The organism is Ramlibacter sp. (genome assembly GCF_041916345.1).
Classification (GTDB): domain Bacteria; phylum Pseudomonadota; class Gammaproteobacteria; order Burkholderiales; family Burkholderiaceae_C; genus Ramlibacter.
The window spans coordinates 1-42,133 of sequence record NZ_JAYRZR010000032.1 but is presented as its reverse complement, the minus strand read 5'-3'; the positions used below and the strand labels follow the sequence as shown (position 1 = coordinate 42,133).

The window sequence follows — 42,133 nt, the reverse complement described above, 5'->3', positions numbered from 1 at the left end:
CGCACCGGCAGAACGTGGTGCACCGCGACATCAAGCCGGCCAACATCATGTACGAGCTCGACTCGGACACGGTCAAGGTCACCGACTTCGGCATTGCCCGCATCACCGACTCCAGCAAGACCAAGACAGGCCTGGTGCTGGGCACCCCCAGCTTCATGTCGCCCGAGCAGATCGCCGGCAAGAAGGTCGATGGCCGCTCCGACCTGTACTCGCTGGGCGTGATGCTGTTCCAGATGCTCACCGGTGTGCTGCCCTTCCGCGGCGACTCCATGGCGGAGCTGATGTACAAGATTGCCAACGAGGAAGCGCCCGACATCCGCATCATCCGCCGCGACCTGCCGGAGCGCCTGGCGCAGATCGTTGCCTTTTCGCTGCACAAGAAGCCCGAGTCCCGCTACCAGGACGGTGACCAGTTCGCCGCCGAGCTGCGCGCGGTGATGGAGGAGATGTCCGGCGGCGCGGCCCCGGCGGCCGCCGGCCGTCCGGCCGGCGCGACCGCGGCCATGCGCATCCCGGCGCCCGCCGCACCGGCCGCGCCCGCGGGCATGGACAAGACGGCAGCCTTCCAGTCGCAGCCCGCGGCCGAGAAGACGGCCGTGTTCACGCCCCCCGCGCCACCCCCGGCCCAGGCGCAACCACCGGCGTACATCGATTTCGCTGCCACGCAGCCCGCCGGCGTGCTGAGGCCTGTGGCGCCTGCGCACCAGACGGACTTCCCTGCTACGCAGCCCGCGAGCGCGGCCCGGCCGCCCGTGGCGGCAGCGCCTGGCTACGCCGCGACCGTCCCTTCGGGCCATCCGCAGTTCGCGCAGACGGCCCCTGCCGCGAAGGAGTTCGCGCAGACGGCCCCTGCGGCCCTGCAGCCGGGCTATGATGCAGGCCAGAACAAGAGCGGTGGCGGCGCGCCGCAGGGCGCGCAGTTCGACAAGACGGCTGTCATGAGCAAGCCCGAGGCGGGTGTCCCGCCCGCGGGCAACGGCCCCGCCGGACGCAAGCCCTGATCCGCGAACCATGAACTACGAGTTTTGCATCCGCACGGATCCAGGCCTGGCACGCGAGAACAACGAGGACTCGGTCGCGGTCGACGAAGTCACCCGGCTCGGCATCCTCGCCGACGGCATGGGCGGCTACAACGCGGGCGAGATCGCCAGCGGCATGGCCACCACCTTCATCAAGTCGGAGCTGGGGCGTTGGCTCACCCAGGCCGGCCGCCACGCCAACAGCCGCGAGGTCCGGCGCGCGATGGAGATCTGCGTCGACAACGCCAACCGCTCGATCTTCAACGCCGCCAATTCCAACCCGCAGTACAGCGGCATGGGCACGACCCTGGTGGTGGGTGTCTTCCAGGACGGCCGGCTGATGCTGGGGCACATCGGCGACTCGCGCTGCTACCGGCTGCGGGCGAACGTGCTGGAGCAGATCACCAAGGACCACTCCCTTCTGCAGGAGCAGATGGACGCCGGCCTGATCACCCCCGAGCAGGCCGCCGTGTCGACCAACAAGAACCTGGTCACGCGCGCACTCGGCGTCGAGGATGCGGTGCTGCTGGAGGTCAACGAGCACAAGGTGGAGCCCGGCGACCTCTATCTCATGTGCTCGGACGGCCTGTCCGACATGCTGGACGACGAGGCCATCGCGCGCATCGTGTCTGCGGAGGGACTTCTGGAGCAGAAGGCGGGGCAACTGATCGAGGCAGCGAATGCCAACGGCGGGCGGGACAACATCTCCGTCGTGCTGGCGCTGGCGAGCAGCGAGACCAAAAAACGCGGCCTGATTTCGCGTTTGCTGGGACAATAGCCTTTGGTTCTAGTAGTACGGTGTTGAAAACATAGACAGGAGTCGGACCATGCCGAAAATGATCGTCTCGATCGACGGTGTTGTCATCAAGGAAGTCCAGCTGACGAAAGACCGCACGTCCCTCGGACGGCGGCCCTACAACGACATCGTCATCGACAACCTTGCGGTCAGCGGCGAGCATGCGGTTTTGCAGCTCACGGGCACAGAGGTCTACCTGGAAGACCTCAACAGCACCAACGGGACCTACGTCAACGGCAAGGCCGTGAAGAAGCAGTTGTTGCAAAACAACGACACCATCGAGATCGGCAAGTACAAGATCAAGTTCATCCACGAGGCGCCCGGCGCCACGTTCGAGAAGACGATGATCATCAAGCCGGGCATGGTGCCGCCAGTCCCCAAGGCGGCGGCCCCCGCGCCTGGCGCGGCGCCCGCCCCGGCGGCGGCTGCGGATGCGGCCCACGTGAACGCCAGCATCAAGGTGCTGTCCGGCGCCGCGGCCGGCCGTGAGGTCCCGCTGGTCAAGGTCGTCACCACCATCGGCAAGCCCGGTGTGGCCGTGGCCGCCATCACCAAGCGCGCCAACGGCTTCGTCGTGGCGCACGTGGAGGGCTCGAACAAGCCGACCCTCAACGGCGCGGCCATCGGCCAGGAGCCGGTGACCCTGAAGAACGGGGACATGCTCGAGCTCGCGGGCACCCAGATGCAGTTCGTGCAGGCGGCCTGACGGCCGCCCGCCCGCCGCCAGCCCGTCAAGCCAAGGAGTCGGGGCCCATGGGCTTGCTTTCCAAACACTGGTCCCGCATCGCGATCAGCCTGGTTCCCCTGGTCTTCGCGTTGCTGCACGCCGTCGGCGTGCTTCCCATCGGCTTCCTGCAGCGCCTGGACGACATCATCTATGACGCCCGGCTGCGCACGTCGATGCCGAAGACGATGGACAACCGCATCGTCATCGTCGACATCGACGAGAAGAGCCTGGCCGAGGTCGGCCGCTGGCCCTGGAGCCGCAACCGGCTGGCGACGCTGGTCGACGAGTTGTTCGACCGTCACCAGATCGCCCTGCTGGGCTTCGACGTCGTCTTCGCCGAGCCGGACGAGAGCTCGGGCCTGAAGCGTCTGCGCGAGCTGGCCCAGGGCGACTTGCGCGATGCCGCGGGCTTCGCTGACCGCGTGGGCCAGCTGCAGGCCTCGCTCGACTACGACGCCATGTTCGCCCGCGCGCTGGAGAAGCGCCCGGTGGTCATGGGCTACTACTTCACCAGCGACCGCGAGGGCCGCACCAGCGGCGCCCTGCCGCGGCCGGTGATGGCGCGCGAGTCCCTGCTCGGGCGGCCGATCAGCTTCACCAGCTGGAACGGCTACGGCTCCAACATCGAGCAGATCGCCCGTGCCGCGCCGCTGGCCGGCTACTTCAACTCCATCACCGACACCGACGGCGTGGTGCGCTCCATCCCCTTGCTGGCCGAGTACAAGGGGGGCTACTACGAGTCCCTGTCGCTGGCCATGTTCCGCATGCTGGCCGGCCAGCCCGAGGTGGCGCCGGGCTTCCCGCGCGACCGCTTCGTCAGCCGCGGCTACACCGGCCTGGAAAGCGTGATCCTCAAGCAGGGCGAGAAATCGCTGGCGATCCCGGTGGATCACCGCGTCGCGGCCCTGGTGCCCTACCGGGGCTTCGGCGGCGTGGCCGGCGGTTCATTCCGCTACGTGTCGGCGGCCGACATCATCTCGCAGCGGGTGCCCGTGGGCACGCTGCGCGACAAGATCGTGCTGGTCGGCACCACCGCCCCCGGCCTGCTGGACCTGCGGGTCACCCCGGTCGGCGAGACCTACCCCGGCGTCGAGACGCACGCCAACGTCATCTCCGGCCTGATGGACGGCAAGCTGTTCGTGAAGCCGGACTACGCGGTGGGCTACGAGGTGGTGATCCTGCTGCTGAGCGGCCTGACCCTGGCGCTGGCGCTGCCGCTGCTGTCGGCCACCCGCGCGGTGCTGGTCAGCGTGGGCGTGGTCGCCGCCCTGGTGGCGCTGAACTTCTACCTGTTCTTCGGCCAGGGCCTGGTGCTGCCGCTGGCCTCCGCCCTGGTCATGGCAGGCCTCGCCTTCGCCCTGAACATGAGCTACGGCTACTTCGTGGAAAGCCGCAGCAAGCGCGAGCTCGCCCACCTGTTCGGCACCTATGTGCCGCCGGAACTGGTGGACGAGATGGTGAAGGACCCCGACAGCTACAGCATGCAGGCCACCAGCAAGGAGCTGACCGTCATGTTCTGCGACATGCGCGGCTTCACCAAGCTGTCCGAGAAGATGGAGCCCACGCAGCTGCAGCACCTGCTCAACGACGTGTTCAGCCGGCTCACCAACATCATCCGCGGCAACCGGGGCACCATCGACAAGTACATGGGCGACTGCGTCATGGCCTTCTGGGGGGCGCCGGTCGACACGCCCAACCATGCGCACCTGGCGGTCAAGTCGGCGATGGAGATGGCGGGCGCCGTCCGCAAGATGAACGAGGAGCACCGCGCCAAGGGCATTCCCGAGATCGGCGTGGGCATCGGCATCAACACCGGCCCCATGTGCGTGGGGGACATGGGCTCCGACATCCGCCGCAGCTACACCGTGATCGGCGACTCGGTGAACCTGGGGTCGCGCCTGGAGGGCCTGTCCAAGGTCTATGGCGTGGACATCGTGGTGAGCGAGACGGCCCGCAAGGCCGCGCCCGATTTCGCCTGGCAGGAACTTGACCGCGTGCGCGTGAAGGGCAAGGAGCAGGCAGTGGCCATCTACTGGCCGGTGGCGCCCGCCGAACGGGTGGACCAGGGTGTCCAGGACGAGCTCAAGACCTGGGCGGCCTTCCTGAAGGCCTACCGCGCGCAGCAGTGGGATCAGTGCGACACGTTGATGATCAACCTGCAGCGGATCAATGCAAAAAAATACCTTTACGAGATGTACTCCGAACGTGTAGCCTCAATGCGGTTGTTGCCGTTCGACCCGGCTTGGGACGGCGCCACCAATTTCGAGACCAAGTGACCAAGGGGCGCTGAATGAAGGTTCGCGTGCTGGGCTGTTCCGGAGCGATCGCGAAGGACTGTCGGACGACGTCCTTCCTGATCGACGGCGACATCCTGGTCGATGCCGGCACGGGTGTCGGTGACCTCACCCTCGACGAGATGCGGGCGGTGAAGTACGTGCTGCTCACCCACTCCCACATGGACCACGTCGCGGCCCTGCCGCTGATGGTGGACTCCATCGCCTCCATGCTGACCCAGCCGGTGCGGGTGCTGGCGCTGCCGGGCACCATCGCGGCGCTGAAGGCCCACATCTTCAACAACGTGATCTGGCCGGATTTCAGCCGCATCCCGACGCCGCAGGCGCCGTTCGTCAGCTTCCACGAGATCCAGGTCGGCCAGAGCTTCTCGGTCGGCGGCAAGAACATCGAAGTGCTGCCTGCCGTGCACACCGTGCCCGCCTGCGGCTACGCCATCACCTCCGGCTCGGGCTGCTGGGTGTTCACCGGCGACACCGAGCGCAACCCCGCCTTCTGGCGGCGCATCAACCAGCTCAACGTGGCGGCGCTGGTCATCGAGACGGCCTTCTCCAACCGCGAGAAAGATCTCGCCAAGCGCAGCCTGCACCTGTCGCCACATGCCCTGGCCGAGGAGCTGGACTGCATCGACAAGAGCAAGCGCTTCCCGATCTTCATCACGCACACCAAGCCCGCCGAGACTGAACTCATCATGACGGAGATCCAGCGGTTCGACCAGACGCAGCCGTTCGGCCCGAACGTGGTGCACGACATCCGGTGGCTCAGGGCCGGGCAGGAGTTCGAGCTATGAATGCAGTACTGAAGACCAAGGACACCGAGCAGGCCTTTCTCGACTCGCAGCAGCTGCCGCCGGACAAGCGCGGCATCTCCTTCGAGGCGCTGTTCTTCCGCCAGCTGCAGCAGGTCACGACCAAGATCCACGCGACCGAGAACGTCGACGAGATCATGCTCGAGTCCAGCCAGGACATCTGCAAGCTGTTCAACGCCGACCGCCTGACGCTGTACGCGGTGAACGAGGACCGCTCGGCCATCATCTCCAAGATCAAGACCGGCCTGAACACCGCGAAGGACCTGAAGCTGCCCATCAGCGCGCAGAGCATCGCCGGCTACGTGGCGATGTCCAAGCAGCTGGTCAACATCGCCGACGTCTACGACGACGACGCGCTCAAGCGCATCCACCCGAGCCTGCACTTCCTGAAGGAGGTGGACAAGCGATCGGGCTACCGCACCAAGCAGATGCTGGTGGTGCCCATCCTCGACGGCGACGTGCTGCACGGCGTCATCCAGGTCATCAACAACAAGAGCGACCAGCCCTTCGGCGACCTCGAGGTCGAAGGCGCCGCGCAGCTCTCCAAGACGCTGGCCACCGCCATCCGGCAACGGATGGAGAAGGCCAGTGAAGGCCAGCGCCGCAAGGCGACCAAGTACGACGGCCTGATCGCCGACGGCGTGCTCACCTACGACGAGCTGCAGAAGGCGGTGCAGAAGGCACGCGAGGAATCCAAGCCGGTCGAGCACGTGCTGATGGCGGATTTCTCCATCCGCCCGGCGCAGATCGGCCCCTCGCTGTCGAAGTTCTTCGGCGTGCCCTACGAGCCGTTCAACCCCAGCCGCCTGCGGGTCGAGACGCTGCAGGGCGCGCTCAAGCGCGAGTTCATCAATGAGCAGGGCTGGATCCCCGTCGAGGAGACGCCGGAGGGCCTGCTCATCATGTGCCTGGATCCGGAAGCGGTGCGCAACTCGCGCATCGTGCCGCAGATCTTTCCCAAGTCGAGCCGCTTCGCCTATCGCGTCACCACGCAGACGGAATTCGAGGAGACGGTGGCGCAGCTCTGGGGCGCCCCCGACCAGGGCCAGTCGGTCGAGGACATGCTGGCCGACCTCAATGCCCCGCTCGACGACGAAGGCGAAGGCGGCGGTGACGGCAGCGCGCTCGAGTCCGCCGCGGCCGACAACGAACTGGTGAAGTTCGTCAACAAGATCATCATCGACGCCTACAACCAGCGCTGCTCGGACATCCACATCGAGCCACTGCCCGGCAAGGCCAAGACCGGAATCCGCTTCCGCATCGACGGCGGCCTCGTGCCCTACGTGGAGGTGCCGGCGCACTTCCGCCAGGCGCTGGTCACGCGCCTGAAGATCATGTGCGACCTCGACATCTCCGAGCGCCGCAAGCCGCAGGACGGCAAGATCAAGTTCAAGAAGTACGGCCCGCTCGACATCGAGCTGCGGGTGGCCACCATTCCCTCGGCCGGTGGCGTCGAAGACGTCGTGATGCGTATCCTGGCCGCCGGCGAGCCGATTCCGCTCGACAAGCTGGGCCTCACCCCCCACAACAAGGAGCGGCTGGAGAAGACCGTCTCCAAGCCCTACGGCCTGTTCTACGTCTGCGGGCCCACCGGCTCCGGCAAGACGACCACGCTGCACTCGGTGCTGAAGTTCCTGAACACACCCGACACCAAGATCTGGACCGCCGAGGACCCGGTGGAAATCACGCAGAAGGGTCTGCGGCAGGTGCAGATCAACAAGAAGGCGGGCATCGACTTCGCGCTGGTCATGCGCGCCTTCCTGCGTGCCGACCCGGACATCATCATGGTCGGCGAGTCGCGCGACAAGGAAACGGTGTCCATGGGCGTGGAAGCCTCGCTCACCGGCCACCTGGTGTTCTCGACGCTGCACACCAACTCCGCGCCCGAGTCCATCACCCGTCTGCTCGACATGGGCATGGACCCCTTCAACTTCGCCGACGCGCTGCTGGGCATCCTGGCGCAGCGCCTGGCGAAGCGGCTGTGTGACTGCAAGGAGGCGTACTACCCCGAGCAGGAAGAGATCAAGACCTTCATCGCCGAGTACGTGGAAGACCTGCGCCATACGGCCCCCTGGAAGGCCGACTACGCCGGCGAGGCCCGCAAGCTCTACGAAGGCTGGGTCAAGCTCTACGGCGAGAACGGCCGCCTCAAGTTCTTCAAGGCCGCTGGCTGCGAGAAGTGCAACAAGACGGGCTACAAGGGCCGGGTCGGCCTGCATGAGCTGCTGATCGCCGACGACGAGGTCAAGAAGCTCATCCAGGAGCGCGCGCGAGTCGCCGAGATCTTCGTCTCCGCCGTGGCCAGCGGGATGCGCACCCTCAAGATGGACGGCATGGAAAAGATCATGCTGGGCCTGACGGACCTGAAGCAGGTTCGCTCCGTGTGCATCAAGTGACAGAAATTGTCAGCGCCTGAGCCCGGGATGTCAGGCCCAGCGCGGCTGTAGGCGCCAAAAGCCAACAAGTTCACGTCGCAAGGGCCTGGCACACCGATTGCTGTATCCTCTCGCTTCTTCATCAACCCCGGAGGTACCTATGAAGCGTCAACTGCAAAAGGGTTTCACCCTGATCGAACTGATGATCGTGGTCGCGATCATCGGCATTCTGGCTGCCGTGGCTCTGCCCGCGTACCAGGACTACACCAAGCGCGCGAAGATGTCGGAAGTGGTGCTCGCCGCCTCTGCCTGCCGCACGACCATCACCGAGGTCTACCAGTCCGGCTCGGGCACGCCCACGGCCAACGGCTGGGGCTGTGAGAACAGCAGCCAGACCAGCAAGTACGTGTCCAAGGTCCAGACGTCCGCTGCCGGTATCATCACCGTCACCGCCACCGGCTTCAACGACGCCGCGATCGACACCATGACCATCGACCTGGTGCCCTACCAGGACGCCACCACGGTCAAGGATCCCGGCACTGCCGGCCACATGGGCGCCCCGGTGTTCAAGTGGGTCTGCGGCCCGGGTGCCACGAACCCGATGCCCGCCAAGTTCCTGCCTGGCTCTTGCCGCGGTACCTGATACGCTCAGGCTTGCCAACGCGAAAGAGCGGCTTCGGCCGCTCTTTTTGCATCTGCGGACGAATGGAACCCCCTAGCCGATGGAAGAAGAAGCGCCTGAACTCACCGTCCTGATGCCTTGCCTGAACGAGGCCAGGACGGTCGGTCGTTGTGTGCAAGCGGCCATGGGCTTCTTCGAGCGCAGGGGCATCCGCGGTGAGGTGCTGGTCGCTGACAACGGCTCCACCGATTCGTCCCAGGCCATCGCCACGGCAGCCGGTGCCCGCGTGGTGCCTGTCGCCCAGCGGGGCTACGGCGCGGCGCTGCTGGGTGGCATCGCGGCGGCCCGCGGGCGCTACATCATCATGGGCGACGCGGACGACAGCTACGACTTCGCCTCGCTCGACGCCTTCGTGGCAACTCTCCGCAACGGCGCCGACCTGGTGATGGGCAACCGCTTCCGGGGCGGCATCGCCCCAGGGGCCATGCCCTTCCTGCATCGCTACCTCGGCAATCCCGTCCTCAGCTTCATCGGCCGCCTGTTCTTCAGGACGGCCATCCGTGACTTCCATTGCGGCATGCGCGGCTTCTCGCGCGATGCGATCCTGCGCCTCGGCCTGATCACCCCGGGCATGGAGTTCGCCAGTGAAATGGTGGCCAAGGCGGCGCTGGCCGGCCTGCGCATCGAGGAGGTCCCCACCACGCTGCGGCCCGACGGGCGCGGCCGGCCGCCCCACCTGAGAACCTGGCGCGACGGCTGGCGCCACCTGCGCTTCCTGCTGCTGTTCTGTCCGCGCTGGCTGTTCCTCTACCCCGGGATCGCGCTCGGCCTGCTGGGCGTCGGAGGCCTCCTGGCGGGCTACCTCGGTGCGCAGGCCGTGCCGTTCGGCATCCATTCGATGCTCTACCTCGGCGCCGCCACCATCATCGGCGTGCAACTGATCGTGTTCGCCCTGCTGACCAAGTGGCTGGCCGTGCTGGCCCGCTTTGTGCCGGAGCCTGCGTGGATGAGCCGCTGGAGCGGCTCGTTCAGCCTTGAAAAGGGCCTCATTGCCGGGGCGCTGCTGCTGCTGGCTGGGCTGGGCTGGTCGATCGGCCTCACCGTCGACTGGGGCCGTACCGGCTTCGGGCCGCTCAACCCGGTGGAAACCATGCGTTCCGTCATTCCTGCCGTCACGCTCATGGCGGTCGGCTCGCAGGTGGCCATGGCTTCCCTGTTCGCGGGTGCGTTGCTGTCCTCCTGGCGCTCGGCGCGTCCCGCGTGAAGGCGCCGCCCCGTCCCGCAGCGGAACTGGCCGCATTGTGCGCGGTCATCTGGCTGGCCATGGTGGCGGTGCCGGTCGGCCTGGGCGGCATCGGCCTGAGCTGGGACGCGCTGAATCACCACATCTATCTCGGCTGGGTCGCCAACCAGCCGCGCTTCGGGCACGATCTCTTCGCGGCCTCGTTCCAGTCCTACCAGTACCCCTACCTCTACTGGCCTGCCTACCAGCTCTTCATCCACGGATTCTCCGGTGTGGGGGCCGGCGTCGTGCTGGTCAGCCTCAACCTGATCCTGGTGCCGCCCCTGTGGATGGTGGCGCGCAGCTGCATCCCCGATGCGACGTGGATGGGCCTGGGCCTGCGCGCCGCGGCGGTTGTGCTGGCCTTCCTCGGGCAGGTCAGCCTGTCGCTGATCGACACCACCGCCAATGACGTGCTCGCGGCCGCCCCGCTGGTGTGGTCGGTGGCCCTGGCGCTGGCGGCCGCCGATTCCGCCACCACGCACCGCTGGCTGTCGCCCCGATGGGCGATCGCCCTGTCGGGCCTGTGCGCGGGCCTGTCCGTCGCCTTCAAGCTGAGCAACGGACCGCTGGCCCTGGCGCTGCCGCTGCTCTGGGTGCGCGCAGGCTCGTCCTGGCGCGAGCGGGCGCGGGCCATCGTCTCCGCTGGCCTGTGGTCGATCGCGGGCTTCATCCTGGCGTACGGCTATTGGGGGGCGCTGCTGTGGAAGGCGTTCGGGAACCCGGTGTTTCCGTTCCTCCACCCCTCGTTCGAGCCGCTGCGCGCACTGACGGGCTGGCACCGATGATCCGATTCATCCCGGACACCTGGCGCGACGCGCTGCTGCGGCCGATCGCGATGGCCGCGCCGGATGGCGGCGTGTATGTCGAGACGATCGCCCCCGACTTCCGCTTCGTATTCATCCTCGCCCTGGCCGCGGCCTGGGTGCTGCTGCGCGTCGGCCGTGCTTTGCCCCAGCGGCGCCAGACCCTCGCGCTGCTCGCGTTCATCGCGCTCACCTTCGCCCCCTGGCTGCTGACCAGCGGCAACGGTCGCTACTTCCTGGCGGCGCTGTTCCTGGCCGGGCCGCTGTGCATCGGCCTGCTGCACCACCTGCCTATCCCCGGCCGCATCAAGATCACGCTCGCGAGCCTCATGATCGGCCTGCAGGTTTTCCTCATCCACGAGAACGAACCCTGGCGGTCCTGGGGCCTGGTGCCGTGGACGGCGCCGCCGGCATTCGATGTCGACATCCCGGAGGACCTCCGCACCCGACCGGGCACCTATCTCACGGTGAGCGGGATCTCCTACTCGCTGATCGCGCCTCGCTTCCATCCGGATTCACGCTGGATCAGCCTCGCCAGCCAGCCGGGCGGCCCGCCGGACAACGTGCTCGGGCACATGACGCGTGACTTCCTGGCGGCATCCCCGCGCATCGAGCTGCTGTTTCCTTCGCTGCCCGGCCAGGGCGTCAAGGAGCTCGTTCCGCCCGCCGAGCTCGTGGACGCGCTGGACCTCAACCTGGGCGGGCATGGCCTGGCCGTCGCCACCGGGCAGCCGTGCCGGTTCCTCCGCTCCACGGGGCTCACGGCCATGGGCTCGCGCCTGGGCGCGCAGGAAGCCCGGGAGGTGCCCGAGCAGCGCGGGTTCTGGCTCTGCCCGCTGCAACGCGTGGCCGCCAAGGACCGCGCCAGCCAGCCCAAGCCCGACCCCCGTGTCGAGGCGGTGTTCAACCGGCTCGAGCAGACCTGCCCGCGCCTGTTTCCGCCGGGCCAGGCCACCACCAACCTGCTGACGATGGGCGCGCGGCGCTTCTACGTGACCTCGGACATGCGCGTGTACGTGCTCAACGACGGGCGCGTCCTGTACAAGTACCTGCGCGCGCTCAACGCCGTCGACGTCGGAACGAGCGAGCAGGTCCTGGCCCCTGACTTCCGCATGGATTGCCACAACATCCGCGGACGCACCGGACTGCCCTGGGAGCGCGGCATCTAGCGGCCGCCAGTTCAGCGGCGCCGCCGGGCAAGGCGAGTCCGCCATGCCGGCGCGCCGGCTGCGGCAGCCAGCAGGCCCGCCACCCCGCTGGCCCCCAGCCAGGCCAGCTGCGCCGCGGGCGGCCATGAAGGCTGCAGACACCAGGCCGCCGGCACCATGACCAGCGCTGCCGCCGCGGCCGGCCCGGCCACGTCCGCGGCATACCAGGCCCACTTCTCGGCCGGCAGCAGGCGCCGATGCATGAAATGGATGCCGACGAGGAAGTAGCCCGCGTTGAGCGCGAGCCAGAGCCACGCCGCGCCCAGCGCGGCGTGATGCGGCACCACCCACAGCAGTGCCGGGACGTACAGCGCGACAGCGATGAGGTTGACCCGCACGGCGAACTGCGACCAGCCATGCGCGAGCTGCAGGTTGTAGGGCAGGCTCATGAAGCCGTTGAAGAGCGAGCCGGCCGCCAGGAAGGCCAGCATCGGCGCCACCGCGCCCGCCAGCGCCGCATCGCCCGTCCACAGGCGCAGCCCGGCTTCGCCGAACAGGATCAGCAGGAACGCCGCCGGGGTGATCAGCACGGTGACCAGCTGCGCTCCTTCGTGGTAGGTCCGCACCTCACCCGCGGCGTCGGCCTGCGCGACCAGCTGCGACAGCCTCGGGTAGTAGGCCTGCGAGATGGGCAGCACGAGTTGCTGCAGCGCACTCGCCAGGTAGGCCGCCAGGGCGTAGTGCCCGAAGGCGCCGAGGTCCAGCTGCCGCGACAGGATGACCTTGTCGAGCTGGGTGAGCAGCAGACCCAGCAGGGTCGTCACGGCCACACCCGCCGCGAATGGCCCCATGCCCTTGAGTGCCGCTGGCGAAGCGCGCGCCGGCCGCGGCGCCGCTGGCAGGTGGCGATACAGCAAGGCCGCGAACACCACCACACCCAGCACGGACGCGAGCGCCTGCCAGGCGAAGAAAAGGCCCACCGTCGGCGGCGCCGCCAGCAGGACGAGGGCCGCGCCGCCCCAGCGGAAGGTGGCCAGCGCGGCGCTGGCCGCGCTGGCGGCCACCTGTCGCTGCAGGCCCTGGACGGCGCCGTGGTACACGCCCTCCAGCAGCCGGCAGCCGACGATGAAGGCCATCAGGTACAGGCCCGTGCGCACCTCGTCGATCGCCAGCGCGCCGGGCCGCAGCCAGGACTCGCTGAGCCAGGGGGCGGCAGACGCGAGCAGGATCATGGCGACCGATGCCAGCGCCGCGCACAGCACCTCGACGCTGCGAACGACATCGCGTATCGCGGCGGGATCGCTCAGGCCGGCCTGGTGCCGCGCCATCTCGCGGTTGAGTGCCAGCGCGAGGCCGACGTCCAGCAGCGTGAGCCAGGCCTGGATGGCGGCGAACACGCCGATCAGGCCATAGGCCTCGATCCCGAGCAGCCGGATGTACAGCGGCACGAACGCCACGCTCATCAGGGCCACCCAGCCCTGACCGAGGCCGTTGGCGACGACGTTGCGATGCAGCGACAAGGTGTTGGCGGCTCCAGGTCCGGGGCAGCGGTTATTCTCCCCGCCCAGCAGGTCCCGAGAATACCCCCGGCCCGGGGGCAGGGCCGCGCCGCACGGAGCCAGAGTGACCCAGCAGGAGCCAGCCGGACGGGGCAAGCCCCGTGTCGTGATCGGCATACCCACCTACAACCGCAGCGCACGCCTTCGCCGCTGCATCGACAGCGCGCTGGCGCAGACGTATCCCGAGCTGGAGATCATCGTCAGCGACAACGCCTCGCCCGACGACACCGAGGCCGTCTGCAGGGCCTATGCCGCCCGCGACGCGCGACTCACCTATCACCGGCAGCCGGAGAACGTCGGCGCCACGCGCAACTTCCTGTCCGTGTTCGCGCGCGCGGATGCGCCGCTCTACATGTGGCTCGCCGACGACGACTGGATCGCGCCCGACTACGTCGAGCGCTGCGTGGCCCTGCTCGAGGCCGACCCGGACGCGGTGCTGGCAGGTGGCCTGGCCACCTACGATGGCAGCACCGCGGCGCCCGGCGGCAACGTCGTCGACTGCCGGTCGGCGAGCCCGCTGATGCGCGTCCTCGGCTACTACCGGCAGGTCGACGACAACGCCATCTTCTACGGCGTGCTGCGGCACGAGGTGGCCGCGCGCGCGGATGTGTGCAACGTGATCGGCGGCGACTGGCTCTATGTGGCGGCGCTGGCCTTCCATGGCCACGTGCGCACGGATCCCGCGGCCCGCATCCACCGCGAGCGCGGCGGGCAGTCGGTGAACAAGCGGCACCTCGCCGCGGCGCTCGGGCAGCCGGCCTGGATGGGCCGGGTGCCGGTGACGTTCTCGCTCTGCTTCAACGCGACCGCCGACGTCCTGGGCAACCGGGGCTATGCGAGCGCACCGGCCGGCTGGCGCTGGCTGCTCGCCGTGCTGCTGCCTTTCTGGATCGTGGCCTTCAAGCCGGGGCAGGAGATCGCCCGGCGCTGGCGGGCCCGCCGAGCCCGCGGCTGACGTGCCGGGCCGCGCCGTCTTCCGTGGACAATGGGCGGGTGGCCGCTGTTGCGGCACCGAGCCGAAACGGAGTTCCCATTGGACGATGACGTCTTGACCCCAGAGCAGGTCGCTGCCTTCCAGGAGCAGGGTGTGCTGATCGTGCCCGGCTTCTACGACCTGCAGGCGGACATCGCCCCCATCCAGCGGGGCATCCACGATGTCATCGGGCAGGTCATGCGTCGCCATGGCCTGCCGGATACACGGCCGGCGTTCGAGCCGGCGCGCTTCGACGAGGGCTACCAGGCCCTGATCGCGGCCAACCGCGCACTCGGTGGCGAGGTCTACGACGCGGTGAAGCAGATCCCGGCGTTCGTCCGGCTGGTGGCGCATCCGGCCCACGAGCGCATCCTCCGCCAGCTGCGCCCGGGCGCCGTGGCGGGCGTCGCCGGCGGCGGCTACGGCATCCGGATCGACAACCCCCACGAGGACCGGTACCGGGCCATGTGGCACCAGGAGTACCCGGCCCAGCTGCGCAGCCTCGACGGGCTGGTCTTCTGGTCGCCCCTGGTGCCGGTCACGCCCGAACTCGGGCCGGTCGCCTTCTGTGTCGGCTCGCACCGTGAAGGCCCGGTGCCCGTGCGCCTGGCGGACCCGGAGGGCGCGGGCCGCTCGGGTGCCTACGCGCTCATGCTGGACCGCGAGGCCGAGCGCCTGGCGCGCTACACGCACATCGCGCCGCTCACCGCGCCGGGTGACCTCGTCATCATCGACTTCCTGGTGCTGCATGCCTCGGGGCACAACCGGGGTTCGCGCTCGCGCTGGAGCATGCAGTTCCGCTACTTCAACTTCGCCGAGCCCACGGGGCGGTCGCACGGCTGGAAGGGCTCCTACGCGGCGGGCGTCGACTTCCGGCAGGTGCACCCCGAACTGTTCGTCTCCTGAGGCCGGCGCATGCACTGCAACATCTGCCATGCCGCCCTGGGCGACCCGCTGTACGAGTCGACGTCCGACCAGTCGCTCACGTCCCTGTGCGAGCTGCGGCCCGGCCGCACCCGCGTCTGGCTGTGCCCCTCCTGCGGCCACCTCCTCAGCGACGAACTGCAGGACGTGGCGCGCTACTACGAGACCGAGTACCGGATCCTCCTCGACCACGACGAGGAAGACCAGATCTACGACACCCGCGGCGACCGCATCGTCTACCGCACCGAGCATCAGGTCGACACCCTGGTCACCCAGCTGGCCCTGCCCGAGGGGGCGCGCCTGCTGGACTACGGTTGTGCGAAGGCCTCCACGCCCCGCATGCTGCTGACCCGCCGCCCGGACCTGCAGGTGCACCTGTTCGACGTCAGTGCCATGTACCAGGCGCACTGGGACCGCTTCGTCCCGCGCGAGCGGCAGGCGATGCACGAGACGCCGCCAGACTGGCAGGGCCGCTTCGACGTCGTGACCTCGTTCTTCTCGCTCGAGCACATCCCGCAGCCGGCGCGGACGCTCGCGCACATCGCGGGACTCCTGGGCCCGCAGGGCGTGCTGTATGGCATCGTGCCCGACACCTTCGGCAACATCGCGGACTTCGTCGTCGTCGATCACGTCAACCACTTCACCCGGCCCTCGCTGCATCGCCTGCTGGCCGATGCCGGCTTCCAGGAGATCGTGATCGACGACCGGCTGCATCGCGGCGCCCTCGTGTTCCGCGCCGGCAAGACCGGGCGGCACACGGCGGCCCCCGAAGTCGCGGGTACGCTCGCGGCGGCGCAGGATCTCGCACGCTACTGGAGCGCCATCGGCGACCGCATCCGAGCCGCCGAGGCCGAGGCGGGCGATGTGCCGTCAGCCATCTATGGCTCGGGCTTCTACGGCGCGTTCATCGCGAGCACCCTGCGCCAACCCGACCGGCTGCGCTGCGTCCTCGACCGGAGCCCGTTCCGGCAAGGCAAGACCTTGTTCGGCACGCCCATCGTCGCGCCGCAGGCCTGCGATGCAGCGGTCAAGCGGATGTATGTCGGGCTCAACCCGTCGATCGCGCGCCAGGCGATGGCCCAGGTGCCCGAGCTCGCGGGGCGCGAGCTGCAACTCGTGTTCCTCGACGAGGCAGCCGCATGACCAGCCGGCTGTCCGTCTCCGCGGACCGCCCTGAGGCGGCCGCGGCGCACGCCGGCAGCGTCCTGCTGCGGCCCTGGCGCGAGACGGACATCCCCTTCCTGCAGCGGCTGCGCAATGACGTGCCGTTGCAGGCCCAGCTGCTCGCCCGCGCCCGCGGCAGCGACGAGGCCGCGGTGCGGCGCTGGCTGCAGGCGCGCGCCGAGGGCGAGCGGTCGCTGTTCCTCGTGATTGCCGATCCCGACGCCGGTGAGCCGCTGGGCTACCTCCAGATCGTCGACATCGATCCGGAGGACCGGCGCGGTGAACTCGGAATCTGCCTGGCCCCTGCCGCGCAGGGACGCGGCCTGGGGCGGGCGGCCGTGCGGGCTGCCCTGGCGGCCGCCCGGAGCGACCGTGGCCTGCGCAAGGTCAGCCTCCGCGTGCGGGCCGACAACCTGCGTGCGATCCGCTGCTATGACGCCACCGGGTTCGCGCGCTGCGGACTGCTGCGCGAGCATGTGTGCATCGAGGGCTCGTGGCGCGACGTGGTCCTGATGGAGGCCTTCCTCGAACCGGCGGGCGCCCCATGCGGGTCGTGATCTCGCAGTCGATGCTGTTTCCCTGGGTCGGCCTGCTGGAGCAGGTGCGCCTGGCCGACGTGTTCGTGCACTACGACGACGTGCAGTTCTCCAAGGGCAGCTTCGTCAACCGCGTGCAGCTCAAGCTGGCCCAGGGCCCCCGCTGGCTGAGCGTGCCGCTGCCCGGGCTGCGCCTGGGCCAGCGGATCGACCAGGTGGCTTTGCCGCCGGCGCCCGACTGGGTGCCCCGCCACCTGGACCTGATCGAGCGCGCCCTCGATGGCGCGCCCTTCCTGGCGGATGCGCTGGCGCTCGCCCGTGATGTCTATGCGGCGGACGACCGGCACCTCGGGCCGCTCGCCCGCCGGTCCCTGCTGGTGTTGTCGGACTACTTCGGCCTGCAGGCCGGCCGCCGCTTCGTCGATGTGACCGCGCTGGCGGTGGGTGGCAGCGGCAGCCAGCGCGTGCTCGACGTGGTGAAGGCCGTGGGCGGCACCACCTATGTCACCGGGCACGGCGCGGCCAACTACCTGGACCATGAGGCCTTCGAGCGTGCAGGCGTGGCCGTGGAGTACATGCGCTATGCGCGCGTACCCTATCCGCAGCTGCACGGGGCCTTCACCCCCTACGTGAGCGGGCTCGACCTGGTGGCCAACTGTGGCCGCGCGGGCGCACGCTACATTCAATCCCCATCCGTCCCCTGGAGAGAGTTCCTCGATGAATCCGCGCGAACAGTTTGAAGAGGAGTGCCGGCGCAACGTGGAGGGCCTGGGCCGCGACACGGACCTGCAGGCCCTCTCGCGAGTGTGGGTGCGCGAGATCGCCCCGCACAAGTACGCCTACAACTTCCGCTGGCTGGGCCGGCCCATCATCCAGTTCCCACAGGACATGATGGCCATGCAGGAGCTGATCTGGCAGGTGCAGCCGGACCTGATCATCGAGACCGGCATCGCCCACGGCGGGTCGCTCATCTTCTCGGCCTCCATGCTGGAACTCGTGGCGGCCTGCGGTGGCCCGGCGGACGCCCGGGTGCTGGGCATCGACATCGACATCCGGGCGCACAACCGCGAGGCGATCGAGGCGCACCCGATGGCCCGGCGCATCGACATGATCCAGGGATCGAGCATCGCGCCCGAGGTGATCGAGCAGGTCCGCGCGGCGGCGCGCGGCCGTGATCGCGTGCTGGTCTGCCTGGACAGCAACCACACGCGCGACCACGTGCTGGCCGAGCTGCGGGCCTACGCCCCGCTGGTGACGGTGGGCAGCTACTGCGTGGTCTTCGACACGCTGCTCGAGGACATGCCCGAGGCCATGTTCACCGACCGGCCCTGGGGCCCCGGCAACGGCCCGAAGACGGCAGTGAGGGCCTACCTGGCCGAGGCGCCGGGCTTCGAGGTGGACCGCGCGATCGAGCACAAGCTGCTCATCACCGTCGCGCCCGAGGGCTACCTGCGCCGGGTCGCCTAGCGCGCGAACACGGCGCGCACGTGCCGCGCCACACGGGCGATGTCGTCCGGCTGCATGTCGTGGTAGCTCGGCAGGTTGAGCGCGCGCCGGTAGAGGCCATGGCTGACCGGCGGCTGGGGCGCCCCGGCAAAGGGAGGCGTCATCGACAGGGGCCAGAAGAACACGCGGCCGTCGATGCCGTCCGCGGCGAACGCGCGCAGCAGTTCGTCGCGGTCGAAGCCGCTGCCGGCGTCCGCGACGACGGTCGGCATCCAGTAGCCGTTGCGGGTGCCCGCAGGCTCGGGGTTCATGGCGAGCGGCAGGCCGTCCAGCGCCTGCGCATAGGCCTGGAAGATCTCGCGCTTGCGTGCCAGCAGGCTGTCGATGCGCTCCACCTGGGCGCAGCCGATCGCCGCCTGGAGGTTGGACATCTTGTACTTGAAGCCCACTTCGTGCGGCCAGAACTGCCGCGGCTCGCCGCGAGCGCGGCCATGGTTGCTCAAGGTCAGCACGCGGCGGTAGAGCGATTCGTCGTTGCAGACGAACAGCCCGCCTTCACCCGTGGTGAGGGTCTTGCTGCCATGGAACGAGAAGGCGCCGAAGGCGCCACGCGTGCCGGCGCGACGCTCACCCCACGCGGAGCCCAGCGCCTCCGCGGCGTCCTCGATCACCGGGATGCCGTGGCGCCTTCCGATGTCGAGGAGCGCGTCCATGTCGCAGAGGTTGCCGTAGATGTGCACGGCCAGGATGGCGCGCGTGCGCGGCGTGATGGCGGCCTCCACGCAGGCCGGATCGACGCACCAGCTGTCGGCCAGCACGTCGACCAGCACCGGCCGCGCGCCCAGGTAGGTGATCGGTGCCGCCGATGCGACCCAGTTGATGTCCCCCAGGATCACCTCGTCACCCGGTCCGATGCCGAGCGCGGCCATGCCCATGTGCAGGGCGCCGGTGCAGCTGGAGGTGGCGATGGCGAACGGCACGTCCAGGTGGGCGCGGAAGGCCGCCTCGAAGCGGTCGATGTACTCGTAGCAGCGCTCGCCCCAGCCATGGGTGGCGGCGTCCGTCGCGTAGCGGACTTCCAGCTCCGTGATGGAGGGCTTGGCGTAGTGGATGCGGGACAGGGTCATCTCGATGCTCAGAGCAGGGCCAGCTTCGGCACGGCCACCGCGAAGCGCCCGCCCCAGCGACGGACCTCCGCCAGTTGCTGCACGACTTCGTCGGCGATGTTCCAGGGCAGGATCAGCACGATAGCCGGCTTCTGCTCGAGCAGGTGGGACGGCGCGACGATCGGGATGTGGGTGCCCGGCGTATGCCGACCCTGCTTGCTGGGCGCCGCGTCGGCGATGCAGGGCAGCAGGTCGGGCCGCACGCCCGCGTAGTTCAGCAGCGTGTTGCCCTTGGCGGCAGCGCCGTACCCCATCACGCGGCGCCCCTCGCGCTTGCAGGCGAGCAGGAACTCGAGCAGGCCGTCCTTCACCGCGTCGGCGCGCGCCTGGAAGGCCAGGTAGGGTGCCAGCGTGCGCAGGCCGGCGGCCTCCTCGTCGGCGAGCACCGCCGCCACCGCCGGCGTCACCGGGTGGCTGGCTGCCTCATGGCAGGCGTAGACGCGCAGGCTGCCGCCGTGCGTGGGCAGCTGCTCCACGTCGCAGACGCGCAGGCCGGCCGCGCGCAGCACCCGGGCGGCACTGTGCAGCGACAGGTAGGAGAAGTGCTCGTGGTAGGCCGTGTCGAACTGCGTCAGCGCGATCATGCGCAGCAGGTGCGGAAACTCGATGGTCACCACGCCCTCGGGCTTCAGGGCCACGCGCAGGCCGGCCGCGAAGTCGTTGATGTCGGGGACATGCGCGAAGACGTTGTTGCAGATGATGAGGTCGGCCGCCGCGCCCTGCGAGGCGAGCTCGGTCGCCAGCGGCACGCCGAAGAACGCCTGCACGATCGGAATGCCCAGGGCCCGGGCGGCCTGCGCGGTGCCCGCCGTGGGCTCGACGCCCAGGCAGGGGATGCCGGCGGCGACGAAGTTGCGCAGCAGGTAGCCGTCATTGGCGGCCACCTCCAGCACGTGGCTGCGCGCATCGAGGTGCAGGCGCTCCACGATCATGCGCGAGTAGGCCTCGGCATGGGCCAGCCAGGACCGGGAGGTGGAGGAGAAGTAGGCGTAGTCGTCGCGGAACAGCTCGTCGGCGTGCGCGTGGTCCTCGGTCTGCACCAGCCAGCAGGCCTCGCAGACGAACAGGCGCAGCGGGTAGTGGACCTCCGGTTCGCGCAAGCCTTGCGCGCTCACGTAGGCGTTGGACGGCGGCGCGCTGCCCAGGTCGAGGAACACATGGTGCAGGCCTTGCCCGCAGTGGCGGCAGTTCAAGTCTTCACTCCGGCAAAGTCGGGCGCGAGCGGCGGGTGCGCCAGGTCGCGCGGCGAGAGGCCGCGCACCGGCAGCGGCCACGGGATGCCGAGGCGGGCATCCTGGCAGTGGACACCGCCCTCCGACGAGGGTTCATGGAAGGCCGTGTGCAGGTAGAGCAGCTCGGTGTCGGGCGCCAGCGCCTGGAAGCCGTGGGCCACGCCCTCCGGCAGCACCATCATGCGGCCATCGTGCGCGCAGAGCTCCTCGGCATGCCACTGCAGTAGCGTCGGCGAGCCGGCGCGCAGGTCCACCGCCACATCCCAGACCCGGCCGCGCAGGCAGCGCACGAACTTCATCTCGGCGTGGGGCGCATGCTGGAAGTGCAGCCCGCGCACCGTGCCGGCCTCGCGGGTGAGGGACCCGTTGATCTGCACGATCCGGCGATGCCCCAGCAGCTCGGCGAGCTCGCGCTCGCAGAACAGGCGCGCGAACGCGCCCCGCGCATCGCCGGCATAGGGCTGGTGGACGCGGTACACGCCGGCCAGCGGCGTGGTCTCGATCCTCATGGCGTGGCCCACGCCAGGCCCGCGGCCTGTGCATCGCGCACATAGCCCTGCAGTTGCCGCTGGCTGAGCGCCTCGCCCTGCGCCAGGTAGTGGCTGTACCACTCGGCGGTGGCGGCCTGCGTGCGATCCAGGTTCCACACGGGGCGCCATGCGAGCAGCCGGCGCGCCTTGCCGGTGTCGAGCTGCAGCAGCCGTGCCTCGTGCCGGCTCTCGTCGCGATCGACGCGCCAGGCCAGGCCCGGCCAGTGACGCCGAAGGCCCTCGAGCATGTCGCCGACGGTGACGTTGCCCTCCGGGCCGGGCCCGAAGTTCCACGCGCCCGCCACGGCCGCATCGCCCGCCAGCAGGCGCTGGCCCAGCAGGAGGTAGCCCGAGACCGACTCCAGCACGTGCTGCCACGGCCGGGTGGCCTCGGGGCGGCGGATCACGGCCGGCTGGCCCGACTGCAGGCCGCGCACCAGATCCGGCAGCAGCCGGTCGGCCGCCCAGTCGCCCCCGCCGATCACGTTGCCGGCCCGCGCCGTGGCCAGCAGGGGCCCGTTCGCGAAGAAGCTGCGGCGGTAGCTCGCGGCCACCAGTTCGGTGGCGGCCTTCGAGGCGCTGTAGGGGTCATGCCCGCCCAGGGGATCGGTTTCGGCGAAGGCCTGGCCGGTCTCCGGGTTGTCGTAGCACTTGTCGGATGTGACGACCACGATCGCCCGCACGCCCGGTGTCTGGCGGCAGGCCTCCAGCACATGCGCGGTGCCCATGACGTTGGTGGACCAGGTCTCCAGCGGCTGCAGGTAGGACGGGCGCACCAGCGCCTGGGCGGCCAGATGGAACACGATCTCCGGCCGATGCGCGTGCACGGCGGCGGCCACGGCCGATGCGTCGCGCACGTCGATCAGCAGGCTGCGCAGGGGCGGTGCCGTCATGGCCCAGTGGCTGGGCTCGGTGGCGGGGGGCAGGGCGATGCCGGTCACCTCCGCGCCCAGGTGCTGCAGCCACAGCGCCATCCAGCTGCCCTTGAAGCCGGTGTGGCCCGTGAGCAGCACGCGCCGGCCGCGGAACTGGCCGCCGAACAGGCTCAACGCCACACCTTCCAGGGCGCGCCTCGGTGCCACAGGTCTTCCAGCTGGTTCTTGTCGCGCAGGGTGTCCATGGCCTGCCAGAAGCCCCGATGCCGCCAGGCGCGCAGTTCGTCGCGGGCGGCCAGCCCTTCCAGCGGCGCCGCTTCCCAGCTGGTGTCGTCGCCCTCGATGGCGTCGACCACGGACGGGTTGAGCACGAAGAAGCCGCCGTTGATCCACGCGCCGTCCCCGATGGGCTTTTCCTCGAACCGCGCCACGCGGTCGTCGTCGAGGCCCAGCGCGCCGTAGCGCCCCGGGGGCTGCACCGCCGTGACCGTGGCCGGCTTGCCGTGGCGCCGGTGGAAGGCCACGGCCGCGGCGATGTCGATGTCGGCCAGGCCGTCGCCGTAGGTGAAGCAGAACGGCTCGTCGCCGAGGTAGCTGCGCACGCGCTTCAGGCGGCCGCCCGTGAGGGTGCGCTCGCCGGTGTCCACCAGGGTCACGCGCCAGGGCTCGGCGTGGCGCTCATGCACTTCCATGCGGTTGTTCGGCAGGTCGAAGGTGACGTCCGAGGTGTGCAGGAAGTAGTTGGCGAAGTACTCCTTGATGACGTAGCCCTTGTAGCCCAGGCAGACGATGAAGTCGTTGATGCCGTGGTGCGAGTAGATCTTCATCACGTGCCACAGGATCGGCTTGCCGCCGATCTCGATCATCGGCTTGGGCTTGAGATGCGATTCCTCGCTGATGCGCGTGCCCAGTCCGCCGGCCAGGATGACGGCCTTCATGGCCGGCTCCCGGCGGGGCTCGATGGAAGAGTGGCTGCCTGCGACATGGATGCCCGTGATCGATGCCGCATTATGCGATCGGCGCTGGAGGGCGCGGCCTCAGTCCAGCGCGGCGCGCACGCGCCCGGCCACGGCCTCCCAGCGGAAGGCGCGCGCGCGCTCGATGCCGCGCCCGGCCAGCGTCGCGCGCAGCGCGGCATCGTCCAGCATCTGCTGCATGGCATGGACGAGCGATTCCACGCGCTCGGGCTCGACCAGCAGGGCGTTGCCGGGGCCCGCCACCTCGGCGAGCGAGGTGCTGCCGGAGGTGACGACCGGGGTGCCGCAGGCCATGGCCTCCACCACCGGCAGGCCGAAGCCCTCGTACAGGGAGGGGAAGACCAGCGCCACCGCGCCGCGGTAGAGCGCGGCGAGGCCGGCGTCGTCCGGCTCGCCAGCGAAGGTGATGGCCTCCGCCACGCCCGCCGCGCGCGCCCATTGCATCGTCGGCGCGTCCGGCGCGCCGGTGAACAGCAGCCGCACGCCCTCGCGCCCGCGCAGCAGGGCGAAGGCCTGGAGCAGCCGGTCCACGTTCTTGTGGCTGGCCCGCCGGCCCACGTGCAGGAAGTACGGCGCGCCGGGCCGGTGCACGGCCCCATCCGGCTGGAAGGCCGGGCCGACCCCGTTGCCCACCACCTCCACCTGCCAGGGGGGCGCTCCCGACCAGGCCAGGATGTCCGCGCGCGAGTGCTCCGACACGGTCAGGACCCGGCGCGCGCGGCGGACGGCCGGTCGCACCACGGTCTCGTAGTACAGTCGCCGCAGCGCGGATGACTCGCCCGGCACCTTCAGGTGGATCAGGTCGTGGATCGTGAAGACGAACGGGATCGGGCTGGCCAGCGGCGGATTGAATCCGGGCGAGAAGTACCGGCCGTCACGCAGGCGAGCCAGGGCCCAGGTGGAGGCCAGCGGATCGATGGGCGAGAGCTTCGGCCCGAGGATGGGCAGGGGCCTGGCGCCGGGCAGGCGATGGAAGAGTTCCTGCGCAAAGCGCCCGATGCCGTGGTTGCCGAACCATCGGGTGTCGAAATGGATTGTGGGATGCACCGGGATCTGACCGGCCGCGGGAGCGCGGCACCTGCCTTGGTATGAACGAAGCTGCCGTCAGCGACACCTGGAGTATGCGGGGACTTCCGGTCGCCGTCACCCACGAGTGGCTCACCGACTGGGGCGGCTCCGAGGATGTCGTGCGGGCCATGCTCGGCGTCCTGGGACCGGTGGACGTGCACGCCACCATCGACTTCCTGTCCGATACCGATCGTCGCCGGCTGGGCGCGGGCCGCATCCACACCACCTTCCTGCAGCGCGCGCCCGGGGTGCGCACGCGCTTCTGGCACTACCTGCCGTTCACGCCGCTCGCCGTGGAGACGCACGACCTGCGCGCCGCGCGCGTCATCGTCTCCAGCTCCCATGCCTTCGCCAAGGGCGTGCTGACCACGGCGGAGCAGCTGCACGTGAGCTATGTGCACTCGCCCATGCGCTACGCCTGGGACCTGCACCACGAGTACCTCGCCGACTACCGCCTGGACCGCGACGCCAAGGGCCTGCTGGCGCGCTACCTGTTCCATCGCCTGCGGCAGTGGGACCGCCAGACCGCCCACAACGTCGATCTGTTCCTGGCGAACTCGCGCCATGTGCAGCGGCGCATCTGGCGCGCCTACCGGCGCCGCGCGCGCGTGCTGTACCCGCCGGTGGCGACCGACCGCTTCACCTTCGAGGCCCGCAAGCAGGACCACTACGTCACGGTGTCGCGGCTGGTGTCGTACAAGCGCATCGACCTCATGCTGGAGGCCTTCCGCGCCATGCCGGGGCGGCGCCTGGTCGTCATCGGCGACGGCCCCGAGGCCGCCCGCCTGCGGGCCATCTGCCCGCCCAACGTCACCCTGCTGGGCTTCCAGCCGCATGAGGTGGTGCAGGACCATCTGGCCCATGCACGTGCCTTCCTGTTCGCCGCCCACGAGGACTTCGGCATCTCCCCGGTGGAGGCGCAGGCCTGCGGCACGCCCGTGATCGCCTACGGCGTGGGCGGCGCCGCGGAGACGGTGCGTGACCTGCGCACGGCCGACCGGCCGACCGGCCTGCTGTTCGACGCCCAGACCCCTGACGCCCTGCGGGCGGCGGTGGAGGCGTTCGACCGCGCCAGCATCGACCCCCACGACTGCCGGATCTGGGCCCAGGGCTTCAGCGAGGCCCGCTTCGCGCGCGAGTTCGCGCAGATCCTGGAGCAGGCCTGGGCGGCCTGGTCGCGCGACCCGGGCTTGGTCGAGTCCATCCTGCCGCCGCTGGAGGCAGGCCCCTGATGCAGGCGGATCCCCTGCGCCGGCCTGGCGGCCGGCTCGACGCCGCATGGGGGCTGGCCGCCGCCGCGCTGGTCGCCCTGCCCTGGCTCAACCCCTTCGCGCCGGGCCCTTCGGCCGCCATCGCGCCGTGGCTGTTCGCGGCCGCCTGCGGGCTGGCGTTGTGGCTGCTCGCCGCCGCCCGCGGCGGTGCGCCCCGGGCGCCGCTGGCCTGGCTCGCGCTCGGCGTGGTCCTGTGGGCCGGCGTCGCCAGCCGGGGCCTGCCGCCGGAGGCGGTGATGCTGGCGGGCGGCCTGGGTCTCGTGGTGGCTGCGTCCGCGCTGACACCGGGCGCCGGGCGCGACGGCCTGGTGGCCGGCGCCCAGGCCGGGCTGATCGTCGCCGCCGCGCTGAATGCGGTCGTCGCGCTGGTGCAGTACACCGGCCACAGCGAGGCGTTCGCGCCCTGGCTCAACACCGCGGGCCCCGGCCTCGCTTTCGGCAACCTGCGCCAGCCGAATCACTTCGCGTCGCTGTGCTGGCTGGGCATCGCGGCGGTGATCTGGGCCCCGCTGCCGCTGCCCCGCTGGGCGCGCCTTGCGCTGCTGCTGCTGCTGGGCGCGGCGAGCGCCACCAGCCTGTCGCGCACGCCCCTGCCGCAGGCGGCGCTGCTGGTGGTGCTGGCCCTGGCCTGGCCGGGCGCGCGCGGGCGTCGCCTCGTCTGGTGTGGGGTGGCGATCGCCTGTGCCGTGGCCGCCTCCTACCTGTTGCCGGCCCTGCTGGAGACCGCCACCGGCGGGGGTGCGCGGCGCGTCTGGACGCGCCTGTCCAACGAGGAGGGCTGCAGCGGCCGGCTGGTCCTGTGGCGCAACGTGCTGGAGCTGATCGGCCAGCGGCCTCTGGGCGGCTGGGGCTGGGGCGAGCTGGACTACGCGCACTTCATGCACCTGTATGCAGGCCCGCGCTTCTGCGACATCCTGGACAACGCGCACAACCTGCCACTGCACCTGGCGGTGGAACTGGGCGTGCCTGCGGCGCTGGTGCTGGTGCTGGTGGCCCTGGTCTGGGTGTGGCGCCGTGCACCCTGGCGCGAGGCGGATCCGCTGCGCCAGCTGGCCTGGGTCTGGCTCGGCCTGCTCGCGCTGCACAGCATGGTGGAGTACCCGCTCTGGTACGGGCCGTTCCAGATCACGGCCGGCCTGGCGCTGGGCTGGCTGGCATTGCCGACTGGCGCAGCGACCGCGAGCGCGGCGCCGGCCCCGCAGGGTGATGCGGTCGAAGCCCCCGTGGCCCCGCACCGCGCGGGCCTGGTCTTCGCGCTTGCGCTGGGCGTCGCCAATGTCTACGCCGCCTGGGACTACCTGCGCGTGAGCCAGATCTACCTGCTGCCCGAGCAGCGCGCCGAAGCCTGGCGCGACGACACGCTGGGCCACATCCGGCGCTCGTGGCTGTTCGCGGGCCAGGCGCGCTTCGCCGAGCTGACGCTCACGGCGCTCACGCGGGACAACGCGGCTTGGGTGCATGTCAATGCCGAGATCGCGCTGCACTACTCGCCGGAGCCGCGGGTCATCGAGCGCGCGATCGAGAGCGCCACCTGGATCGAGGCCTACGATGAGGCGCTGCTGCACCTCGCGCGCTACCGCGCCGCCTTCCCCGCCGACTACGCGGCCTGGCAGCAGGCGCAGAAGCGGCCCATGCTGCCGCCCTCGAACTAGGGGCGCTCAGTCGCGCACGTAGCTGCCCGACTTGCCGCCATGCTTTTCGAGCAGGCCCACGTCGCGCAGCACCATGCCGCGGTCCACGGCCTTGCACATGTCGTAGATGGTGAGCAGGGCGGTGGCGCAGGCGGTGAGCGCCTCCATCTCGACGCCGGTGGGGCCGACGGTCTCGACGGTGGCGCGGCACTCGACGGCGGCAGCCTGCGGCGGGCGGGCCTCGTGCAGCGTGAAATCCAGCGCCACGCGGGTCAGCGCGAGCGGGTGGCACAGCGGGATCAGGTCGGACGTGCGCTTGGCGGCCTGGATGCCCGCGATGCGCGCCACGCCCAGCACATCCCCCTTGCGTGCCGTGCCCGCCTGGATGACGGCCAGCGTGGCGGGTAGCATGTCGATGCGTCCCGCCGCCACCGCCACCCGGTGGGTGGCGGGCTTGGCGGCCACGTCCACCATGTGGGCCTGTCCCTGCGCATCGAAGTGTGTCAATCCACTCATGACTGAACCATCCTGGGTCAGCGGGCATCATACGGCGATGTTCGACATCAAGCCGCGCCTGCGGGCGGCCGGCATTCACCTGGGCGTGAGCGCCTGCATCGCCCTGGTCGCTGCGGCGCTGGTGTTCGGCCTGTGGTTCCGGTGGCCCTACCGCGAGGTGAGCGGCGGCACCGACCTGTTCCTGATCGTCATCGCGGTCGATGTCTGTCTGGGACCACTCATCACGCTGTCGGTGTTCGATCGCGCCAAGGGCTGGCCGGTGCTGCGCCGTGACCTGGCGTTCGTGGCCCTGCTGCAGCTCGGCGGCCTCGCCTACGGCCTGTGGACCGTGCATCTGGCGCGCCCCGTGCACCTGGTGTTCGAGGTCGACCGCTTCCGCGTGGTCCATGCGGCGGACATCCCGACCGACCTGGCCGCGAAGGTGCCGCGTGGCATCGATTCACCCCCGTGGACCGGGCCGACGCTGCTGGCCGTGCGCCCGTTCCGCAACCCGGGTGAAAGCGTGCAGGCCACGATGGTGGCCCTGGGCGGCATCCACCTAGCGGCGCGCCCTGACCTGTGGGAGCCCTACGTCGCTGCGCGCGGCGCGGTGCTGCAGGTGGCGCGGCCGGTGTCGGACTTGCGCCGCCGCTTCCCCAGCGAGGCCGGTGCGATCGATGAGGCCATCCGCGAGGCCGGCCGGCCCGAGTCGCAGCTGGCCTACCTGCCGCTGGTGGGGCGCAAGGCCGCGGCCTGGACGGTGCTGATCGACGGCCGCTCGGCCGAAGTGCAGGGCTACCTGCGACTGGATTCCTTCTGATGCGGACACCTGCACGTCCACGGCGTCTCGCTGGCACGGCGGCGCTCGCGCTGGCCCTGCTTGCGGGTCTGGGCCCGGCGACCGCCCAGCTGCCGACGCTGGGCGACCCCACCGACCTGTCCACCCGCACCGAGCGGCAGATCGGCGAGCGCATCGCGCGCGAGCTGTACCGCGACCCGGACTACCTCGACGACCCGGTGCTGGTCGAGTACGTGCAGACCCTGTGGCAGCCGCTGCTGGCGGCCGCGCGGGTGCGCGGCGAACTGCCGCCGGAGCTGGACGAGCGCTACGCCTGGCAGGTGCTGCTGGGGCGTGACCGCAGCATCAATGCCTTCGCGCTGCCCGGCGGCTGGCTGGGCCTGCACCTGGGCCTGGTCAGCGTGACCGCCAACCGCGACGAGCTCGCCTCCGTGCTGGCGCACGAGCTCAGCCACGTCACGCAGCGCCACATCGCCCGCATGATGACGCAGCAGAACCGGCAGGCGCCGCTGGTGATGGCGGCGATGGTGCTGGGCGCGCTGGCGATCAGCAAGAACCCCGACGCCGGCCAGGCGCTGATCCTCGGTGGTCAGGCCGCGGCGGCGCAGCAGCAGCTGAACTTCTCGCGCGACATGGAGCGCGAGGCGGACCGCGTGGGCCTGGGCGTGCTCACCCAGGCGGGCTTCGAGCCGCAGGGCTTCGTCACCATGTTCGACAAGCTGCAGCAGGCCTCGCGGCTGAACGACAGCGGCGCCTTTCCCTACCTGCGAACCCATCCCATGACCACCGAGCGCGCCGCCGACATGCAGTCGCGCCAGCAGCTCGCGGCGCGACCGACTATCGTGCCCACCCTGCAGCACCTGCTGGCGGCGGCGCGGGCCCGCGCGCTGTCGCAGGCGGGTGTCGACGCGCAGCGGGGGCTGGTGGCCGAAGCGCAGGCGAGCGCCACGTCGGGCCAGCCGTCACCGCGACTGGCGGCCTCGGTGTACGCTGGCGCGCTCGCCGCCAGCCGCCTGCGGGATCACGACGTGGCGGCGCGCCTGGCGGCGCGGCTGCGGCCGCTGGTGCAAGGCGACGCGGCGGCGGAACGCATGGCCCGCCTGCTGGGGGCGGAACTGGCGCTGGCCGCCGGCGCACCGGCACGGGCGCTGGAGGAGATCGGCCCGATCACCGGCGCGCAGCGGCCGGAGCTGCTGCTGGGCGCGCAGGCGCTGGTGCGCACCGGGCGTGCCGCCGAGGCGGCACAGGCCCTGCAGACCTGGGTCAGTGTCCAGCCGCGCGATGCGGGCGCCTGGCAGCAGCTGGCGCTGGCCCATGCCGCGCAGGGGCAGCGGGTGCGGGCCGTGCGCGCGGAAGCCGAGGTGCAGGTCGCCCAGCTGGACTACGCGGCGGCGCTCGACCGCTTCAAGGCCGCGCAGGACCTGCTGCGCACGCCGGGGGCGGGGGATCACATCGAGGCGTCGATCATCGACACCCGCGCCCGCCACGTGCAGTCACTTCTTCGCGAACAGGCTCTCGAGCGCTGAGTCGATCACCAGGCCGGCGACCGAGTACATCACGGAGCCCAGCATCGCCGCCCAGAAGCCGCGCACCTGGAAGCCGTCCAGCAGGGAGGCGGCGGCCCAGAACACCAGGGCGTTGATCACGAACAGGAACAGGCCGACGGTGACGATGGTCACCGGCAGCGTCAGGATCACCAGCACCGGGCGCAGCACCGCATTGAGCAGGCCGAGCACGAAGGCGGCCAGCATCGCGGCGCCGAAGCTCGTGACCTGCACGCCGCTGTAGAGGTAGGCGACCAGCAGCAGCGCGGCGGCGCTGAGGAGCCACTTGGCGATCAGCTTGAGCATGGTGGGCGGAGCATACACCCCCGCGCCGACACGCCGGCCCGGGTCAGTCGGTAGCCAGCAGCAGGGCGGCGAACAGGCCGATCAGGCTGCCGGGCGTGCCCGGCGTCAGCCGGCCGGTCTGGGGCGGCGGTGTGTCGGACTTCGGGCGCCGCACGTCCAGCACCCGCGCCGGGCCATGCGCCTCGATCAGTTCGCGGGTGAGCTCGGGCAGCGGGCCGCGGGCCAGCACGGGCGTGACGGTGTCGCCCCGTGCGCGCAATGAAGGCACCACCTGCTCGAACAGGCGCTCGGCCCAGCGGCCGCGCCAGTTCTCGCGGGCGGAGTGGCTCACCCACTTGCTGATGCGATGGGTCATGCGGGGCGCGCAGGCCACCAGCACCCAGTGCATGGGCGCGGCGTCCGGTGCCGGCAGCAGCGGCCGCGCGTGCGCGGCGTCGTCGAGATACACGATGACCGTCTTCATCAGGGCTCCTGTGGGCGGCTGGCGCGGTGTCGCCCGGGGTCCCGGTTGCACAGCCGCTGGCGCAGTCTCCCGCCTATCGAGCCGCCCGTCCAGCGGGAGTTCCCGATGCGGCGGCGCCACAGGCGATATCATGCGCCTCCCCTCGGGGTTCCCATGGCCGGCATCCACATCACCGACATCGAGGCCGCCATCAACTACTGGCGTGAGCGCAAGCCGTCGCCGGACGGCGTGACCCTGGCGCCCGAGCTGCGGGCCCTGGCCGAGGTGTACGCGCTCATGGTCTACCACCGCCAGGACGAGGCGGCCGAACGCGGCTTCCCGGCGGCGGCCTATGCCGCCTGGCAGGCCTGGTACCAGACCCAGCCGGACACGCCCTGCATCGCGATCTGCTCCACCAGCCAGGGCGACGCCGAGTGCAAGGGCTGCGGCCGGCGCTTCGACGAGGTGCAGCGCTGGCCCGAATTCAGCCCGGCGCAGAAGCGGCAGGTGTGGCGGCGCATCACCCAGCGCGGCGAGGCCTGGCGCTTCAACCGCTATGCCGAGCGCGCGCGCGAGGCTGCTTCGGCCCCCGCCTCGCCCCCGCAGGACTGAGCCGGGGCGATCAGCGCCAGCGCTCGGGCACCACGTCCACGTGCCGGGTGGCGTCAGCCAGCATCAGCTGGCCTTCCTGGATCGTCGCCTGCAGCTGCATGGTGCGTTGCGCCAGCGCCGCCAGCGCCTGCGAGGCCTCGGCCGGGATGCGCCAGACCTGCAGGTTGTCCAGGCGCGTCAGCTTGTTCTCGATGCCGCGCCACCACACCGGCGCCGCATGGTGGAACGCGTAGACCGCCACGGCATCGGCCTTGCGGCAGGCCTTGGTGATGGCGCCGTCGTCGGGCTGGCCGACCTCGATCCACACGCGGGTGCGGCCGGTGAAGTCGCGCAGCCAGACATCGGGCTCGTCGGGGTCCGACAGGCCGGCGCCGAAGGCGAGCGTGCCGTCCCCGCTGCACACCGTCTGCAGGGCATGCGCATGCAGGGCCAGCGCGGCCAGCCGCACCATCATGCGTTCATCGGTCTCGCTCGGGTGGCGCGCCAGGGTGAGCGCATGGTCGGCGTAGTAGCCGTGGTCGATGTCGGCCACGGCCAGGCCGGCCTTGAAGATGGTGGACTTGAGGGCCATGCGACCGCTTCAGCAGCGGCGGGCCAGTTCGGCGGCCTTGCCCACGTAGCCCGCCGGCGTGAGGGCGAGCAGGCGGTCCTTGTCGGCCTGCGGGATCTCCAGCGCCTGGATCAGGCCGTGCAGGTCGGCCGCCTGCACGGTCTTGCCGCGGGTGACCGCCTTCAGCTTCTCGTAGGCGCCCTGCACGCCGTAGCGGCGCATCACGGTCTGGATCGGCTCGGCCAGCACCTCCCAGGCTTCGTCCAGGTCGGCGGCGATGGCTTCGCGGTTCAGCTCCAGCTTGCCCAGGCCCACGCCCAGCGAGTGGTAGGCCAGCACCGTGTAGCCGATGGCCACACCCATGTTGCGCAGCACCGTGGAATCGGTCAGGTCGCGCTGCCAGCGCGACACCGGCAGCTTCTCCGACAGGTGTCGCAGCAGCGCGTTGGCCAGCCCCAGGTTGCCCTCGGCGTTCTCGAAGTCGATCGGGTTCACCTTGTGCGGCATGGTGGACGAGCCGATCTCGCCCTCGCGCAGGCGCTGCTTGAAGTAGCCCAGGCTGATGTAGCCCCAGGCGTCGCGGCACCAGTCCACCAGGATGGTGTTGGTGCGGGCCATGGCGTCGAACAGCTCCGCCATGTAGTCGTGCGGCTCGATCTGGATGCTGTAGGGCTGGAAGGTCAGGCCCAGGCCCAGCGGCTCGGGCGTCTCCACCACCTTGCGGCTGAAGGCTTCCCAGTCGAACTCGGGCCAGGCCGCCAGATGCGCGTTGTAGTTGCCCACCGCGCCGTTCATCTTGCCCAGCAGGCGCACGCCGGCGATGCGCTCGCGTGCGGCGGCCAGGCGCACCACCACGTTGGCGATCTCCTTGCCCACGGTGGTGGGGCTGGCGGTCTGCCCGTGCGTGCGGGAGAGCATCGGCACCTCGGCGCTGGCATGCGCCATCTCGCGCAGCTTGCCGATCAGGGCGTCCAGCGCCGGCAGCAGCACCTGCTCGCGCGCGGCCTTGAGCTGCAGCGCATGGCTGGTGTTGTTGATGTCCTCGCTGGTGCAGGCGAAGTGCACGAACTCGCTGGCCGCCTTCAGCTCGGGCCGGGCCTCGAACTTCGACTTGATCCAGTACTCCACCGCTTTCACGTCGTGGTTGGTGGTCTTCTCGATCTCCTTGATGGCCGCGGCATCGGCCTCGGAGAAGTTCTTCACCAGGCCCAGCAGGTAGGTGCGCGCGCCCGGCGACAGCGGCTTGAACTCGGCGAAGCCGGCGTCGGACAGGGCGATGAACCAGCACACCTCCACCTGCACCCGCCGGTGCATGAAGCCGTGCTCGCTCATGAGGGGGCGCAGCGTGGTCAGGCGCGCGGCATAGCGGCCGTCCAGGGGGGACAGCGCCGAAATCGGGGAGAGGGCCATGGGGGAAATTGTAGGCGTCCGTCAAGCGGGGGATTGACAAGGCCGGCTGTCGCACGCCGACGACAGCGCGCGCGGGGGCTTCCCCTAGAATGAATTGCAGCTCCCGGGTCGCCGGGGGTCCGTGCCACGCCATAACTCGAACAAGCCAGCAGGAAGAGCCCATGAAGCTGATCGGATCGACCACCAGTCCCTACGTGCGCAAGGTGCGCGTCGTGATGGCCGAGAAGAAGCTCGACTACCAGTTCGTCGAGGAAGACGTCTGGGCGTCCGACACCGCCATCATGCAGTCCAACCCGCTGGGCAAGGTGCCCTGCCTCGTGATGGAAGGCGGCGAGGCCCTGTTCGACTCGCGCGTGATCGTGGAGTACCTCGACACGCTGTCGCCGGTGGGCAAGCTCATTCCCGCCGTCGGCCGCGAGCGCGCCGAGGTCAAGACCTGGGAGGCCCTGGGCGACGGCATGCTCGACGCCCTGATCCTCGCCCGGCTCGAATCCCACTGGGCGGGCCGCGCCAAGGCGCAGCGCAGCCAGGCCTGGATCGACCGCCAGATGGACAAGGCGCAGGCCAGCCTCAAGGCCATGAGCCAGGGCCTGGGCGACAAGCCCTATTGCGCCGGCATCTACCTCACGCTGGCCGATGTCGCGGTGGGCTGCACGCTGGGCTATCTCGACTTCCGCTTCCCCGACATCGACTGGCGCACCGCCTACCCGAACCTCGCTCGCCTGGCCGACAAGCTGGCCCAGCGCCCCAGCTTCGCCGACACCCTGCCGCGCTGATGGCGCGCGCGGGCGGCGCCAGCGCGCGCCGCCGGGGCGGCCCGGCCCCATAATCGGCCTGCAGGAGATGCCGTGCATGAGCGTCTTGTACCTGGACCATTTCGAGCTGAAGGCGGATCCGTTCCGCGTCACGCCGGACATCGATTTCTTCTTCTCCGGTGGCCGGCGCGGGGACATCCTCGAAGGCCTGGTGGTCGCGGCGTTGCACGACGACGGCATCGTGTGCGTGATCGGAGAGATCGGCATGGGCAAGACCATGCTCACCCGCATGCTGATGGAGCGCCTGCGCGCCCATCCGGTGGACACCGTCTACGTGCCCAACCCGGTGTTCGATCGAAACGAGATCCTCGATGCGATCGGGCGTGACCTCACCGGCGCGCCGCTGCGCGGCAACCGCACCGAGATGCTCGCCACGCTGGAGGCGGCGCTGATCCAGCGGCATGGCGACGGCCGCCGCGTGGTGGTGGTCGTCGACGAGGCCCACACCATGCCGCCCGGCACGCTGGAGGAAATCCGCCTGCTGTCCAACCTGGAGACGGCCCACAACAAGCTGCTGAAGATCATGTTGTTCGGCCAGCCCGAGCTGGACCAGATCCTGCGCTCGCCGGCGCTGCGCCAGGTGCGCGACCGCATCAGCTACCGCTTCGACCTGCAGCCGCTCGCGCCGGCGGAGATCGCGAGCTACCTCGAGTTCCGCCTGCGCAAGGCGGGATTCAACGGCCTGTCGCTGTTCAGTGCCGATGCCGTGCAGCGCCTCGCCGCGGCGTGCGATGGCCGCACGCGCCGGCTGAACATGCTGGCCGACAAGTCGCTGCTCGCTGCCTTCGTCGCCAACGCCGACACCGTGGAGCTGGCGCACGTGGAGCGAGCTTGCGCCGACGAGCGCCCGCCGGTGCAGGCAGCGGGGGCACCGGCCGTCCAGGCCGCCGCTGTGGCGCCCGCCCCCGTGCGCGCCGGCTGGTCCACCTGGCAGGTGGCGGCCGGCGCCGGTGCCGCGCTGCTGCTGGGCGGCGTGGGCGGCTTTGCCGCGAGTCACTGGATGGCGTCGCCCGCTGCGACCGCGCAGGCGCCTGTGGCGCCGCCGGCCGTCGTGGCGGCGGTGAGCCCTGCGCCAGTGGCCGGAACGGCTTCCGCGCCCGAAGCGGTGAGCAGCCCGGTGGCCACCGCCGCCTCGGCGCCGGTCGCTGTGACGGACGTGGCTGCACCTGCGCCGGCACCGGCCGTGGCCGCGCTGCCGGCCGCGTCCGCACCGGCTGCCGCGCTCACGACCGTGGCCACGGCGCCCCCGCCAGCCGCGCCTGAAGCGGCGCCGCGGCCCCTGGCTTCGGCCGCCGAGATCACGCTGGAACAGCGCATCCGCGCCACCGAGCAGGCCATCCGCGACAGCCAGGGCGTGGGGTTCACGGTGCAGCTCATCGCCATCCGCGCGCCCAGCGTGGCGGCGGTGCAAGGCGTGCTGGCGCAGTACGAGCAGCTGCTCGGGCCGGATGTGGTGATCTGGGTGAATGACCGTGTGTATGGCGGCGTGCCCTACCATGCGATCTACGCGGGCCGCTATGCCACCCGCCAGGAGGCATTGAAGGCGGCGGCGGCTTTGCCCGAGCCGATCCGCCAGCAGAAGCCGGTGGTCCGCAGCATGCAGAAACTGCTAGAGGAGGCGCGCTCATGATCCGGTCGCGGTTCGCGATCCCGCTGCTCGCAGCCGGCCTGCTGGCCGCCTGCGCGGCACCGCCGCCGCAGCCCTCGGCCGGCCATCTCGCCGTGGCGCCGCAGCCACCGGCCCCCGCGCCGGCCGCGGCCTCCGCCGCCGGCATCCCGCGCCTGTCGACCGAGGCGCCGCCGCTGCCGCCGCCGCGGGCCGCACCGCCGCTGGAAACCTACAGCGTGGTGGTGCACAACGTGCCTGTGCAGTCGCTGCTGTTCGCGATTGCGCGTGACGCGCGTCTCAACCTCGACGTGCATCCGGACATCACCGGCGTGGTCACGCTGAACGCGCTGGACCAGACCATCCACGAGATCCTCGACCGTGTCGCGCGGCAGGTCGACATGCGCTGGGAGCTGTCCGGCCAGAACCTGCTGGTGCTGCCGGACACGCCGTTCCTGCGCCTGTACCGGGTGGACTATCCGAACGTCGCCCGCGAATCCAGCAGCACCACCTCGTCGGAATCGCAGGTCGCCACCACCGGGCAGGCCAGCGCCGCCACGGCCGGCAATGCCTCCAGTGCAGTGGTGCGCAACGTCTCCAACAACCGCTTCTGGGACACGCTGGTGGCCAACGTGCGCGACCTGCTGCGCGAGACCGACCGCGTGATCCCGGAGGGCGCCAGCGCCGCGCCGCAGGCCGTGCCCGCCACGCCGGTGCCCAGCGTCGGCGGACGCACGCCCACCTCCACGCTGACGGCCGCGGTGAATGCCGCCGCGGCTGGCGCGCCGGCAGGTGGCGCGCGCGCGCAGTTCCGCGAGGCCGCCTCGGTGATCGCCAACCCCGAGACGGGCGTGCTCAGCGTGCGCGCCACGGCGCGCCAGCACCAGCGCGTGCGGGAATTCATCGACCAGGTGCTGCGCAACTCGCGGCGGCAGGTGCTGATCGAGGCCACCATCGTCGAGGTCGGCCTCACGCAGGAGTACCAGCAGGGCATCAACTGGTCGGTGCTGCGCAACTCGGTCAGCGGCAACACCGATGTCTCGCTGGTGCAGGCGCCGGGCGGCGGCACGGCCATCTCGTCCGGCCTGGTGCAGCCCTTCCTGGGCCAGCTCAGCTTCCTGCGCCGCGGCTCCAACTTCGATCTGTCGAGCACGGTGCGCCTGCTCGAATCGTTCGGCCGCACGCGGGTGCTCTCCAGCCCCAAGGTGAGCGTGATGAACAACCAGTCGGCGCTGCTGAAGGTGGTGGACAACAAGGTCTACTTCACCATCAGCGTGACGCCGGCCACTTTCGTCGCTGGCGTGCAGACCTCGCCGGCGGTGTACTCGACGCAGGTGAACACGGTGCCGGTGGGCTTTCTCATGAACGTCACCGCGCAGGTGGGCGACGACGACACGGTCACGCTCAATCTGCGGCCCACCGTGTCGCGCATCACCGGCTACGTGAGCGACCCCAGCCCCGCGCTGGCGCAGGCCGGCGTGACCAACCGCATCCCCGAGATCCAGACGCGCGAGTTCGAGTCGATCATGAAGGTCCGCGACGGCGAGGTCGCGGTGCTCGGCGGCCTGATGCAGGACGACACCAACAACGCGTCCGACCAGCTGCCCGGCGCGGGCAGCCTGCCGGTGCTGGGCGACCTGTTCCGCTACCGCAACGAGCGCACCACCAAGAGCGAGCTGGTGATCTTCCTGCGGCCGACCATCCTGCGCGACGCCAGCATCGACGGTGACCTCTCCTTCATGCGGCAGCCCGGGCCCGCGCAGGGGCAGGGCGCGCGATGAGCCTGCTGCTGGAGGCCCTCAAGCGCGCGGAAGACCGCGGCCGTCGGCGCCGCGCCGGTGCCGCACCGGTGCCCGGCTCGGCGCTGCCGCAGGATGCGCTGGCCGAACTGGCGCCACAGACCGAGGCCACTGGCGCGCACGTGCTGGGCCTGGCGGGGCCGGACGATCCCATGATCCCGGTGGAGCTGTCCTCGCCGCCGGATGAGCCGGCCTTTCCGGCACTGGAGCCGACCCCGCCCGAGCCGGAGCTGAGCCTCGCCCCGGCGCCGGAACCCGCACCTGCCGAGCCCCAGCCTGCCCTGCGGCCGGCGCCCCGCGCGGCCGCACCGTCGCCGGCCGCGGCCACTGAACCGCCCGCCCAGTCATCCCCTTCCGCCGCCGCGCCGGCGCCGCGAGCGGCCCAGCGCCCCCCGCGCGCCCCGGTGGCCAGCCGGCCGGCGCCGTCGCCCGCGCCGGCCCCCAGCTCGCCCCAGGCCGACGCACGCGCGGCCGAGCGCCTGCTGAAGGCGCAGGCGGCTTCGGCCGGCGCCGGGGCCGCCACGCCCGCACCCGGCCGCGCGCGGCAGGCCTGGCTGCTGGCCACGGTCACGCTGCTGGCGGCCGGCGTCGGCCTGCTCTGGTTCTGGCCGCAGGACGACACCCCGGTGCGCCGGCCGCAGGCGCAGGGCTTGACGCAGCCGGCCCCGGCGCCTGTCGCCAATGCCGGGGCGGTCACGACGGCCGCACCGGCGCCGCCGGCCGCGGAGGCCACGCCCGCCGCCCCTGCGCCCGCGCCGGCGGCCAGCAGTGTCGTCGCACCGGCCGCGTCGCCTGGCGCTGGGGAGATGAAGGTGGCCAGCACCACGCCCGCGGCCGCGCCCTCTGCGGCGGGTCCGCCCGCCACGACGCCCCCGGTTGCTGCGCCCGCCGACCGCCCGGCCCGCAGCGCAGGGCTCCAGCGCCCCCGCGCGACGGACGACGAGCGGCCCGCGCCGGCCGCGGCGCCCCCTGCCGTCCGCGCGGTCCGCACGACGCGGCCGCCGGTGGCCGAGGGGGTTGCGCAGACCGCCGAGCCCGCGCGGGGCGATGCCGCCGCTTCCCCGCGCCAGGCCGCCGCCGCCCGCCTGCAGGCCCGGCTGCAGCAGGCCTTCGCCGATTTCCAGGCGGGCCGCCTGCCGGAGGCCACGCAGGCCTGGCGCGAAGTGGTCACGGCCGATCCCACGCAACGCGATGCCTGGCTGGGCCTCGCGATCGCGGCGCATCGGCAGGGCCAGCGCGAAGCCGCGCTCGCCGGCTACCAGCAGGTGCTGCGCCTGGAGCCTGGCAACGCGGAGGCCGTCGCGGGCCTGGTCGCCCTGGAAGCCGCTGGCAGTGACACCGCTTCCGAATCGCGCCTGCGCGAGGCGCTGGCCCGCAACCCCGGCCAGGCCATGCTCAACAGCGCGCTGGCCCGCCTGCTCTCGCAGCAGGGCCGCTGGGACGAGGCGCAGCCGTTCTGGTTCGCGGCGCACACCGCCGCACCCGGCGAGGCCTCGCACGCCTACAACCTGGCGGTGGCGCTGGACCGCCTGCGCAAGCCGGCCCTGGCGGCGCAGTACTACCGGCGTGCGATCGAACTGCAGCAGGGGCCGACGTCGACCTTTGACGTCGCCGCGGCCCGCGCCCGCCTGCAGGCCCTGGGCGACCGGCCGGCGCCGGCGCAACCCTGATGGACCTCGCTGCCCTGCGCCCCGCGGAGTTCGTGGCCGAACTGGTCTGGCAGGGCCTGCTCACGCCCGACCAGGCCGAGATCGTGCTCACCGAGCATGCGCATCGCGGCGGCACCATCGCCGACACCGTCGCCTCGCTCGGCATCCTCAGTGCCGACGACATCCTGGCGCTGCAGGGCAGCACCAGCACCATCACGCCGGTGCGGCTGGGCGACAGCGTCGCCGATCCGCAGGCCCTGGCCCTGCTGCCCCGCAACGTGGCGCGCGCGCACGGCGTGCTGCCGATCGGCTTCGACGCCGCCGCCGGCCTGCTGACGGTGGCCATCGCCGATCCGAACGACGTGGTCGCCATGGACCGCGTGCGCAGCGCGATGCCGGCTGGCGTGACCGTCGAGTGGCGCCTGGCCACGCGCGCCGAGATCGAGGCCGCGGTGGAGCAGTTCTACGGCCAGCCGCTGTCGATCGAGGCCATCCTGCAGGGCCTGCGCACCGGGCGCGTGGAGGAGGCCTCCAGCCAGCTGCGCGAGCCGCGCTCGCACGCGCATCCCATCGTGCGGCTGGTCGACGCGATCCTCGCCGAGGCGGTGCGCATGGGCGCCTCCGACATCCACCTCGAACCCGAGGAGCGCTTCCTGCGCCTGCGCTACCGCATCGACGGCGTGCTGCGCCAGATCCGCGTGCTGCACCGCCAGTACTGGCCGGCGATGCTGGTGCGGCTGAAGGTGATGTCCGACATGGACATCGCCGAGACCCGTGCCCCGCAGGACGGCCGCATCTCGATGGTGATCATGGGCCACGACGTGGATTTCCGTGCCGCCGTGCAGCCCACCGTGCATGGCGAGAACTTCGTGCTGCGCGTGCTGGACCGCCGCAAGTCCATCGTCACGCTGGATCGCATGGGCCTGGCCCCGGACCGCCTGGCCACGCTGCGGCTGATGCTGGCGCGGCCCTACGGCATCGTGCTCGTCACCGGTCCCACCGGCAGCGGCAAGACCACCACGCTGTACTCCATCCTGAACGAGCTGAACACCGAGCAGGTCAACATCATGACCCTGGAGGACCCGGTGGAGTACCCCATGCCGCGCATCCGGCAGGCCTCCGCCGGCGAGACCAAGCTCGACTTCGCCTCCGGCGTGCGCTCGATGATGCGGCAGGACCCGGACGTGATCCTCGTGGGCGAGATCCGCGACCGCGAGACCGCCGAGATGGCCTTCCGTGCCGCCATGACAGGGCATCAGGTGTTCTCCACGCTGCACGCCAACTCCGCCGCGCTGGCCATTCCGCGCCTGGTAGACATGGGCGTGCCGCTGGCCGTGCTGACCGGCAACATCATCGGCATCGTGGCCCAGCGCCTGGTGCGGGTGCTGTGCCCGCGCTGCAAGGAGGCCTACGAGCCGAGCGAGGCCGAGCGCGCCGTGGTCGGCGTGCTGGCGCCGGACACCCCGCTGTACCGCCCGGTGGGCTGCGAGGCCTGCAGCGGCACCGGCTTCCGCGGCCGCACGGCCCTGATGGAGCTGCTGCGCTTCGACGAGGTGCTCGACGACATGGTGGCCCAGGGCGCGCGCGCCTCGCACATCCTGGCGCACGCGCGCAAGGAGGGCTTCAGCACCATGGCCGAGGACGCGCAGCAGCGCATCGCCGCCGGCATCACCTCACTGGACGAAGTCGCGCGCGTGATCGACCTGACCCGCTTGTCAGCGCACGGATGAACCCGTACCGGTACGTCGCCGTCAACGCCGCCGGGTCGCTGGTGCGCGGCGAGCAGAACGCCGCCAGCGAGGCCGATCTGGAGGACCGCCTCGCGCGCCAGCAGCTGGAGCTGCTGTCCGCGCAGCCGGTACGCCAGGGCTTCGGGCGCCGCCAGCGGCGCCTGCCGGTGCAGGAGCTGATCAACGTGCTGATCCACCTGCAGACGCTCAGCCAGGCCGGCGTGCCGCTGCTGGAGGCGCTGGTGGATCTGCGCGATACCTCCGACTCGTCCGCCGTGGGGGCCTTCGCTGCCGATCTGGTCGACCGCATCGAAGGCGGCGCGACACTGTCGAAGGCCCTGGCGGAGTCGCCCTGGCCGCTGGACCCGGTGATCGTGAGCCTGGTGCAGACGGGCGAGGCCACGGGCCAGCTGCCCGAGGTGCTGGCCGAGGTGATCGAGAACCTGAAGTGGACGGACGAGATCAACTCGCAGACGCGCAAGCTGCTGCGCACGCCCGCCTTCACGGCGGTGGTGGTGCTCGGTGCGGTCGCGTTCCTGATGATCTATCTCGTGCCGCAGCTGCTGGTGTTCATCCGCAGCATCGGCGGCGAGATCCCGCCGCAGACGGTGGCCCTGATCTGGTTCTCCAACCTGCTGGTCCACCAGGGCTGGCTGCTGGTCGCGCTGCCGGTGGCGGCCTGGGTCGCGGTGCGCGCCGTGGCCGCGGCCTCGCCCGAGTGGCGCGAGCGCATCGACTGGTGGAAGCTGTCGGTGCCGCCCATCGGCCCGGTGCTGCGCAAGATCGTGCTGGCCCGCTTCGCCAACTCGTTCGCGCTGATGTATCGCAGCGGTGTCTCGGTCATGGATGCGCTCGCCTACTGCAAGGGGCTGTCGCCCAACACGGCCTACCAGAACACGCTGGAGCGCGTGCTGCGCGCCATCAGCGAAGGCCAGCGCATCTCCGATGCGTTCGCCGTGCACCCGCTGTTCCCGCCGCTGGTGGTGCGCATGCTGCGCGTGGGCGAGAACACCGGCGCGCTGGACAAGGCGCTGGCCAACGTGAGCTACTTCTACCAGCGCGAGGTGAAGGACGCGGTGGAGAAGCTGCAGGCGGCGATCCAGCCGGTGCTCACCATCTTCCTCGGCGCCATGGTGGCCTGGATCCTCT

39 protein-coding genes are annotated in these 42,133 nt (G+C 70.8%); 27 read left to right on the top strand and 12 right to left on the bottom strand.

Going from position 1 to position 42,133, the window contains the following annotated elements:
- The 10 genes from ACE3T5_RS10680 to ACE3T5_RS10635 form a co-directional block, all read left to right on the top strand.
- On the top strand, positions 1–1,001 hold a 1,001-nt coding region (locus ACE3T5_RS10680), incomplete at its 5' end, for a protein kinase (RefSeq protein WP_374667355.1).
- A gap of 10 nt (positions 1,002–1,011) precedes the next feature.
- Positions 1,012–1,797: a Stp1/IreP family PP2C-type Ser/Thr phosphatase gene (locus ACE3T5_RS10675; RefSeq protein ID WP_374667352.1), complete on the top strand. Its 786-nt coding sequence runs from the start codon at positions 1,012–1,014 to the stop codon at positions 1,795–1,797.
- A 49-nt stretch (positions 1,798–1,846) separates the two neighbouring features.
- Positions 1,847–2,521, top strand: a complete 675-nt coding sequence (locus ACE3T5_RS10670) for an FHA domain-containing protein (protein WP_374667350.1) — start codon at positions 1,847–1,849, stop codon at positions 2,519–2,521.
- A gap of 47 nt (positions 2,522–2,568) precedes the next feature.
- On the top strand, positions 2,569–4,818 hold the full coding sequence (locus tag ACE3T5_RS10665; RefSeq protein WP_374667348.1) for a CHASE2 domain-containing protein: 2,250 nt from the start codon (positions 2,569–2,571) through the stop codon (positions 4,816–4,818).
- A 14-nt stretch (positions 4,819–4,832) separates the two neighbouring features.
- Positions 4,833–5,624 carry a 3',5'-cyclic-nucleotide phosphodiesterase gene (locus ACE3T5_RS10660; protein ID WP_374667346.1) on the top strand — a complete coding sequence of 264 codons (792 nt, stop codon included), beginning with the start codon at positions 4,833–4,835 and terminating at the stop codon, positions 5,622–5,624.
- Positions 5,621–8,038, top strand: a complete 2,418-nt coding sequence (locus ACE3T5_RS10655; RefSeq protein WP_374667344.1) for a GspE/PulE family protein — start codon at positions 5,621–5,623, stop codon at positions 8,036–8,038. Before ACE3T5_RS10660 ends, ACE3T5_RS10655 begins: the two co-directional genes overlap by 4 nt.
- Positions 8,039–8,177: 139 nt before the next feature.
- A complete protein-coding gene (locus ACE3T5_RS10650) occupies positions 8,178–8,660 on the top strand; it encodes a pilin (RefSeq protein WP_374667342.1) in 483 nt (160 codons plus the stop codon).
- Positions 8,661–8,739: 79 nt separating this feature from the next.
- Positions 8,740–9,903 (top strand): glycosyltransferase family 2 protein, encoded by a 1,164-nt coding sequence (locus tag ACE3T5_RS10645; protein ID WP_374667340.1) that lies wholly within the window; start codon positions 8,740–8,742, stop codon positions 9,901–9,903.
- Positions 9,900–10,709: a hypothetical protein gene (locus ACE3T5_RS10640; protein ID WP_374667338.1), complete on the top strand. Its 810-nt coding sequence runs from the start codon at positions 9,900–9,902 to the stop codon at positions 10,707–10,709. The genes ACE3T5_RS10645 and ACE3T5_RS10640 overlap by 4 nt, the downstream gene beginning before the upstream one ends.
- Positions 10,706–11,896 carry a hypothetical protein gene (locus ACE3T5_RS10635; protein ID WP_374667336.1) on the top strand — a complete coding sequence of 397 codons (1,191 nt, stop codon included), beginning with the start codon at positions 10,706–10,708 and terminating at the stop codon, positions 11,894–11,896. Before ACE3T5_RS10640 ends, ACE3T5_RS10635 begins: the two co-directional genes overlap by 4 nt.
- An 11-nt stretch (positions 11,897–11,907) precedes the next feature.
- Here the strand turns inward: ACE3T5_RS10635 and ACE3T5_RS10630 are convergent, their stop codons facing one another.
- Positions 11,908–13,395 (bottom strand): oligosaccharide flippase family protein, encoded by a 1,488-nt coding sequence (locus ACE3T5_RS10630; protein ID WP_374667334.1) that lies wholly within the window; start codon positions 13,393–13,395, stop codon positions 11,908–11,910.
- 145 nt (positions 13,396–13,540) lie between these two features.
- Here ACE3T5_RS10630 and ACE3T5_RS10625 point away from each other — a divergent pair, with 145 nt between their 5' ends.
- The 6 genes from ACE3T5_RS10625 to ACE3T5_RS10600 all read left to right on the top strand — a co-directional run bounded on the left by ACE3T5_RS10625 (position 13,541) and on the right by ACE3T5_RS10600 (position 18,498).
- Positions 13,541–14,389 carry a glycosyltransferase family 2 protein gene (locus tag ACE3T5_RS10625; protein WP_374667332.1) on the top strand — a complete coding sequence of 283 codons (849 nt, stop codon included), beginning with the start codon at positions 13,541–13,543 and terminating at the stop codon, positions 14,387–14,389.
- Positions 14,390–14,482: 93 nt separating this feature from the next.
- Positions 14,483–15,313 carry a phytanoyl-CoA dioxygenase family protein gene (locus tag ACE3T5_RS10620; protein ID WP_374667330.1) on the top strand — a complete coding sequence of 277 codons (831 nt, stop codon included), beginning with the start codon at positions 14,483–14,485 and terminating at the stop codon, positions 15,311–15,313.
- Positions 15,314–15,322: 9 nt separating this feature from the next.
- Positions 15,323–16,474, top strand: coding sequence for a class I SAM-dependent methyltransferase (locus tag ACE3T5_RS10615; protein ID WP_374667328.1), 1,152 nt, complete (start codon positions 15,323–15,325; stop codon positions 16,472–16,474).
- Positions 16,471–17,052, top strand: coding sequence for a GNAT family N-acetyltransferase (locus ACE3T5_RS10610; protein WP_374667326.1), 582 nt, complete (start codon positions 16,471–16,473; stop codon positions 17,050–17,052). The genes ACE3T5_RS10615 and ACE3T5_RS10610 overlap by 4 nt, the downstream gene beginning before the upstream one ends.
- Positions 17,040–17,771 (top strand): WbqC family protein, encoded by a 732-nt coding sequence (locus tag ACE3T5_RS10605; protein ID WP_374667324.1) that lies wholly within the window; start codon positions 17,040–17,042, stop codon positions 17,769–17,771. The genes ACE3T5_RS10610 and ACE3T5_RS10605 overlap by 13 nt, the downstream gene beginning before the upstream one ends.
- The gene (locus tag ACE3T5_RS10600; protein ID WP_374667322.1) at positions 17,749–18,498 is read left to right on the top strand and encodes a cephalosporin hydroxylase family protein; all 750 of its coding nucleotides are present in this window, start codon (positions 17,749–17,751) and stop codon (positions 18,496–18,498) included. The genes ACE3T5_RS10605 and ACE3T5_RS10600 overlap by 23 nt, the downstream gene beginning before the upstream one ends.
- Here ACE3T5_RS10600 and ACE3T5_RS10595 read toward each other — a convergent pair.
- The 6 genes from ACE3T5_RS10595 to ACE3T5_RS10570 all read right to left on the bottom strand — a co-directional run bounded on the left by ACE3T5_RS10595 (position 18,495) and on the right by ACE3T5_RS10570 (position 24,304).
- Positions 18,495–19,604 carry a DegT/DnrJ/EryC1/StrS family aminotransferase gene (locus ACE3T5_RS10595; protein ID WP_374667320.1) on the bottom strand — a complete coding sequence of 370 codons (1,110 nt, stop codon included), beginning with the start codon at positions 19,602–19,604 and terminating at the stop codon, positions 18,495–18,497. The two genes, ACE3T5_RS10600 and ACE3T5_RS10595, sit on opposite strands and share 4 nt — an antisense overlap.
- A gap of 8 nt (positions 19,605–19,612) precedes the next feature.
- A complete protein-coding gene (locus tag ACE3T5_RS10590) occupies positions 19,613–20,836 on the bottom strand; it encodes a methyltransferase domain-containing protein (RefSeq protein ID WP_374667318.1) in 1,224 nt (407 codons plus the stop codon).
- Positions 20,833–21,384, bottom strand: a complete 552-nt coding sequence (locus tag ACE3T5_RS10585) for a dTDP-4-dehydrorhamnose 3,5-epimerase family protein (protein ID WP_374667316.1) — start codon at positions 21,382–21,384, stop codon at positions 20,833–20,835. The genes ACE3T5_RS10590 and ACE3T5_RS10585 overlap by 4 nt, the downstream gene beginning before the upstream one ends.
- A complete protein-coding gene (rfbG, locus tag ACE3T5_RS10580) occupies positions 21,381–22,454 on the bottom strand; it encodes a CDP-glucose 4,6-dehydratase (protein WP_374667314.1) in 1,074 nt (357 codons plus the stop codon). Before rfbG ends, ACE3T5_RS10585 begins: the two co-directional genes overlap by 4 nt.
- Entirely contained in the window at positions 22,451–23,218 is a 768-nt protein-coding gene (rfbF, locus tag ACE3T5_RS10575; protein WP_374667311.1) for a glucose-1-phosphate cytidylyltransferase, read from the bottom strand. Before rfbF ends, rfbG begins: the two co-directional genes overlap by 4 nt.
- Before the next feature lie 99 nt (positions 23,219–23,317).
- The gene (locus tag ACE3T5_RS10570; RefSeq protein WP_374667309.1) at positions 23,318–24,304 is read right to left on the bottom strand and encodes a glycosyltransferase family 4 protein; all 987 of its coding nucleotides are present in this window, start codon (positions 24,302–24,304) and stop codon (positions 23,318–23,320) included.
- 41 nt (positions 24,305–24,345) lie between these two features.
- On the opposite strand from ACE3T5_RS10570, the gene ACE3T5_RS10565 reads away from it, so the two are divergent.
- Both ACE3T5_RS10565 and ACE3T5_RS10560 read left to right on the top strand, forming a co-directional pair.
- Complete coding sequence (locus ACE3T5_RS10565) at positions 24,346–25,557, top strand: glycosyltransferase (protein WP_374667307.1); 1,212 nt, start codon at positions 24,346–24,348, stop codon at positions 25,555–25,557.
- Positions 25,557–27,248 (top strand): PglL family O-oligosaccharyltransferase, encoded by a 1,692-nt coding sequence (locus ACE3T5_RS10560; RefSeq protein WP_374667305.1) that lies wholly within the window; start codon positions 25,557–25,559, stop codon positions 27,246–27,248. Before ACE3T5_RS10565 ends, ACE3T5_RS10560 begins: the two co-directional genes overlap by 1 nt.
- Before the next feature lie 6 nt (positions 27,249–27,254).
- Here ACE3T5_RS10560 and moaC read toward each other — a convergent pair whose 3' ends face one another.
- A complete protein-coding gene (gene moaC, locus ACE3T5_RS10555) occupies positions 27,255–27,743 on the bottom strand; it encodes a cyclic pyranopterin monophosphate synthase MoaC (RefSeq protein ID WP_374667303.1) in 489 nt (162 codons plus the stop codon).
- Between moaC and tfpZ the strand changes: the two genes are divergently transcribed.
- Together tfpZ and ACE3T5_RS10545 are read left to right on the top strand one after the other, a co-directional pair.
- On the top strand, positions 27,742–28,542 hold the full coding sequence (gene tfpZ, locus ACE3T5_RS10550; RefSeq protein WP_374667301.1) for a TfpX/TfpZ family type IV pilin accessory protein: 801 nt from the start codon (positions 27,742–27,744) through the stop codon (positions 28,540–28,542). The two genes, moaC and tfpZ, sit on opposite strands and share 2 nt — an antisense overlap.
- On the top strand, positions 28,542–30,047 hold the full coding sequence (locus ACE3T5_RS10545; RefSeq protein ID WP_374667299.1) for a M48 family metalloprotease: 1,506 nt from the start codon (positions 28,542–28,544) through the stop codon (positions 30,045–30,047). The genes tfpZ and ACE3T5_RS10545 overlap by 1 nt, the downstream gene beginning before the upstream one ends.
- Here the strand turns inward: ACE3T5_RS10545 and ACE3T5_RS10540 are convergent.
- Positions 30,015–30,371, bottom strand: coding sequence for a phage holin family protein (locus ACE3T5_RS10540; protein ID WP_374667297.1), 357 nt, complete (start codon positions 30,369–30,371; stop codon positions 30,015–30,017). The two genes, ACE3T5_RS10545 and ACE3T5_RS10540, sit on opposite strands and share 33 nt — an antisense overlap.
- 43 nt (positions 30,372–30,414) lie before the next feature.
- Positions 30,415–30,834: a hypothetical protein gene (locus ACE3T5_RS10535; RefSeq protein WP_374667294.1), complete on the bottom strand. Its 420-nt coding sequence runs from the start codon at positions 30,832–30,834 to the stop codon at positions 30,415–30,417.
- A 153-nt stretch (positions 30,835–30,987) separates the two neighbouring features.
- On the opposite strand from ACE3T5_RS10535, the gene ACE3T5_RS10530 reads away from it, so the two are divergent.
- Positions 30,988–31,425, top strand: coding sequence for a DUF3717 domain-containing protein (locus ACE3T5_RS10530; protein WP_374667292.1), 438 nt, complete (start codon positions 30,988–30,990; stop codon positions 31,423–31,425).
- Between the two features lie 10 nt (positions 31,426–31,435).
- Here the strand turns inward: ACE3T5_RS10530 and ACE3T5_RS10525 are convergent, their stop codons facing one another.
- The gene (locus tag ACE3T5_RS10525; RefSeq protein WP_374667290.1) at positions 31,436–31,996 is read right to left on the bottom strand and encodes a YaeQ family protein; all 561 of its coding nucleotides are present in this window, start codon (positions 31,994–31,996) and stop codon (positions 31,436–31,438) included.
- Positions 31,997–32,005: 9 nt separating this feature from the next.
- Positions 32,006–33,385: an adenylosuccinate lyase gene (purB, locus tag ACE3T5_RS10520; protein ID WP_374667288.1), complete on the bottom strand. Its 1,380-nt coding sequence runs from the start codon at positions 33,383–33,385 to the stop codon at positions 32,006–32,008.
- Positions 33,386–33,546: 161 nt separating this feature from the next.
- Between purB and ACE3T5_RS10515 the strand changes: the two genes are divergently transcribed.
- The 6 genes from ACE3T5_RS10515 to ACE3T5_RS10490 form a co-directional block, all read left to right on the top strand.
- Positions 33,547–34,161, top strand: a complete 615-nt coding sequence (locus ACE3T5_RS10515) for a glutathione S-transferase N-terminal domain-containing protein (protein WP_374667286.1) — start codon at positions 33,547–33,549, stop codon at positions 34,159–34,161.
- Positions 34,162–34,237: 76 nt separating this feature from the next.
- A complete protein-coding gene (locus tag ACE3T5_RS10510) occupies positions 34,238–35,830 on the top strand; it encodes an AAA family ATPase (RefSeq protein ID WP_374667284.1) in 1,593 nt (530 codons plus the stop codon).
- Positions 35,827–37,587, top strand: a complete 1,761-nt coding sequence (gene mshL, locus ACE3T5_RS10505; RefSeq protein ID WP_374667282.1) for a pilus (MSHA type) biogenesis protein MshL — start codon at positions 35,827–35,829, stop codon at positions 37,585–37,587. The genes ACE3T5_RS10510 and mshL overlap by 4 nt, the downstream gene beginning before the upstream one ends.
- Positions 37,584–39,275 (top strand): tetratricopeptide repeat protein, encoded by a 1,692-nt coding sequence (locus ACE3T5_RS10500; protein ID WP_374667280.1) that lies wholly within the window; start codon positions 37,584–37,586, stop codon positions 39,273–39,275. The genes mshL and ACE3T5_RS10500 overlap by 4 nt, the downstream gene beginning before the upstream one ends.
- The gene (locus ACE3T5_RS10495) at positions 39,275–40,984 is read left to right on the top strand and encodes a GspE/PulE family protein (protein ID WP_374667278.1); all 1,710 of its coding nucleotides are present in this window, start codon (positions 39,275–39,277) and stop codon (positions 40,982–40,984) included. Before ACE3T5_RS10500 ends, ACE3T5_RS10495 begins: the two co-directional genes overlap by 1 nt.
- Positions 40,981–42,133 (top strand): type II secretion system F family protein (locus ACE3T5_RS10490; protein WP_374667276.1); only part of this gene is annotated, 1,153 nt, incomplete at its 3' end. The genes ACE3T5_RS10495 and ACE3T5_RS10490, both read left to right, overlap by 4 nt.

Coding starts and splice junctions, on each gene's coding strand:
- ACE3T5_RS10675 (WP_374667352.1), top strand. CDS start 1,012: ATGAACTACGAGTTTTGCATCCGCACGGATCCAGGCCTGGCACGCGAG.
- ACE3T5_RS10670 (WP_374667350.1), top strand. CDS start 1,847: ATGCCGAAAATGATCGTCTCGATCGACGGTGTTGTCATCAAGGAAGTC.
- ACE3T5_RS10665 (WP_374667348.1), top strand. CDS start 2,569: ATGGGCTTGCTTTCCAAACACTGGTCCCGCATCGCGATCAGCCTGGTT.
- ACE3T5_RS10660 (WP_374667346.1), top strand. CDS start 4,833: ATGAAGGTTCGCGTGCTGGGCTGTTCCGGAGCGATCGCGAAGGACTGT.
- ACE3T5_RS10655 (WP_374667344.1), top strand. CDS start 5,621: ATGAATGCAGTACTGAAGACCAAGGACACCGAGCAGGCCTTTCTCGAC.
- ACE3T5_RS10650 (WP_374667342.1), top strand. CDS start 8,178: ATGAAGCGTCAACTGCAAAAGGGTTTCACCCTGATCGAACTGATGATC.
- ACE3T5_RS10645 (WP_374667340.1), top strand. CDS start 8,740: ATGGAAGAAGAAGCGCCTGAACTCACCGTCCTGATGCCTTGCCTGAAC.
- ACE3T5_RS10635 (WP_374667336.1), top strand. CDS start 10,706: ATGATCCGATTCATCCCGGACACCTGGCGCGACGCGCTGCTGCGGCCG.
- ACE3T5_RS10615 (WP_374667328.1), top strand. CDS start 15,323: ATGCACTGCAACATCTGCCATGCCGCCCTGGGCGACCCGCTGTACGAG.
- ACE3T5_RS10610 (WP_374667326.1), top strand. CDS start 16,471: ATGACCAGCCGGCTGTCCGTCTCCGCGGACCGCCCTGAGGCGGCCGCG.
- ACE3T5_RS10605 (WP_374667324.1), top strand. CDS start 17,040: ATGCGGGTCGTGATCTCGCAGTCGATGCTGTTTCCCTGGGTCGGCCTG.
- ACE3T5_RS10600 (WP_374667322.1), top strand. CDS start 17,749: ATGAATCCGCGCGAACAGTTTGAAGAGGAGTGCCGGCGCAACGTGGAG.
- ACE3T5_RS10595 (WP_374667320.1), bottom strand. CDS start 19,604: ATGACCCTGTCCCGCATCCACTACGCCAAGCCCTCCATCACGGAGCTG.
- ACE3T5_RS10585 (WP_374667316.1), bottom strand. CDS start 21,384: ATGAGGATCGAGACCACGCCGCTGGCCGGCGTGTACCGCGTCCACCAG.
- rfbF (WP_374667311.1), bottom strand. CDS start 23,218: ATGAAGGCCGTCATCCTGGCCGGCGGACTGGGCACGCGCATCAGCGAG.
- ACE3T5_RS10565 (WP_374667307.1), top strand. CDS start 24,346: ATGAACGAAGCTGCCGTCAGCGACACCTGGAGTATGCGGGGACTTCCG.
- ACE3T5_RS10560 (WP_374667305.1), top strand. CDS start 25,557: ATGCAGGCGGATCCCCTGCGCCGGCCTGGCGGCCGGCTCGACGCCGCA.
- tfpZ (WP_374667301.1), top strand. CDS start 27,742: ATGACTGAACCATCCTGGGTCAGCGGGCATCATACGGCGATGTTCGAC.
- moaC (WP_374667303.1), bottom strand. CDS start 27,743: ATGAGTGGATTGACACACTTCGATGCGCAGGGACAGGCCCACATGGTG.
- ACE3T5_RS10545 (WP_374667299.1), top strand. CDS start 28,542: ATGCGGACACCTGCACGTCCACGGCGTCTCGCTGGCACGGCGGCGCTC.
- ACE3T5_RS10540 (WP_374667297.1), bottom strand. CDS start 30,371: ATGCTCAAGCTGATCGCCAAGTGGCTCCTCAGCGCCGCCGCGCTGCTG.
- ACE3T5_RS10535 (WP_374667294.1), bottom strand. CDS start 30,834: ATGAAGACGGTCATCGTGTATCTCGACGACGCCGCGCACGCGCGGCCG.
- ACE3T5_RS10530 (WP_374667292.1), top strand. CDS start 30,988: ATGGCCGGCATCCACATCACCGACATCGAGGCCGCCATCAACTACTGG.
- ACE3T5_RS10525 (WP_374667290.1), bottom strand. CDS start 31,996: ATGGCCCTCAAGTCCACCATCTTCAAGGCCGGCCTGGCCGTGGCCGAC.
- purB (WP_374667288.1), bottom strand. CDS start 33,385: ATGGCCCTCTCCCCGATTTCGGCGCTGTCCCCCCTGGACGGCCGCTAT.
- ACE3T5_RS10515 (WP_374667286.1), top strand. CDS start 33,547: ATGAAGCTGATCGGATCGACCACCAGTCCCTACGTGCGCAAGGTGCGC.
- ACE3T5_RS10510 (WP_374667284.1), top strand. CDS start 34,238: ATGAGCGTCTTGTACCTGGACCATTTCGAGCTGAAGGCGGATCCGTTC.
- mshL (WP_374667282.1), top strand. CDS start 35,827: ATGATCCGGTCGCGGTTCGCGATCCCGCTGCTCGCAGCCGGCCTGCTG.
- ACE3T5_RS10500 (WP_374667280.1), top strand. CDS start 37,584: ATGAGCCTGCTGCTGGAGGCCCTCAAGCGCGCGGAAGACCGCGGCCGT.
- ACE3T5_RS10495 (WP_374667278.1), top strand. CDS start 39,275: ATGGACCTCGCTGCCCTGCGCCCCGCGGAGTTCGTGGCCGAACTGGTC.